Here is a 57,671-nt window from a genome sequence, read left to right on the forward strand (position 1 = left end):
AAGAAATTCAACATGTGCAGGATCTTCTGAATGATCGCCCAAGAAAAACACTTGGTTTTTACAAACCTGATGAAATTTTCTCAAAATTACTTATTCATTAATTTTGCGCTAGAAGGTTGAATTCAGCTCTTATTAAAAATACGAAGAAGCCCCGCGAGGCAGGACTTCTTCGGTAAAATATATTATATTTTTGCTTTATTAGGAAAGTTCTAAAATTTTATATTTAATGGTTCCGGCCGGAGCTTCTACCTCAGCTATTTCCCCTACCTTTTTGCCAAGAAAGGCTTGACCGATTGGTGATTCATTGGAAATTAAACCAACTGCCGGGTTAGCTTCACTGGGACCGACAATAGTAAATGTTTTGTCTTTATCTGCGACTTTAACTTTAATTGTACAGCCGACATCAACGCATTTTTTGGCTTCATGGCCATTATTAATAACGACTGCATTATTAACAATTTCCTCCAATTCCCTGACTTTTGCTTCATTCATGCCCTGATCATCTTTAGCTTCCTGATATTCAGCATTTTCAGATAAATCACCTAATTTAATGGCCTCAGCAATACGATCGCTGATTTCTTTGCGCTTCTCTGATTTTAAAATTTCTAATTCTTTTTTAATTTTTGCCAAGCCTTCTTTGGTTAAATATTTTTCTTCTGCCATAAATTTATATTGATTACTTAAACACTAAACTATTATCGCGAAATCACACTAAATATTTTTCGTGCATTTTAGTGAACGAATTTGGTGGTTCAAAACATATAGTATATAAAATACCAAAATGACAAATTCGTGTCAAGACTTTATCCACTCCTACGCTCCTACGGAGCTTCGGAGTGCAAGCACTCTTAATATAAGAGGAATCCTATAGTTCTACGCTCCTACGGAGCTTTGGAGTGCAAGTACTCTTATATAAGAGTGAGCCATAATTCTACGCTCCTACGGAGCTTCGGAGTGCAAGCACTCTTATATAATAGTTATCCATTAGTTCTACGCTCCTACGGAGCTTTGGAGTGCAAGTACTCTTATATAAGAGTGAGCCATAATTCTACGCTCCTACGGAGCTTCGGAGTGCAAGCACTCTTATATAATAGTTATCCATTAGTTCTACGCTCCTACGGAGCTTTGGAGTGCAAGTACTCTTATATAAGAGTGAGCCATAATTCTACGCTCCTACGGAGCTTCGGAGTGCGGGCACTCTTCTATGCTCCTACGAAAATACGAATCTTTTACAAATGATACAAAAATAAATTAAATTCTGATTTAAGGGCTAAATTTTCAGCGTAATCAACTTTTTAACTTGGATTAACTCTTAAATCTTTAATTTGATGTATTTTGTAAATTTTGTATTGTATTAGTTTTTGTATAGGTATTAAAATACCAGTTTAAAATATCATAAGTAATTGGCACGCAGGCAGAACTCCCTTCGCCGCCTTCCTCAACTAAAACAGTAATGGCTACTTCCGGCTGATCATAAGGCGCAAACCCGATAAACCAGGCTTGAGGATTTTTCTCAGTGTTCCATTGGGCTGTCCCTGTTTTCCCGCCCACAGCAACATTTAAACTGTTTAGGTATTGAGCGCTGCCCAAGGTAACAGTCTGGCGCATGGCTTTTTTTACAATCTCCAGATTGGCATCATCAATAAAATTTTCCCTGATTATTTTTGGCTCAATAATCTGCTTGCTGCCGTCATTACTGATAATTTCTTTGACTAAATGCGGCTCATATAATTTGCCTCCGTTTAAAAAGGCCGTAGTATAATTAGCAACCTGTAAAGGCGTGACTAAAACATCGCCCTGGCCAATGGCCGCATGATAAGTATCTCCGATAAACCAGTCCTCATTTTTAGTTTTCTTTTTCCAGTCAGGATCAGGCACTAAGCCGGTAGCTTCACCGGGCAAATCAATGCCGGTTTTATCGCCCAAGCCAAAAATTTTAAAATATTTTTCCAGACCCTCAATGCCCAAGCCTTTAAAATCTTCATAACCGCCGCCAATCATGTAAAAAAAGGTATTGACTGACCAGGCAATTGCTTTATAAACATTAGTTATGCCATGCCCGCCGGCAGCCCAGTCAGGAAAAAACCAGCGGTTATAAAGCCATAAGCCGCCAGTGCTATTAACCGTGGTTTTATCAGTGATAATGCCTTCCTGCAAAGCGCCGGCGGCAATAACCGGCTTTATCGTTGAACCAGACGGATATTCGCCCTTGACTGCCCTATCAAAAAGAGGCTGATTCTCATCATTTAGCAAATTATTATAATCTTGTTCAGAAATGCCTTGGGCAAAAAGGTTAAGATCAAAATCAGGATAGCTTACCAGCGCCAGGACTTCCCCATTCTGAGGATTTAACATTATGACAGCCCCCTTTTTTTTATTAAGGCTATGCAAATGATTAATTAAAATTTCCCGCACTTTATTTTGCACCTTTTGATCCACGCTTAAAACCAAACTTTTACCATTAACCGGATCCTCATGATAAAGGACTTTGTCCTCATGACCTGCCGCATCAACTTCAATCCCCTCTTGCCCGAATTTTCCCCTTAAAACAGATTCGTAGCTTAATTCCAAACCAGTCTTGCCAATATAATCATTCAAGTTATAGCCATCCTGGCTGTGCTGGTCTAATTCTTTTTCCGTTATTTTTCCTTCGTAGCCCAAGATATGGGCAAAATCAACAGGGCTAAAATATTGCCGCTGGTCCTGAGCATCAATAGATAAGCCCGTAAATTGAGCTGCTTTAATCTTTAAATCAATGGCTTCTTCATAACTCAGGTTTTCTTTAATTAAAAGCGGATATTTAAAATTTTTTGGATATTTGGCTAAAAGATCTGCAATTGGCTGGCTGGCAATGTTTAAAATCTGGCTGATACTATTTATCTCTTCCAGTCTTTTATCATTATTTAATGACAAATCTTTGGGTAAAATCATGGCGTTGAAAATCGGCAAATTTTTCACTAATGGCTGGTTCTGGCTGTCATAAATCAAGCCTCTGGCCGCCGGCAAGATTTTTTCCCTGGTTCTGTTGGAGTCAGCCAAAAGCTGGTAATATTGGCCCTTGAAAATTTGCAAATACATTGTCCTGCCTAAAAGAATAAGCAGGCAGGCCATAACCAGATAGGAAAAAAAATTTATTTTGTTTTCACTTATAAATTTGCCTAAAAATCCATGGCCAGACTGGCTGATCTTTTCACCCTCTAAATTATCATCAAAAAAATCAGCCTCAATTTCTTGGGCTCGCCTGTATTCTCTATTAACAAATAAGTCTCTCATTTTTTTATTAAAAAGACTAAATTTAATTTTTTAATTGTTAATTTGGCAATGACAAAAATCAAACTGATCAAAGCCACATTAAGGATATTCTGCCACAAAAAATTTATTAAAAAAATGCTGTCAACTGAGATATAAATTCTAATCATCCCTAATAGATAGGCCAGATAATTAATTAAGACCAATAAGCAATTGTACAAAAAAGTGGCCATGACAATTAAAATTATATTGGTCAAATATGAAAAATTAATTAAAACATGCTTATATAAAAAATTAACCAGGCTTATTATTAGTAAAAATATGATTATTAATGAACCGAATGGCAAATATGAATAAAGGCCGGCAATTAAACCGATAATCACCGAGAAAATGAAACCCAGATTAAAGCCGGAAATAATGGTGATAAAAACTAAAAAAACCAATAAGATGTTCAGATTCGCAGTATAGCCAAAAACCATTAAAATGCTTTGCTGAATAAAAACCAAAAATAATGAGATAAATATGTAATAAAGATATTTAATCATAGAAATTAAATCTAATTAATAGCTTTTTGGCAAAATTACGCTTAAAATAGTAATTTCTTCATAATCAAGCAAAGGGCTGAGCGTCGCACTTTTAAACAATTCGTTTTCCTGGCTGATAATACGGTTTATCTTGCCTAAGATTAGCCCACGAGGTATGTTTTTTTCTAAGCCTGAAGTAATGAATAAATCACCTTCTTTTATTTCTAAATCTTGAGGAATTAATTCTACTTTTATGCTTAAGCCGTACTCGCCGATTGCCATGCCCGTTGTTTTATTATTAGCCAGCGTGCTGACGGCCAATTCGCTCATTTTGTCAGTAATCAGTAAAACCGTCGCTAAATGGTCACTAGCGGCAATGACCTTGCCGACAATAATACCATTATCAACAACTACGGGATAACCCTCGGCAATACCATCCAATTTGCCTTTATCAAGCAATAAGGTATTCAAACGATCCTGATCACGGCCAATAACTTTAGCCAGGACAAGATCATAATTCTGGCTGGTTTTAAAATTTAAAGTCGTTCTTAATTTTTCATTTTCTGTTTTATAATCATTGAGCTGGGTATTGGCAAAAAGCAGCTCATCATACTGGCGTTTTAATTCAATATTTTCCTTTTTTAAATTTTGCGCTTCCTGATAATTTATAAACGAATATTTTAATTTGGTCAAAAAGGCATAAGTCTGATGCTGGGACTCATTTAAAATTCCCATGATGAAATTTTCAGGCGCTGCTAAAATTCTTAAATAATGGAAAAAAATAAGCAGTATGATAACTGCCAAAATATAAATTTTTAGATATTGATTTTTTTTCTTTTCAATCATAATTTAAGCTCCACGAGCTTAGGCCCGTGGATTACATTTTTGAACTTTGCTCCATGGTTGAAGGCGAGGCAACATTTTTAAGCAAAGGCAGATCATCAAGCAAATAGCCGGTGCCTCTGACTACAGCAGTTAAGGGATCATCAGCCACAAAAACCGGAATTTGAGTGGCTCGGGAAATGGCAATGTCTAGAGATTTTAAAAGCGCGCCGCCGCCAGTTAGCAGGATGCCTCTCTCATAAATATCTGCCACTAATTCCGGCGGAGTAATTTCCAGGGTAGCTTTGACATTATCAATAATTATTCTGACAGATTTTGCCAAGGCTTCCCTGATCTGGCTGTCATTAACAATAATTTCTTTGGGCAGGCCAGTCACCAAATCACGGCCTCTCATCTGGGCTTCAAGGGGCTGCTTTAATTCTGCGGCTGAACCGATTTTAATTTTAATTTCTTCAGCAACTTTTTCGCCTAAAAGCAAGTTGAATTTGCTGCGCGCATATTGAATAATATTTTTGTTCATTTCATCACCGGCGATTTTTATAGTTTTCCAGGTCACAACGCCGCCTAAAGAAATTACTGCTATCTCAGAAGTACCGCCGCCAATATCAACAATCATATTGCCCAAAGCTTCTTCAATCGGCAAACGGCAACCGATGGCCGCTGCCATTGATTCTTCAACCAGATAAACCTCGCGCGCACCGGCAGAATAAGCCGCATCTTCAACTGCTTTTCTTTCCACTTCAGTAATATCCAATGGCACCCCTATAACTACTCTTGGTCGAGGCAGCAAATTAAAGCCTTCAGCATGGATTTTATCAATGAAATATTTAAGCATTTTCTCAGTCACTTCAAAATCAGAAATTACGCCGTCAACCAAAGGTTTAATCGCAATAATATGGGCCGGAGTTTTGCCGACCATTTTTTTGGCTTCACCGCCCACTGCTAAAATCTGATCAGTTTTAGAATTAATGGCCACGACTGATGGCTCATTAATCACAATCCCCTTATCTTTGACATAAACTAAAGTATTGGCAGTGCCTAAGTCAATGCCAATATCTTTGGAAAATCTGCCTAGAATTCTATCAAAAATCATAATGATACTAATTTACAAATATTATACTAATGATACAAATAGTTCCCCTGTTTTAATTCCAGATACCTGTCCATTTTACCTTTCTTACCTGTCATCCGACCTGTCTGCCATAGCTTAAGCGGAGGCAGAAGCTTTAGCGTAGGATGACCCCTTTTACCCTTCTTTCTCTTTTTACTCTTTTAAATTAATCCTTTAAGGTATTTTATCAGTTTATCCAGCTTAACTATTTCCAGCTTATCAGAATTTCTCGGCTTTATTTCCACGCTTTTAGCTTGCAAAGTTTTTGCGCTTAAAACAAGCCTGAACGGAATACCGATTAAATCACTGTCTTTTAATTTAATTCCAGCTGATTCTTCCCTATCATCATATAGCACTTCAAAGCCAGCTTTAACCAGCTCATTATATAACTTGTCCCCATTTTTTGCAAGTTCCTTTTCTGAACCTAAAGTCAGTAAATGCAGGGCAAAAGGAGCCACTTCTTGGGGCCAAATAATACCCTTATTATCATGATGAATTTCAACTATAGTCCCCATAAGTCTGCCCAAACCCATACCATAACAACCCATAGTAATAATAACTTCCTGCCCCTCGCTATTATTTACTTTTAAATCAAAAGGAAGTGAGTATTTTGTCTTAAGCTTAAAAATATTGCCTGTTTCAATGGCCTTGGCTTCTTTAAAATCTTTAACAGTCAGATTGCAGGTTTCACATTTAGTTATAACCTCAATAATTTCTTTATTATAAGCAATTTTACATTTTGGGCAGATATAAATTGTATCTTCACCGGCTGGCGTGACTGTTTGAAATTCATGTGAATATTTTGAGAATGAAGATCCAGAAGCCAAAGTCAGATATGTTTCTGCTCTAATCCCTGCTCTTTGAAAAATCTTAAAATAAGCATCTTTAGCTTTTTCATAATATTCATCCAAATCTTTTTCGTCTAAATGGAAAGAATAAAGGTCTTTCATGACAAATTCCCTGCCACGCAAAATGCCGGACTTTGAACGCAATTCCATTCTGAATTTATTTTGAAATTGATAAATATAGACCGGTAAATCTTTGTAGGAATTGATGAATTTTTTCATTAATGGCACAACCACTTCTTCATGAGTCGGTCCCAGCGCAAATTCATGGCCGCTTGAATCTTTAACTTTGTATAAATCATCCATGCTTGACCAACGGCCTGTTTTTTCCCAATTATCTTTAGGATGCAATGAGGGCATCACAATTTCCTGGCCGCCAATATTATTCATTTCTTCACGAATAATATTCTCAAGCTTTTTAAAAACTCTTAAGCCCAGTGGCAATAGAGTATAGACGCCGGCTGCCAATTTATCAATAAAGCCTGCCCTAATTAATAATTGGGCATTAAGGCTTTTTTCCTCCTCCCCTATTTCTTTTTTAGTTTTGGTAAATAAAAATGATTGTTTCATATTTTTATGCTTGGTTTAGATTTATAGCCCATGAAAAATATTTCTAAGATGACAAAGGCCAGAATTAAGAAAAAAATGTTTCTCCAGATTAACAAATTAGCGCTTTTTAAAAACAAGCTGATGACTATTAACAAAGAAAACCAAACTGCCTGGCGGAATGAGGTAATAACTTTTCTGAAGATTAAATGCTCTGAGGTAAAAAATATCCTGGCAATCAGGCCAATTATGGAAAAAATCCCGATTAAAGTCAGCAATAAGCTGAAATAAAACAAAATTAATGCTAACAGATTGGCCTTTGTCGGATCAAAAAAATAAACTACTGCTAAAAAAGCAAAAAAGCAGGCAATGGTGCATAAAAGCATTAAAATAATATAAGATCTTAATGTCATAATTATGACTTAGTATATTAAGTAGGGATACTAATTTACGAATATTATACGAATAATACTAATTGGAACCGTATGAAAATTTGAGAACTATTAGTATATTTTGCCTGCCTGCCCTGCCTACCGGCAGGCAGGCGGCAGGCAGGTATTGAATTCGTACATTAGTATCCAAATATAGATAATGGCGTTTTACCAAATTTAGGCAAATACGGCACTAAAACAAAAAAACGCTAAGAACAAGTTAGCTTAATTTTAGCAAATTTATATAAATTTAGCAATTGCCAAAATGGCCCAAGAACATTATTTAAATACCTTAATTTTCTTAAATTAACTAAATAAAAAACACCACGCAACGCGTGACGTTTTTGCAATAAAATCAATTTATACAAATTAGCTTTGGCTAGCTTGCATCTTCTGCACTTTAATCTCCAGATCCGCTAATTGCTTTTTCATAATTTCAATATCGCGATAAGCAGCTGAGATATCCTCGCCTTCAAACGTTTCTATATTATCTAGCCTTTCTTTAATTTCTTTTAATTCAAGCCTAATATCAGCCAATTCCTGTTTAATTGGAACCAATAGATCTTCAAACGTAGATAGAACTCTTATTTCCATTTGTTTTAAGTCTTCTTTAGTCGCAAAACGGTCCAAGTCTTCTTTGGTCGCAAAACGGTCCAAATCTTCTTTGTTAGCAAAACCATCCAAATCTTCTTTGGTCGCAAAACGGTCCAAATCTTCTTTGTTAGCGGCATTGTCTTTAATAAAAGTTACAATGTCTAATATATCTTTTATATTTTGTTCCTGGCTATTGTCCATAAAATTTATTTTTCTTTATACTAACAGTATACGATTTAATTATTTAATAGTCAAAATTGCGCAAATCACTATAAATAATTTGCTATGTTAAATTAACCGCTATATTACCAGCCTGATATCCTTGATAAAATCTGGGCTAAACTTGGCGTTTATTTTCTCAAGGATTTCTGCTTTTCTAAAATTCATTTCCTGGGCCATCACAGAACTTAAGCAAGCCACTGTCAGGATATTATTTTTAATATATAATGGTTTAATTTTTTTACCAAGATTAGAGCCGAATATTTTAATAATAATCTCTTTAAATTCTTCAATTATTAAAGAGGTTTTAACCTGTTGGCTAAAACCTTGCTGAGTAATCCGTTTAGATAAAAATTTACTTATGTGTTCCATAAGCTTGCTTGTAAAACAATAGTAATAGATTGTAATACAATTGTCTTACAATTTATTACCATATCTTACAACAATAAAACAAATAAAAAGCCTAAAAACGATTTATTTAATATTTGTTTTTAGCTGACCCAGGACTGTATTAATTGCCTGCGCAATTGCTAAATCATCTGCTTTTAATTTTTCAACTTCTTTTTGCAAAGACATGTTGTTTATAAATAAAAAAACATTGCTCAAAACCAAAGCGCCTAAAATAAAAATTATTAGAACTTGAAGCCAGTCTATTCTATTTCCCTCTTTATTAATTAATTTCATAATTTTCTAATTAGTAGATTAGTAATAAATTAGCTGATTAGTAACCTTTATTTTTCATAGACCACAAAAATCGTTATCACATCCCCTTCTGTCCAGGTACCGCCCAATTTATCCACTCTGATAGCCGAGCCGTCATATTCAATCCTGTTTTCCGTATTAGTACTCCAAAAATCCTGATCGCCATAAACATTGCCGCTGACCACATAATGAACGCCATGCAAACTGGCAATTTTGTCTTTTGTGGCTTTTGCCCATGATTCTGAAAAATATGTATTTGTAACATCATCGCTGGTTATTGTATGCCTGATTAGATCAGAAGCTAAAAATTCGTTGTCATTTGTCTTTAAATAATTTGAGGCTAAATCTCCTGTTGTTTTTAAACTTTGATCAAAAATGAATTGCGTATTAGTGGCATCCCAGATTAAATTGCCATAGTTGCTGCCCATATTGCCAAAAGATATCAAATTATAAATAGTATCGCTGCCTGAAACAGAAGAAGCCGCATTCCAAATTTTTAGAGGGTAAGTTGTGTTATTATTACTGTTAAAAAGTCCGGCAATAATTCCGTCACCGCTAGTATAATTGTTTAAAACTAATAATGAAGCCAGGCCTGAAATACCGCCTCTGCTGTTTATAACCATCTTATCAGGGTTGTCTGTTGCTCTGGCAATAATGTCTCCTAAATTTAAAAGCTGGCTTTTATAAATAACTAGACTGTCCAAAATGCCTTTATAAAAATTACCGGACGAATCTTTGCCAATGTATAAATCAGCCGCATTATCCAGACTGCCGGTTACACTGGTAATATTTTGGATGTATGTTAATGAACCATCATAAGCCATAGTGACATTACTGGAACGATCAAAGGCAATTAAAACATGATGCCACTTGCCATCATTTAAAGCATATCCGCCTGCTACATTTGTGCTATAAGTATTGGTGCCATCTCCGATAAAAAAACCGATTTTATTATTAGAATCAAAATAAACTTCATAGCCGGCATCCCCGCTTCTTTTGGAAATAATCCTTTTATTTGTCTGGTCACTTGAATCTGCTTTGAGATAAAATTCCAGAGAAAAATTATCAGTGCCCATATTTAAATTAGCGCTGTCTGTCAAAGTCAGATAATCTGAAAGTCCGTTAAATCCCAAACCATAGCCATAATATCCTTTTTGCCAGGTTGTGCCTGTAATCGTAGGATCATCAGCCAGGGTAATATTTGAGGTAGTTGTCCCCTGCCCTTCGGCAAAGGCCAGGCCGACTGCCTTGCTATCATTGCTAAAATAAACCGGATCTGCCTTATCTTTTTCATTAGTACTGGCTGGCAAGCCGATTAAACTGCCGACAGGCGAAGAAATATTGCCATCGCTCAAATTATTAGCCACATAAAGATTTTCAAATGCAGAATTAAAATGATTTTTGACTTCTGCAGGCGTTAAAACATCATCATAAATAGCGACACTATCAATTTCACCATCAAGTGAAGTATTTGGGCTGCCTGCTGAACCAAGATAGAATTTATCAAACCTGCTTATGTCTAAATTTGAATATGCAGTACTTAAGGCAAATTGCCCGTCACCATAAAAAGATACATTCCCTGAATCCCAGGCAATTACAACATAATGCCAGCTAGTATCCGGGATACTGCCCAGAGGAATCTTTGTGTCTCCTACCTTGAAATACATATCGCTCTGATTTTCTTTGGCAAACACAATTTCATTGGAAGTGCTTTCCGCCAGTCTAAAAGCATAATTATCAGCTGAGGCGGTTATATCATTAAATTTTACCCAAAACTCAATTGAACCCTGAGTTGATGATAAGCCGGGATCTGCAAAAGACACTGAATCGCCATCAGCGCCAAATTTCATGCCATAGCCAATATAGCCTGAATTTGTCCAGTCAGCATTGCCATTGACAGTACCATTGGCATTGCCAGCCAGATCCGTGACAGTGGAACCGACAGAATCAGAAAAATCATAGGCTAATTTTTTATTTTCATCACTATAATGCGTGTAATCCTGCGAATTTGCGCGATTTGCTAAATAAGGCATTTGATTCGGCAGATAAGTTTCAGCGCTGAATTTAATACGCTGATAAAAATTATCCCAGGCCAGATAGCCCTCGCCTGTATTTTCATCATCGCTAGATTCAAGATAAATTGTGTGGGTTGTAATTTTGTTGCTATGGATATTTTGCCTATTGTCATCTGCATATATTCTTTTTATTTCATCCGGGCTTAAAGCTCTATTAAAAACTTTAACTTCATCAAATTGTCCCCTGGCATAATTGGCCGCATAATTGCCGATATTAAATGCGCCGGTCAAATTTTCCATGCCAGCATATGATGAGCTGTTGCTTTCATTGACAGTATCATCAACTTCTATTCCATTAATATATAATTTTATTCCGGCCGATGTTTTTGAACTATCATAAGTCGCAATCACATTAGCCCACTCCCCTTCATAGCTTGTTAAGGCGGTATTAAACATTCTACCCAAATAAGTATTGGTCTGGCTTTGATCAATCAGCTGCAGATTAATCTTATCATCAGCATTAATATAAAATTTATATTCGTCATCAGCAGAACCTGTGCCTTTGCTGGCAATTATAAAATTAGTGGCTTCATCCATTTTTATCCAGGCTGACAATGTGAAAGCCGAATCATCTGTGCCATTGCCAAAGCTTAATTTATCATCATCAGCTACTGAAAAATATTGATTAAGACCATCAAGAGTCAAAACATCATTAGCAGCACTGGCGCTGTTTTCCAATGTTCCAGTTAAACCATTGGGGCTGCTATCATCTGAATTCCCATTAAAGCCATAATCTGCGACCAAAGAACTATCTATAATTTTTGGCACGCTCAAATTTCCGGTCATTTCACCGCCTTCAATCTGAACAAAATCTGCAGATCCCTTGCCATTCAATTTGTCAGCATTCATGGCATAAGGCGTAGCTGTAAATCTTTTTCTGGGCAAAAATACTTCTTCAAAAGTGCCATTAGCGTCATAATCCAATTCAACTTGCAAATAAAAACTGTCAGTGGAAAATGTTACGCCGCCATTGGAAGCGCAAGTGCCGACCCAGTTGCCGCACAACGAATTTAATTCAACTGTAAAAATGCCGTCATTCACCTGAACTTTACTGCCGCTTGTGCCTTGATTTGTGCCATCCCAATTTTCCGCCCAAAGAAGGTTTCCGCTGGTAGCTTGGCTGTATATCCTAAAACGCATATCATAAAGTCCGTCCGGCGGAGGCACTCCGTCGGCATTGGTTATTTTACCCTGATAGGTCAAAGTATCACGGATGCCTTCAGTCGCAAAAATTGTATTTCTATAAATAAAATAAAGATAGCCTATTATTAAGGCAATCTGCAGGCCGATTACAAAAATAATCAAAAATGATTTTAAAGACCTTTTAATACTGCTAAAAAATATCCCTAAAAATTTAGGCCTGTTACCCCCAGCCCTTTTAGCTCCTCCCTGCGCTATTTTTTTATTTTTCTTTAACATAAGCAAATTAAAAGTTGCCCACGGCTGTAACAGTAACTGTTTGGGCATAAGAGCCTGCTTCTGTCGTACCAGTTATGACAGCGGCATGGCATAAGGTCGTTGAATCAGAACTGATCGGCCCTGTAGCAGAAGCAAATGATTGATCGCTGGTTAATAAAACTGAAGCTGGCATAGCTGTAGCCAATTGATTGGCTAAATTACTGCAAGCAGAGCCTGAATTATTTTGTGTAATTGTTTCACCGGCCTTTGAAGTTGAAACTCCGTATTCTTCTTCTGTAGAAACTCCTCCAATATTTGTCACTCCCACATCGCCATCAGCCACATCGCTTATTTGATTGGCGGCATTTCTCAGCATGCCATCTGCTCTAATATAGGCAGTATAGCCTAAGCTGCCATTGGTGCTAATTTGCGTATCATAATTGCAAGTGCTCAAGCCAGCAGCGCTGAAAGTGCCTAAACTGCAGTTTGCGGCTGACAATGACAGAGTTAAAGTTGCATCAACTGCGGCTGAGATATCAACTGTATCTTCCTGATCAATTATCCAATGGGTAAAATAAATTTCATTATTGCCGTCAATGTTATCCTGCCAAATGACATTGGGCAGATTGGTATTTCTTAGCACAATTTCAGGATAATCCGAAAAACTGTTGCCATTATCAGATAAATTATCTGTGCCTGCTACATCCCCCATTTTGGTCCAGCCAAGGCCTGGAGTCCATTTGCGAAAATATATTTCGTAATTATAAACGCTCACGGCTTCCCGCCAAACAATATTCGGAAAGCCCTGAGAGCTAAGTCCTATTTTGGGATATCTTGAAGCAGTTGCCGTGTTTGAGACATTATCATGCCCCAGAGTGCCATCCATTTTTGTCCAGCCAACACCCCCAGTCCATTTAGTGAAATAAATATCTCTAGTGCCTGTGGTGGCATCATCCCAGACAACGTTGGGTATGTTTGATTGGTCAAGTTTAAAATCAATGCTATCGGAATCGCCCAAGGTATTGGAAATATTTTCATAGCCTAAAGTGCCATCCATTTTTGTCCAGCCTGTGCCTGGCTGCCACTTGGTAAAAAATATCTCCCCATTTGCGCTTGTGACATCTCTCCAGATAATAATAGGAAAGCCTAATGAATCAAGACGCATTTTTGGCAAACCTGATGCAGATGAATTATTGGAAACATTATCCGCGCCTGGAGTACCGTCCATTTTGGTCCAGCCAACTCCCTGAGTCCATTTCTTAAAATAAATATCACCATTTCCTGTTAAATCAACAGACCAAGTAAGGCAAGGGTTATTTGAGGAATCAATCGCAAATTGTGCTAAATGTGAATTATTGCCGCTATCATTTGAAACATTATCAGTGCCTGGAGTACCATCCATTTTGGTCCAGCCAACTCCAAAAGTCCATTTACGGAAATAAATCTGCGTTTTACCATTAACAGGTTCTTCCCAAGCAATATAAGGATTATTATCATTATCTATGGCAAATTGAGTTGAGCCAGAATTTAAAGCCGTACCAGAAACATTATCAGTACCAGCCGACCCATCCATTTTTGTCCAGCAATCATCAATCCCAGCACCGCAGACACCTGAGCCGGCACCCACTGTCCATTTTCTAAAAAAAATTTCATAATTTCCAGTGGAATTATCCAGCCAGACTAAATAAGGAGTACCTGAATCTGTCAGTGAAAATTTTGGCAAAGTTGAGCTGCCAGAATCATTAGAAACGTTTTCTGAACCTTCACTGCCATCCATTTTTGTCCAGCAACCATTACCTCCACATCCAGTCGCTGTCCACTTGCTAAAAAAAATATCACTATTTCCAGTAGTACTATCAATCCAAATTGCATATGTATTATTATAAGCATCAGCCATAATTTGCGGTGCGATGGATGAGCCTGTATTATTGGAAATATTTTCACTAATATCTGTCCTGTCCATATTTTTCCAAGAGGCAAAAACTTCTTTGGTAAAAATCTGGCTGGTAACAATAATTACAATACCAAAGCAAAAAAGCCCAATTTTTCCTATTTTCCATTGGTTATTTAAATTAAAATACAATGGCTTTCTTTTAGTCACTAAATTCTTTCAATAAATTATTCTTAAAATTTATACTCTAAAAATTACCTACGACTGTAATCGTCACTGTCTGAGCATAAGCGCCTGCCGGGGTTGTGCCAGTGATCACTGCCGCATGGCATAAGGTAGTTGAATCAGCACTCACGGGCGCTGAAGAAGTGGCAAATGACTGGTCACTTGTTGTTAAAGCTGAACCTGGCATGGCAGTTGTCAACTGACCATCCAAAGTTGCACAATCAGAGCCTGAATCATTGTCTACTATCGTAGATGATGCATTTGTTGTAGAAATGCCATATTCTTCTTCTGTAGAAACTCCGCCGCTATTGGTTACACCCACGGTCGCATCTGCCACATTGGTTATGCTATTTGTGGCATTTCGCAAATTGCCGTCTGCTTTAATATACGCTGTATAGCCTGAATCAGCATTGGTGCTTACTTCTGTATCATAACTGCAGGTGCTTAAACCTGTTGTGCTTAATGTGCCTAAAGTGCAGGTAGAGGTAGATAAGGACAGAGTTAATGTTGGCTCAACTGTAGCCGAGATATTTACCTGGTTTAAGCCAACAACTATGGCTGCGCCGCCGCTATCTTCCTGGGTATCAGCATTGGTATCGCTGCCGCCCCAGGCATTATCAGCGCCCAAATCCCAGGTTGTAATAGCAAAAGAAGCTGAACCGGCAGTAGGATTGGTGATATGGTTATTTGAAATCGTAATAGTAATTTGGCCTGAAACCTGATCGCCTTCTGTTGTAATCGGAATTTGCAAATTTTGTCCACTCACACTGGCTGTCCCCTTGGTGATATCTGTGGTTGTATGAGTTTGAGTAACTGCCACATCACCGTTAACTACGTTAGAAATGACATAGCCTGCCGGAAAAGTAATTTTAATGCCATCCCCGCTATTTATATTGCCGTCAGGATTAAAAATAATCGTGGCATTTGTCGCTGCGCTGGCAGTGTAATTTGATAAAGTAATGCTCACCACGCTTATACCGCCGGCTAAGGCTGGCAAAGCAGTAAAAGTGTTTAATACCATCAATAAAACCGCCAGTACAATTGAAAAAAATTTAAAATGTTTGTTCATAACTTTTTTTATAAATTAATTTTATTCAATCTTTATTTTAATTATTTATTTTTTTAAAAATTTCCGACAACAGTGACAGTCACAACCTGGGCATAAGCGCCTGCAGGTGTTGTGCCCATAATAACAGCTGCATGGCACAAAGTCGTTGAATCAGCGCTCACTGGACTTGTCGCTGTGGCAAAAGACTGATCGCTGGTTGATAAGGCTGAACCGGGCATCGCAGTTGTTAATTGGCCATCTAAAGTTGCGCAATCTGTGCCTGAATCATTTTCCACTATTGTAGAAGATGCATTAGTCGTGGAAATGCCATATTCTTCTTCTGTAGAAACTCCGCCGCTATTAGTTACGCCCACGGTCGCATCAGCCACATTGGTTATGCTATTTGTGGCATTTCTCAAATTGCCGTCTGCTTTAATATAAGCTGTATAGCCTGAATCAGCGTTTGTGCTAACCTCAGTATCATAGCTGCAGGTGCTTAAACCGGTTGTGCTTAATGTACCCAAAGCGCAGGTCGTGCCTGACAAGGTTAAAGTTAAGGTTGGATCAACTGTGCCTGAAATATTAACCTGGTTTGTGCCAATCACTACCGCTGCATAAGAACTGTCTAATATTGTATCAGCATCAGCTCCAGTTCCCCCCCAAGCCTCATCAGCGCCTAAATCCCAAATTCCAAGTGTAATTTTCTGAGTGCCTGAAGATGAAGGCGTAGTAATATGGCTGTTGGCAATTGTAATCGTCACTGCTCCGCTGGGCGTATCACTTTCTGTGGTAATGGGAATTGCCAGTACATTTTGGAGGCCAATGCCACCTACGATTGCTGTTCCTTTAGTGATATCTGTGGCAGTATGCGCCTGAGTTACTGTCACGTCTCCATTGACAACTGGGGCAGTGGAAAGATCAGAATTATCAAACTGAACCGTTATCCCATCTCCAGTATTAATATTACCGTCTGGATCAAAGCTAACCGTTGTTGTGTTAATAGCTGTATTGACAGCTGAGACATTGTTCCCGCTGGCATCGTGATAAGTAACAGAAATATCGGCCAAACCGGCATTAGCGTAATTTTGGGCAAGACCACTTCCTCCTAAAATGATTACCATTGCCATAAAAATGTAAAAAAGCTTCGTTTTCTTAATCATAGATTAATTATTAATTATTTATTAAAATTATTAGATATTTTATTTTATAATCTCATATCTTAGCCAAATTTTAACTCATCCATATCACAATTATATCATAAATTCAGCCGTAAAAAAAGTTAGCCTGTGAATAAAATTTTAACCTGCTGAAATAAAATTCCGTCATAATGATGGCTTATCTTAATCTTTTTTATACTTTAATACACGTAAGTACGTATCAACAAATCTTAAAATTATAACCAAGATTAATGCTAAAATTACCATGATTAACGCCATCAGCCCCCAACTGGCTGCTTGATCATAAATTGTCTGAACTTCCCCGGTGACTTCTTTTTGTTGCAAACCCAATGATTTTTCAAAAAAATATTGGTATTTATTTTCTTTGGTCATTACGGACTGGGTTGGCTGAGTGGAAATATTTTTATTTAATTCTGTTTCTGGCACAATGCCGTAAACATTCACATCCGTCTGCCCATGACTTACGGATAAATAAAAAAAATTTATCAATATTGCCGCTAAACCAATTAAAATAATTTTACGCATATAATAACTCCCCAGCTTGATATAAGAAGAGGCTTTTAAGTATTAAAAGCCTCTTCTTTTCAAAGTCCTTATAAATTGGGATTAATACTTTTATTTCTTAGCTTTGCCGTATTTCTTCAAAATCCATTTGTTATATTTCTTGATAGCAAAATACAAGATTACAACAATAATGACTATTATTAACAAATTAACAATAATTATATTCCATGGGATTACCATGAATGTAGTTGAGGCTGTTAAAGTATTGCCTGCTGTGCCATAAGCCAAGCTTAAATCAGCGGTATAACTGCCAAAAGCAAAATTTTCTTTTTCCTGCATATATTTGCCCCAGAATGTGGTTGCGCCTACTGCATTAGGATCTTTTAACCAGCCAGCATCAAATTTTCTGATTTGGTCAGGCAGGACATTGCCACCTGCTTCATTGACAGCAACTTTGCCGGCAACAGCTCCCCACATGTTTTTAATCGTAATTGTTCCCATTGGCTTTAAATGGACATTACCGTCATTTTTTACTCTCACGCTAAAATCTACTGGCAGTGAACTAAAAGTTTTACCAGCTGTGCTGAATTCTGCAATTTGCGCGCTTTCTTTAATTTCACCTGCAATTCTAACCAAAATCAAAGTGCCAATACGGCTGGCAATAGATACTTGAGAACCTGCATTGGCAGCTTCCGGAGGCGCAGTGCTCAAAAATATAGCAGCATAATGACCGCCTGGCCCGGCATAATTAGGTACGATAATTGAAAAAGGCACTTCCACTGTAGAACCTGCTGGAACAGTGATACTCTGGAATGGAAACTTTATCCAGGTAGCTAAATCCACGTCTTCACCTGTAAAAGATGGTTCTCCTGCTTCACCGCCTGCCACAAATCGTTCTGCTGATAAGTAATAAGTGGCTGCTGCCGCACCTTCATTACGAACCTTAATTGATTGATTTATCACATCGCCTTTCGCAGCGTCAATCTCAATTATAGGCGGTGATACTGTAACAGCAGAACTTGCTAAAGGCAGAAGTAAGCCGACAGCAAGCAGGGCAATTACCAATGAGAAAATTTTTGTTTTCATATTTTTCCCCTCACCCTCCATTGCTTAAAGCAGCGGAGGGCAAATTTAATTTTTATAATTTATTTTAATTATTTATTTTAAAAATTACCAACAACTGTAATTGTCACAACCTGAGCATAAGCGCCTGCAGGTGTTGTGCCCATAATAACAGCGGCATGACACAAAGTCGTTGAATCAGCGCTCACTGGACTTGTCGCTGTGGCAAAAGACTGATCGCTGGTTGATAAGGCTGAACCCGGCATCGCAGTTGTTAATTGGCCAGCTAAAGTTGCGCAATCAGAGCCTGAATCATTGTCCACTATTGTAGAAGATGCATTTGTTGTGGAAATACCGTATTCTTCTTCTGTGGAAACACCGCCGCTATTAGCTACGCCCACGGTTGCGTCAGCAACATTGGTTATGCTATTTGTGGCATTTCTCAAATTGCCGTCTGCTTTAATATAAGCTGTATAGCCTGAATCAGCGTTTGTGCTAACCTCAGTATCATAGCTGCAGGTGCTTAAACCGGTTGTGCTTAATGTACCCAAAGCGCAGGTCGTGCCTGACAAGGTTAAAGTTAAGGTTGGATCAACTGTGCCTGAAATATTAACCTGGTTTGTGCCAATCACTACTGCCGCATAAGAACCATCTAAGACTGAATCAGCATTTTCGCCAGTGCCGCCAAAAGCATTGTCAGCGCCTAAATCATAGAGAACAATTGTGATTTTATAGGTGCCTGATGTAGTAGGGGTTGTAATGTGACTATTGGAAATAGTAACCGTCACTGCGCCACTCGGCGTGTCGCTTTGGGTGGTAATTGGGATTAAAACGCTTTGGATAACTCGAACCGCAGTACCTTTTATTATATCTGTGCCGCTATTTGCCTGGGTGATAGCAACATCACCGTTAACAACGCTAGCAACGCCAAAATTATCTTGGAATTGAATCTCTAAAGCATCTCCTGTGCTGAGATTGCCATCGGGATCAAAGCTAATTGTGGTTGTGTTAACAACCGTATTAACTGCTGAGATATTATTTCCGCTGCCATCATGCAATGTAACGGAAACTGCGCTTAACCCGGCGTTAGCGACATTTTCTGCAAAAAACCCTCCCCCTAAAATTGTCACTATTGCCATAAAAATGTAAAATAGTTTTGCTTTCTTTACCATAGTTTAATCTTCATTTGTTAATTAAAAAATACTAAAAGATTTAGTATTTAGATATTTTAAATATTTATTTTCCTGACTATTTCTTAAAATAAAATTCAAAGCTAAATCCATTGCTAAAATTTAGATTAAATAATTATTATATGTTTTTATTATAACATAAAAACATATAACTAACTATGATTTTAACCTGTGGAAAAGTCATGCCTAAAAAACTGGAATAAATTCATAAGTCAAAGTAGCGCCATAATTGCCAGCGTTTGTTTCAGGAGCAATATTCACAATTACCGAAACAGTAAAATCAGTCTGGTAAGAAAAACTTAATGACTGGGCAATAATATCACCGTCGTTATAAGCAAATTTATTTGTTGTATTATAATTTGGCGTTGCCCAACCAATCCCGCCCAAAGGGTCTGAGCCGATTAAAGGCACAGAATTACTCACTAAATTAATGCCAAATTGTTCAGTCCCCGGCTCAGAATCTGCAGCGACACTGCCTATTGGAGTGACGGCATGTTCCGAACTATGCAAAGATTCACCGATTATTTTTATAGTATAACCAGCTTTGGAATTTGTGTATGCTGAAAAAGTATGGCTGGAATAGGCTGTTGACGACGGAGAAAGCTCTCCAAAATTTAAACTGACTAACTGAACGCTAAATCCAATTGTCGGCTCAGCGCCAATGCCTGAAAAGCTTGGCTTTTCTTTAAAATTCATGCTTTGGGAATTGGCGCCAGCTTGATCTGTGAAATTTGAGTCAATTGCATAATTTTCTGAAGACAAAGCGCCTCCGCCTGAACTTAAATTATCCAGCCAGACTTTATAATTATTGCTGGACATGGCGGCTATTGCTTGTTTGCCAAAAGCCGCAAAACCAAACAATAAAAAAAGTATTAAAATTTTATTTAACTTGACCATGTTTATTTTTAGATTTTTCTATTTTTTTGCGCCCTTCTTTATTATCTTCTTTCTTAAAGCCAACAAAGCTGCAAAAAATAACAGAATTATTAAGAATACAAGCCAAAACCACCAGGGAATTTTTAATTCTTGTCTTGGCACGAATTTTTCTTTTAGCGTTAGAGAAACCTGTTCCGATGGTTCTGAATTAAGCCCATTTATACTGGCAATAGCGTATAAAGTATAACGGCCCGGCTCTAAAATTTTTTCTAAACTAATCATCCATAATCCCTGTTCGCTTGCTTTAGTTGAAACAATTATTTCAGGCGAGGCTGCTAAGTGCAGAGTAACAAGGGAATTTTTCTCAGCCCGTCCGGTTATCATTAGCACATTTTTTACAAAAAACCTGCCGATCTGTTCAGGCATTATAATATGATCGATAAAGGGAGGAGCCACTGCTTTAATAGCAGGCTGGATTAAATTATATGTTGCCGGTTCTTTGTTTATGACTGTAAAATTTTGCAAATCAATATAAGCTTCAATGGCATTGCCGGCATTGTCAACTGCACGTAAAGATAATATTTTGCCAAGTTTGTCTGATTCATTTAAAACATAAGGGCTTTGCGCCTTTTGCCACTCTCCATTATCAATTTTCATTTCATAATAAGCAACCCCGGAACTCTTATCCAAAGCTGAAAAATAGAGTTTATATTGCTTGCTGCCGTCTGCTAAAATTCCTGTCTCAATGCTGGGTTTAAAAAATTCCGGCGGAGAGGTATCAATCTTAACTTGATAATGCGCTGTCGGACCCCAGCCATCAATATATTTGACTTTAAGGTGAAAATACCAAAACCCATCAGCAATATTACTAAAAGCAAAAAGCTTATCCTGGCTGGAATAATAGCCAATGCTTGGATCAGCTAATGGATTTTGATCTAAATTAAAAGTATAACCTAGGCCTTCATCGGCAACTTGCCAGGCAAACTGAGGTTGATTATTGGCATACCATTGATTTTGCTCAGGATGGCTTGGCGAACTAATTATTGGCGATGTTTTATTGGACGTTTCTGTAAAATTTTGTTCTGCGCATACAGGCAATGGGCAACTAAACGACCCTCCTCCGCAAGGAGGACACTGGCCACCAAAAACAGTAACTCTAACGCTTAAATTAGAGCTCAAAGGATTAGTAATATTATTATCAAGAGCTTTAAAAACAGCATAGTAAATCCCAGAATTTGTTGGTGCCCAACTAAATCTTGAAGTTGAAGTTATACCCGTAATAATTGGGTTTAAAGTTGCATTTTCCAGAGGTTCCAGGCTCAAAACAATATTATCATTATCTGGATCAGTGGCAGTTATATTAAATGTCAAAGTTTCGCCGGCATTAACTGTTTTTTCCGGGATTGGATCAAAGACAGGCTGATGGTTTTGTGGCGGAACTGGTTCTGAAACTCCAATACTTACTGTTAACGTAGAACTTTTTGATCCCAAGTCACTATCATCTACTGCGACAAATGAAGTTGTAAATACTCCCTTGCTTTGGGGTGTCCAATTGAAATCACCATAAACAATACTGGCGTTATTTGTAATGTTGGCCATCGTGGCATCTGCAGGAATATTCCAATTTAAATTGACAATATCATCATCAGGATCAGCGGCTTGAAGATGAAAACTTACTGTCTCCCCCAAATTAATTTGCTTATTGCCAACCGGCTGAAAAACCGGCGCCAAATTTGCCGGAGGTGGTGGTGGCGGCGCGCCAATGACATTAATTGTAATTCCCTGGCAACCGCTTAAATCAATTTGTTCTGTTTGATCCACTGCAATTAAATGCGAACCGGCAGCAAAGGAAATTGTTGAGGAGCCAACCTGAGAAGCTTTAAAAATCAAAGTGCCGAACAATGAATTAGAATTCACGGAATCAACCAAAACAAAGCCACCGACATTAATATGATTGCTGGAATTATTCAATTCCCTGCCAGGACTTTGATTTGGCCAAGCAGTACCCAAACTAAAATCGTTAATGGAAATGACATTGCCGCTTGTATAATCCAAAATTGCCCTGACTGTATTTAAAGCAGCGCCATTAGGCTCAACCATAATATCAACATAAATGGTATCTCCCACATAATAATCTGTTTTAGCTGAAATTAGCCTCATTATAGCACTCCCAGCTGCTTGGACTGGAATAATAGGCAAAATAAAACTAACTAGCAATAAAGATAGAATGATTTTTATTATTTTTTTCATAGATTGAAATAAGTAATAAGAAATAAGAAATATGGAATTGGAATTATTTAAATAATCATTTTTCACTTTTCCTTATTACCTATTTCCTATTACCTATTATTTCAATATATTCCATCCCAATGTGCTGCCAAACCCGATAAATCAAAATCATCAACAATACTATCTTCATTAAAATCAGCATAGCACCAATTTGCCTGCCAGTGATAAGCCAAACCAGCTAAATCAAAATCGTCTATTTTGCCATCATTATTTGTATCACCTGTTTTGCTACGTACCACTGTGGCGTTTAAAATATCGCTATTTTGGCCATAGCTATCGCGAGCAAAAATCAAAAAAAGATTATTCCCCAAAATCAAATTAACCAATGTATTCCAAGTTGTCTGAGTCGGATAATTAATAATTCCTGATAAATCATTAATCTGAATAATAGTATTGTCTGGCTTTGTCCCGCTTAAAGTTGCGGTTGGCAAAAAAATCGGGCATGCTCTAGCGTCTAGTGTTGGCATCGCTGGCCGAGGCGGATAAATATGTCCCCCTCCCGTTATAAAACCGTGCACTTCGTTTGAAGGGGCAAAAAGACTTTCTGTATCATAAACATAAACTTTAAAATAGTAATCCTCATTAACATCCAAATCATTAATTGTGTACGTTGTCTGCGTCCTGTTATTAAAGGTTGCCACCAGATCTCCGGTCAGGTTAGTTAAGCCTGGCGTTTCAGACATATAGACCTCGTAGCGTTCAAAATCTAAATCAATATTTTGCGTCCAATTTAAAATTGCTGAAAGTGTTTGGGTATATTCTGCTTCACTTAAAATAACTGGATTAGGCGGTGCTCCAGCTGTCTGGCCGCCCACGCCAATTTGATCAACAAAAATCGCTACTGCCAATTTGCCAGAGTCTCCATAATTTCCAGACAAAGTAATTATTTTTGAACCGATTGTGGCTGGATTAATGATCTGATGACTGCCGCCATTGGCGTTTAGGCCGATTCTAATTACGACTTTGTCATTTGGTAAAATATCGCCATTGGCATTATCAGTCGGGTGCATTAAATCTAGATGACTGCCAGAAATAGTTATCCCCCAATTAGTGGCATTGGCGCTTGAAGCTAAAGTTTCATTGGTTTCCAGGCCAGTTATAGGTCCATGCAATAAATCAATATCTGCGAAAGTAATTGCGGATAAATTAAACCCACTGTCAAAAATTATTCTTAAATATTGTCCGCTTTCACCTATTCCACCTGGCGTGTTAAATTTTATTTCATGATTTGCAGCCACCAAAGGCGCCTGTCGGTTCATTCTATCGCTCAAAGCGCTTAAACTGGAAGCCTTGGAATTTTCCGGCAACACAAAAATTATAGTGATTAAAAAAATACTAAAAATTATCCAAATTTTATTATTTCCTCTATGTTTAAACATTTTTATTTTATTTGAAATTTGGATTTTGTTATTTGAAATTTATATTTATATTATACCTTAAATATAAAAAAATTCCTAAAATAAAATTCGCAGATTCGCATTATTCGCCTGCCCGCCGTAGCTTTAGCGAAGGTGGGCAGATTCGCATTATCAAATCCTAAATTCACAAATTTCCCTAAAATCACAAAAGCTGCATTTGTGGTACTCAGGGCTGGCTGAAAACTGGCTAGATTTAATTTCTTCAATTGTGGTAATAAATTCATTTTCAAGCTTGTCTAATTCTTTGTCCGATCCTAAAAATGACAACTGAGAATTATTATCAATGTAATAAAATGTTAATTTGCCAACCGGATTCCCGCCTGTTATTTCTGGTAAATTCAAACAGGCAAATTGATATAAAAGTAATTGCGTTTTTTCATCTAAACTTAATTTATCTTTTGGCGAACCAGTCTTGTAATCAATTAATTCCACTGTTTTATCAGGCAATAAATCAATGCGATCAATAAATCCCCTAATTGTATAAAATTCATTTTTAGAACGAGACATTTTAATGTTAAAACCTTTTTCCAGACTAAGCGTATTTAAAATTTTATCCTTATTTTCTTCATAGAATAATTTTATGAATTCCCTGCCTTTTTTAAGATATTTTTCTTTATCCTCTTTATTATTAAACCATTCATCAATCCAGGAATCTGCAAAGATTTTTTTAAATTCTTCAAAACTGACCAGGTCGCCTATTTTTTTGCTTTCACCTTTGGAGCTAGTTTTAGGGCTAAATAAATCTGTTTGGGCACTTTGAATCTTTGAATTTGCTAAAACATAAAATTTCTGTAAAGCAGTATGCATGCTTTTGCCATAAGAAAATACGCCCTTGCCCAAAACCGGAATTTTAAATATATGGGCCAGTTTATACTGATAAGGACAGGTGCGAAAGGCCGTAATTTGGGAAAAAGAAAATTGGGTCGGCAAAGCAAAAACTTCTTTTTGTTTTTTCTTACTGGCAACCTGTATTTCTGCTTTATTGCCAATACTTTTTTCTGTAGCCTTGGAAACTTGCTGATCAAGCTTAAACCCTTTATTTGTTTGAGCTAATTCTGCCAAAAACTGAGAAATTTTCTTTTTTCGCGCGCCGCCATAATCATCTGCAGACGTTAAAAATAAGCCTTTTTTAGCGCGCGTCATTGCCACATAAAACAAACGTCTTTCTTCCTGCAAATGAAAATCTCCTTCTGGCAAAATATCTTTAACTAGTGGCTCGGGAATTTCAATAGGCTCTCCTCTTTTCACAGTTGGAAATCGCTGTTCAACTAAATTTGGAATAAAAACATATTCAAATTCCAGGCCCTTGGCAGAATGCACAGTCATAATTTTAATCACATCCGGCCCCATTTCCAGATCAAATTTCAATGGACCGCTTTCGCCTGATTCTAATTCCAGCTCCAGTTCAGCCATAAAATTCTGCAACGATGGATCACTGGCGCCTTCTTCAAAAGTTTTTATCCTGTTATAGAATTGGTTTAAATAATCAGCATTTTGCTTGGCCAAAGCTTCGTCAGCGCCCAAAATCTTGGCCAGATATTTGGAATCCTGCATAAAAGCCAGCATTATCTCGCCGACTGTTTTTTCGCGGGTTAAAGCAGAATGCTTTTGGATTAAAGATAAAAAGAAATTAATTTGCGAAACTGTTTCAGCAGAGATGCCGAAAATTGTAGAAGCTAATTTTAAGGCCTCGTATAAAGAAAAATTCTTCTTATTGGCAAAATGGCAAAGTTTGGTTAATTCCTCGTCAGAGATATTGACAATCGGCGAGCGCAACAGCCGAAAAACCGCCGGGCTTTCATGATAATTATCTAAAAGCTTAAAATAATTTAAAATATCCAGAATAATCGGCTTATTATATAAGCCGCGCAAAGCCACAAATTGGTAAGGCAGGTTTGTTTTGCGCAAAAAATTAATAAAGGTCGTGGCTGAATCATTGGCGCGAACTAAGATTGCAAAATCCGACCAATTTAATTCTTTATTCTTTTTTCTTAATTCTAAAATTTTATTTATCACTCCCCTTACCTCTTCATCAAGAGTTTTAAAATGCAAATGCTCAATTTCAGACACACATTTATTATTGGCCTTTAGTTGTTTTTTAATCTTTGAACCTTTTTGCGCCTCTAAACGGTTTGGATTATTTAATTGGATAAAATTGTAAGACAAATCCAAAATATCCTGGCAGGAGCGGTAATTTTCAGTTAAAACAATATTTTGTGCTTTAAGATAATCTTTTTGAAATTGCAAAATATTGGAGACGGAGGCGCCCCTAAATTTATAAATTGATTGGTCATCATCAGCCACAACTGTTAAATTAGCCTTCTCCCCTGCCAAAAGTTTGACCAAATTATACTGGGCAAAATTTGTGTCTTGGAATTCATCAACTAAAATGTATTCAAATTGTTTCTGATATTTTTGCAATATATTTTTGCGCTGTTTAAATAATCTTAAAGTGTAATTAATCAGATCTCCAAAATCAAAAGCATTATTATCCAAAAGTAATTGCTGATAAACATGATAAGCATTGGCAATTTCTTTTAAACGCCTGACTTCCTCAACTAATCCTTCGTCGCCCTGTTTTGTATCCAAATCCAATTCCCTTTTTTCTGCATAAGCCAGATAATCTTCTGGATAAATTTCCTCATCTTTACAGCGGGAAAAATGAGTTAATAGCGCATGAATAAATTTTGTGGGATTGCCTAATGGCTTATAATAATCCAAATCAAACTTATCCAAATTCTGCCTCACCAAAAGCCAGGCGCTCGTTTGATTTAGCAATTTAAAATCATTGCTTAAGCCAATATCCAGAGCATGTTGTTCCAAAATTTTCTGGCAAAAAGAATGAAAAGTGGAAATCCACAAATCAACATAACCATAAGGCAAAAGCTTATCTACTCTTTCCTGCATTTCCCCAGCTGCTTTGTCAGTAAAAGTTAAAGCCAAAATCGCATCGGTTTTCACATCTTTATCCAAAATCAAATGGCTGATTCTTTGGGTAATGACCATTGTTTTGCCAGTGCCTGCGCCTGCCACAATCAAAAGAGGACCATTGCCAAAGGTAATGGCTTTTTTCTGCTGGAGATTAAATTTAGGTTTATTTTCAGACATATTTAACTTAATTTTACAGGAAAAACTGAATTTAAACAATTTGATGTTATTTGAGGCTAAGCCTTGAACTAAAGCTTAACTTTCTGGAGTCTCAAATTACTTCAAGGCTTAGCCTCAAACGTAATCCAGTCAATTTGACCAAATTTGAAAATATTGCTTTAATAAAGACAACTTTGAACCTTAAAAAGGAGACGCAAAAATGCCACAAGAAAAGCAGAACAGAATAAAAGGAATTGGCTTGGTTTTAGCTTCTGAAGCAGCTATTCGGGAAATAGAAACTAAAGATAAAATTTTCCCCTCATCTTTCGTTCGTCCACCAAATTTTGACAAGGTTATGCCTGATCGGGGTAGCCCAATATCCGAAATAATTGATCCTGAAATGGCAAATTGGAAAAGAGACTGCGAAAAAAAGAAACGAAAAGCAAAGCCAAAAAAAGGAGGAAAATAGAGTGACAAATGAAGAACGTCGGGAATTTAAAAAAAAGTATAAGTCACAACCCTACACACCACCGCCTATAAAAAAACGTCACATTACTCAGACAACCTTCACAAAACAGATAGGAATTAACAAAGAAACAGCAAGGGAGCTGAAGGAGATTCAGGCTAAAGCCAAAAAGAAAAAAGGTAAGACCAGCTTTGCAAAGGATTTAAAGAAAGCCTTCAAAGTGGCTGAAAAGGTCCAAAAGCGGCTTAAAGAAATATCCAGAGTAGATGAAGACCGACTCCGCACCAGGATGACAATTTGATCTTTCAGGACGCCAAAGGAGGTTTAAAATGTCTGAGAAAAAAATCGATCGCTTGGGGCGAAAAGAAAATATCTGGCCCAGGAAGGAACTTGAACGAATTTTTGAATTAGCTAAACGAGATGAAATACGATGGGAAAAGATGCAAAAAATTGACGAATCCAAACTTCGCCAAAGAATCACTTTCCCTGGCTTTGAAAACTTATAAGGAGCTGAAAATGAGGAAAAAGCTTGACAGAGAGCAATTTCTAGGCCCCAAGGGTTCTGAATTAAGAAAGTTCATGGAGCGACCTGGCTGTTATTACCCAGGCTCGGATGGAATTGACGAAGAAACAGCAAGAAAGCTCAATGAGCACATAGATAAAGCTCATCGAGGCGAATTAAAAGGAGGATTCCCTAAAGAAGTGCTGGAAAGAGAAAAGCGACTCAAGTTTCCCAGAAAGAGAAAAAGTTTCAACAGAGATAAATTCCTCGGACCTCCGGGTTCTGAATTAAGAAAACTCATGATGCGACCTGGGCGTCTGGAGCTAGGTCCGGAAGGAATTGACGAAGAAACTGCCAAGAAACTAAATGAACTATTCGAAAAAGTCGAACGTGGCGAAGTCCCCGAAGGAATTCCACAGCACGTTCTTGAACGGGAAAAACAACTAAGATTCTGCTAGTGCAAAACTAAAAGGCGCCAATAAGCGCCTTTTAAAATTGGCTTTTGTGCTTGACAACCAGCTAAATTTTTGCTTAACTTAAAGCAAATTTAAACAAAGGTCTCCTTCGTCCCGCGGAGCGGGACTACGGCGGACCGAGGGGAGGGAAAAATGAGCGACATGTTGCTGGTTGAAGAACATCTTTGCCTAAACTGCAAAGAAACGTTCAGAATTGTGGTGATTGAAGAATCAGTCAAATTGACCAAAGAAGACAAGCGACTACTTAAAAATGACGGAATCTTTACTATCAAAAAAGGCAAAAAATTCGAATGCCCGAATTGCCTGCACAAAGTAGAAGTAAAATAAGTTCGCCGTCGCTTTGGCCTAGGCTTGCCTTGCAAAACAGGTCAAGACGGGTAAAGCTATAGCGACCGAAGGGAGGGAAAATGACAGAGCCAGATGAAAAATTTACAACCAAAGACATTGATTGTCCGAATTGCCACAAAACAAATCGCCTTGTAATCATTGAAAAAGGCCATGCGTTAAGTGAAAAATATCAAATCCTATTGACAAACGCCGGCTGCACAATCACTAATTCTGAATCAGAATTTGTCTGCAACCATTGCGACCAGAAAAATGAAATAAAATAATTTCCAGCAAAAAAGCCGTCCCGAAAGCGAGACGGCGTTTTTTATTGATTAATCCTTTTTTTGATCTCTTTATCCAATTTATGCAAATAAACTTTAAATAAACTCTTTTTCATTGGCACGCCAGTAATTTCTAAAAATCCCTGACCAGAAACCTTTTTACCATTACATTCCCCTTCTATCTTTATAGCGCCTTCCCAATAATTTAAAGGCCCGAAAACCATTTCTTGCTTTTTATTTATTGGCTGAACTTCTAATTTTATATCCCAGTCAGGCAAATAAATTTCATAGCCAAGTTGGTATGTCGCGCCAGTCTCATGGCTGGTATATTTATTTAGTCTTGGTTTTAAAAACATATTATCAGTTATTTTCTGGCGGCCATTTTTATCCAGCGAAGTTGCATGATAAATCTTATTCTGATCGCCATAAACAAAACAGATAATATCAACTCCGTTATTTAGCTGCAATGAAAACCAGGTCCATTTATCGCTTTTTGTCAGCGGTGTATTGGCCCATTGATGGTCCATCCAGGAAATCCCTGAAACTTCCAGCCATTTTTTATTGACATTAATCAGGCCTTTTGTTTTTAAACGGCTTAAAGAATAATAATACGTGGACTTTTCCACCAGATCAATAAAGCCCTTATTGTTAACTAAAAGGGGTTTTTTTGTCGCAGATAAATTCAGATCAATAAAATCATTGACAATTTTATAATTAAAAAGTTTTGTTTCCTCAATTAAGCAGGAATTGTCATATTGCGCCCAAAGCAAGGGCAAGGTAAAACTTTTTTTATCCACAAATGAAACCGGCATGATTTTGCTCCACTCTTTATGCTTTTTGTTGTCTGTCAGTAGATAATGGCTAAAATACCAGGCTTTAAAAGGCAATCTTTTGGCATAAGGAATGGCAACCTTTTTCGGCTTGGCCGCAAAAAGAGTGTTCATGTAGGAAAATTCCCTGCCGTCTTTTGTTTTTAAATGACCGTTAAAATACCACCATTCAATCGTATGATCATGCTTTTGCTCATCACGCGGAAATTTGAGGGGTTTAAATTTTTCTTTGGGCATAAATTTAAGTTTCTATATTATCAATTAATTCGGGGGAATTTAAACTCGTGTATTGCCAATTTTTTGGCAGGCCATGCTTCAAATGGTTATAAACCGTGTAATCATAATGGTTGTCCCAATCCTTCTGTTTTTTCAAATGGTTATCATGGAAACGGATGTAATGGTCGTAAAATTTTCTCTGCCACTTGAATTTAGGGTACGGCGTTCCATTTTTAAATTTTTGATTAAATAAATCTTGATACCGCTGAACATCAAATTTCCATACATATAATTCATGGGGATTTAATATGGGTAGTCCAATAATCTTACCTTTAAAAACATCCCCCATTCCCCGTAGGCCACACAATATTGTGTGGCCTACGGGGTTATTGGGATAATTATTTGTATAACCCATTATAATATTAATATTGCGAGAAACATTTCTTTTCAAAGATTTCATCACGTGCGAAATATCAAATTTATTGTTTGGTTCAATCATCAAATTCACATGATCATAAATAATTGAAAAGGCATATAATTTAAATCCTTTCAATACTTTACAAATCTTTAAATTCTCAATAAATAAATCACAAAAAATTTGCTCCTTAAAATATGGGTAATTATTTTTCGTCTTAAACACGACGTAATAAATCGCGCCCGGGAAACAAATTCGCCTTATGGAATTTTTATGCAACATCATTTTCTTCCTTTAAAAAATAATTCTTCAACTGCGAAATCTGCCAAATCAAAACCGTATTTAAAGTTAAAATTATTACAAATATTAAAATCAAGGAATTGCCGCCTAAAAATATACCGCCCATAATTGCCACAATTGAGGCGCCAATAATCGTCACTATATTATCCATGGCCACGCCAACCACAGCATCCCCTATTCTGCCATTGGGATGGACGGAAAAATTATGTACCACAATCATTTCACCTAGACAGCCAATAACACCGGCTAAAACACCGGCAATCACATAAGGCAAGTTGGTTATTTCACACAAAGTTTCAATTGAGCGAACCATGCTTTCAGCTGCCATCAAGATTGCCAAGCCGCTGATTAATAAATATCCCCAGATAATTAAATTACTCTTGGTTTTAAAATATCCTTCCTCTTCAACAATTTCTTCAACCGGACTTTTAGCTCTTTTAGTTTTCCTAAAATAATATAAAATAAAAATTCCCAAAAGCAAAATTAAAAAACCAACCGGCCTAATTAACTGGTAAAGATCAGATTCAATCCCAGCTGGTTTTATTTTTACCTGGCCAAAAATAACCATGCTTAAAGCAACTATTGCGGTTAGAATAGTCAGAGCCATTGAAATATTAATTGCAGTGTCAAATTCTGATAGCAATGGCTTGCGCTGATGATCTTTAATCGGCTTAACAGTTCCGCCAAATTTTAATTTGGGAAACATCAGGACACTAACGCCTTTGGCATTTGCTAAATTTTGCCGAAAAATGCACCAGGCAGCATGTCCAATATTATAAACATTTGAGCCAAAAGTTGTGGCCGCGGCAATTATGGCATAATTAATAGCTAAAGCAAAATCTGTTTGTCTTAAGCTAACGCTGACAAGAGCGGCCACAATGCCTAAAACCATATCAGGAAAGGCAGTGCCAAAAGATTGCAATAAGCCTCCGGCCAATTTTGTTCTTTCCGTTAAAACACCCGTTGTTTCTTCAATAATTTTGGCAGTCCCTCTTAAAATAAAGAATGCGCCCAATCCCAAAATAGCAACAACTGCAAATATTCTGATAAAAATATTATGCGGCTCCCCTAATAAATTCATGAGGTAAAAACGCAAAACAAAAGCGCCTGCCAATAAGACCAAAACATAAATTAAGTGATTTTTAAATAATTTCATGAGTCCCTAATTATTCAATTTATTATGGCTGTAAAATATCTTCTGTCCGGCCATTAATCGAAATAATAACTTGTTTAATACTGGTAAATTGTTTTAAAGTTGTCACAATCTGCGAATTAATGGCTGCCACGCGGCATGAACCTCCCACCTGAAATTCTAATTGCTTGTCAAAATCAACCCTAGCTACACCATCAACGATAGTCAATTTTTGAATTTTAACTCCGCTATTTATTGAAGTATAATAACCATTGGCTTTTTCCTCTTCAGTCGGACCTTTTAATAATTCCTCCAAAGCTGCCCTGGCAGTTGAAACTGTTTTGGCAATTTTACGATCAACTGGATAGACTAAACGGCAATCCATGGCATTTGGATTTTTCTTGGCATTGCCAAAAAAGACTTTAATCACTAATGTGGCGACACCTTTTAATTTTACTGGCAAACGAAATTCCTTTTGCAATTCTGGTAAGCCTGACGGATTATCATTCATAAAAACCAAAGTTCCTGCCTGGTCTTTATCAACTAAAAATTCCAAATTTGCTTTAAACGGTACAAAATCAGTTGTCATCCAATCACTCTGAGCTTGGGCAATGGCCGTGGCTATTTCTTTACCACTTTCGTCAAGCAATTTTACAGGAAAACTTGCTTCAAAATACCAGCCCGCTGCTTGCCCAGTGAGAATATATGGGCTAGCTATTTCTTCATTTGCCTTTGGGTTATCTACAATAATTTCTTTTACAGCCGGGACTGTATTGGAATTTTCTACTGGCTGATTAATATTTGCGCCAGGGCAAGGCGTAGTTGGCATTGGCGCGCTAGGCTGGCCATGTTTGGTCCACTCGCCATTTTGACAAATCCAATTATCTTCTCCGCTAAAAAAACGGACGCCTAAAATAATTCCGCCTAATACTATAATTAAAACAATGATAATTATTAAAATTTTTTGAGTCATAAACTTAAGGTTAATTTTTAATAACTAATTTATAATTTTTAAATAATTTCTAATGATCTAATGAGATAATTAAAACATTAATACATTATAAAATTCACCAAAAAATTATCCATTAAAAATTTCAATGGTTATTGTTCACCTTTTTCGCCAGCAAGTTGCCCGCAAGCTGCCTTTATATCCTGGCCAAAACGATAACGCTGTGTTACTTTAATTTTGCTCCTGATTAAAACTTCTTTAAACTTCTTTATTTTAAGGGCTGGCGAGGGTTTAAAGCCTTTCGTAGGATTGTAAGCAATTAAATTTACTACAAAAAGAGAGCTTGGCAAAAACCGCAATAACTCCACAAGTTCTTCAGCCTGTTTTTCTGAGTCATTATAATCATCAATCATTAGATATTCAAACATTACCTGCCTATTTGTTTTTTTAAGATAATAATCAACAATTTTTAAAATACTTTCAATTGGGTATGACTGGTTCATAGGGACAAGCTTGTCTCGCAACTCATTGTTTGGTGCGTGCAGAGAAATCGCCAAATTAATCTGCAATGGTTCGCCAGCCAGCATTTTAATGCCTTCAGTTATTCCAATCGTTGAAATAGAAATATGCCTGGCTCCGATATTCAGACTATCTTTATCATTTAAAATTTTAATAGCAGAAATCACATTGTCATAATTTAAAAATGGCTCGCCCATGCCCATAAAAACTAAATTGCTGACCCTCTCCCCTACTTTCTTTAAATCCCTAGCAAAGAATAAAACCTGATTGACAATTTCCCACTCAGTCAAATTTCTTTTAAATCCCATTTTGCCTGTTGCGCAAAAAAGACAGCCCAAAGGACAGCCGACTTGAGAAGACACACAAACCGTATTTCTGCCATCTTCATGCCGCAGTAAAACTGTTTCAATTTTAGAATCATCATTTAAAGTCAGCAAAGCCTTCTGGGATTCTTTTGTTTTAGTTTCAACAACTTTAGCTTTTATACTTAGTGGAAATTCTTTATTTAGTTTTTGGCGGATTTCTAAGGGCAAGTTGGTAGCCTTTTCCCAGTCATCAGCTAAATCTTTAAAAATAAAAGCATAAGCCTGTTTAATTCTATAAACTGGTTCGTTTTTTAAAATCTTATTTAATTTATCTAATTCCATAGTATAATCGTAGCTTATATATAAATTTAAGTAAACAAAAGGCCCTTTTCCATTCGGAGAAAAGGGCGCATTAATCGCGGGGAAATTCCCAGCAGATTAGCTTGTATTGCCCTTTGGCAGTTAAGTTATTTGGGTCGGCGAACTCAATTTTAGCCAGCTGCAGAGTTTTCAGCTTAAGGTCAGCCACAATTTTTGTTAAATCTGCTTTGTTTCCACTTAAATTCAGGCCAACATATTCTTTTTTTCCCAAAGTATAGATTTCAATACCTTTATCTAACTTGTCTTTGAGCTCAGCTGGTCTGCAGAGCATAAACATGACAAGCATAAGAACCTCCTTTTTTTGTTTGATTTGAATTTTAATTTAGCTGATTTTTGAAAAAATGTCAAGAAAAAGCTGACCCCTATTTAGAGTCAGCTTGTGGCAAAAATTCGCTGGCAATAGAACAATCTAATCTTTTTTCGCAGATATAGCCGCAATATAATTCACGCATGATCCAGCCGAATTTTTCAATAAAATCACTCGTTGCTTGTTGTTTGTCAACAATGTGTGCAAACCATTTGTGCTTGTCAATATGCTTTTTGATTATTGTGCTTTGAACGCTGGCCAGTTGTCTTAAGTTTGTGCAATGATCAAGCATATCGCACCTCCTGCAGATATTTTAAAACATAATTTAAAAAAAGAAAAGCGCTCCGACGTATTTGTCGAAGCGCTTGCATTTAATCCTAATAACCAGCGTACCAATCGCGCAGAATCAGTTCTGCCGGTTTATTCCAAACATCAAATCTATTGATGTCCTGAGCCGGATTCCAGTACCACATCCAGCCGTACATGCCTTTGAACCAAGGCTGATTGTAGGCGCTTTCCATAATCGCCTGATAGCAATCTGCCTGTTCTTGCAGATCAATTGTGCCACTCGGCGCCCACCAGGGTGAAATATTAGTGCCGTTTAAGCTCTGGTAGCCAAATTCCGTAAAGACAATGTCCTGGCCATACGCTTCCGCAAAGTTTTGCAAAGCGCTTATATATGGCTGCCAGGCTATCTTTAATTCTTCCACGGTTGGCGAGTAACTGCTGGTCAAAGGGAAATAGGCATCCACTCCAATGAAATCCAGAGCGTCCCACCAAACGACATTGAAATAACTGTCGTGATTGGCGCCGTAAGTCAGTTGTCCTGAAAAGCTTGTCCGGGCATTGGCTATTTCATCACGCCAGTTTGTTTCTCTGTGTTCAGTAGCTTTGAATTCAGTTCCAATCACAAATATCTCAACCTGATTTGCTTCTGCCAGATCAAGATAGTGGTTGAGAAACTGGCGATAACTTGCAAACCAGGCTTGCCAGTCGGCTTCTGAAGAAAAGGTAATTTCTCCGCGCCAGGCGCCTGATTGCACATCAACATGAGGTTTTAGCATTACACTTAGGCCAGAATCATGAATGTAGGTTATTATTTGGGCTAAACCAGCATCACTTGGAGTTTTACTGGAGATCGGGTATATGGTTGTAGAATTAATCGCATCCTGATATTGGGTAACCAGGACGGCGATAACTTCACATCCATCGGCTTTCATCTTGTCAACAGTTTGATTGGAGGTAAAATTCTGGTAATCATTGTACCACCATGAGGTGAGAGTACAGCCGCGCTGGAATGTTATACCATTGTCGCTTGGAATTACTCTGATGGCAAATTTTTGCGTGTCGCTAAACTCCCCATCAGTGACAGATACTTCAACTTTGTAATTACCTATCTGTGCAGATGTGGAAGTCCAAGTAATTTTGCCAGAAGCTGAATCAATGGTCATGCCAGTGGGAAAAGTTACCAGCGAATAAGTTAAAATGTCACCCTCCGGATCATCAGCACCCACAGTATAGGTATATTCAACCTCGGCTGTAGCAACTGTAACAGGGCCAGAAATAATTGACGGCCCTACGTTCGGCGGGGGTAATGTTACTTTCAGAGTATATTCCTGCCAGACCACTATTTTTCCATCACTAACTCTGAGTTTAACCTGCTGCTCCCCGACTTGTGTGTCATTAGGCAGCCAGGACACCAGACCAGTACTGGCATTAATGGTCATGCCAGCCGGTCCAACGTCTAAGCCATAAGTCAGAACATCATTGTCAGAATCTGTCGCGCTCAGAGCATAACCATACAGTTCGCCAGAAATCGCTGTAGTGATCGGCAATGAGGTTATAACTGGAGGTTGATTGTCTGCTGGCGGTATAATCGGCGGGATATAATTCGTGCTGTCGTCTCCGCCACCTCCGCCCGAAGAAACACAGGCTGTGAGTAATAACACCAGCGCAAGCACCCATAACGACGCAAATCTTACAATGTTTACTTTCATTTCTTTCCTCCTTTTCATGGTGTTTTGTGGTTGTAAAAGGTCGCTATTATTAATCTAATCTAATAACTATTCAGATAAAATGTCAAGCCACAAAAAAAAGCCGCAAAAAAAAGCACCCCGAACATGGAAGCGCTTTAATCTAGATTATTTTAATTTACTCAGCAATTTCTTCAAATTCCCAGCCATCATCACTTTTTTTGATACGGAAACTCTTGACTTCAGCGTCAGGATATTTTTCTTTTAAAAAATCCCGCACTTTTTTCATGTCTGTCAGATGCTTACTTGTTTCAGCTTCAGCCGAAACAAAAGCGCTTTGGCCGCCATAAGCTCCGCAATCTTCGTGCATGGTCAGAAAAAAGCGTCGTACTCCGTGTTTTTCATAAGACAAACGGATGCCATCAAGAATTAAGCCTGCTTGGCAGCCTTCCTGATTTTCAGCCACTACCTTACAGGATCCTGGCACTAAAATAATGTCTGTATCACCAGTATATCCATTTACTGAAAGCCAGTTAATAATTGCTGTCTGCAAGCGAAAATCCATGCAGCAGAGTAAAAAATTTTTACAGTTGTGTGACATATTTTTCACCTCCTAATTTAAATTATTAATTATTCGTTGGCATGAAATTGCTCTTGGCCAGGCAACTTTTTATATTTTCTTTTGCGCACGACTTTAAGGCGCGCTAATTCTTTTTCAATTTTAGCTGATAAGGCTGCAAATTCCTGATCATCAAAACTTTTTTCTTTTTGCAATTCCAAAGCTCGCACTCTTGCTTCTTCAGCTCGCTTTTCATCTATTTCTTCAGCATGCTCAGCAGAATCTGCTAAAATTGTTATCTTATTTGGTAAAACTTCAATAAAACCTCCGGAGACAGCCATTAATATTTCTTCTTTATCTTTGATAATTCGTAATTCTCCTGGAACTAAAACTGCAACCAGCGGAATATGTTCTGGCAAAATAGTAATCTCCCCCATTTGAGTAGGAATGCTGACCTGATTAGCTTCAGCTGAAAAAACATTCCTTTCCGGAGTAGTAATTTCAATTTTAATTTTTTTCTCCATATTTTAACTTGTCATGGTGAGCCCTTCGGCTAAGCTCAGGGCAGGCACTGAAAGTTTACAGTGAGCGTAGTCGAACTGAACCATTACATTAATTATTTTACTTCTTCAATCCCGCCCTTCATGTAAAACGCCTGTTCATTCTTATCATCATGCTTGCCCTCTAAAATTTCTTTAAAACCTCTAATCGTTTCTTTTAAAGAAACATATTTGCCTTCCGTGCCAGTAAAAGTTTCAGCCACAAAAAATGGCTGGGATAGAAATCTTTGGATTTTTCGAGCGCGTCCGACTGTAATTTTATCAACATCTGATAATTCTTCCATGCCCAAAATAGCAATAATATCCTGCAGATCTTTGTAGCGTTGTAATACTTTCTGCACACCGCGCGCTATTTCATAATGTTCCTGCCCCACGATCTTAGGGTCTAAAATTGTAGAGTTGGAATCCAGAGGATCCACCGCAGGATAAATACCTAATTCAGTTAAAGAGCGCGAAAGAACAACGGTAGAATCCAAATGGCCAAAAGTCGTGGCAGGCGCTGGATCAGTCAAATCATCAGCCGGCACATAAACAGCCTGCATGGATGTAATTGAACCCTTATCGGTGGAAGTAATTCTTTCCTGTAATTCACCCATTTCAGTGGCCAGAGTCGGCTGATAACCCACAGCTGAAGGAATGCGTCCTAAAAGCGCGGAAACTTCTGAACCTGCCTGAGTAAATCTAAAAATATTATCAATAAATAAAAGCACGTCTTGCTTGGCTTCATCGCGAAAATATTCAGCAATAGATAGTCCGGCCAAAGCTACGCGCAAACGATTTCCTGGCGGTTCATTCATTTGGCCAAAAACCAAAGAAGTTTTTTCCAGCACGCCAGATGCTTTCATATCCAGATATAAATCATTGCCTTCGCGTGAGCGTTCGCCGACACCGGCAAAAATAGAATAACCGCCGTGTTCTTTGGCTATATTCCTGATTAATTCCATGATGACCACAGTCTTGCCAACGCCAGCGCCGCCAAACATGCCGACTTTGCCGCCTTTAACAATCGGGCAAATCAAATCAATAACTTTAATGCCAGTTTCCAATATTTCTGCTTTGGTTGACTGATCTTTGAAAGCAGGCGCCGGCCTGTGAATCGGATATTTTTTCTTTGATGCAACTTCTTTGCCTTCATCTAGTGGCTGACCAAGCACGCTCAGCATACGGCCTAAGGTTTCTTCGCCGACTGGCACAGAAATTGGCGCTCCGGTATCAAGCACTTCTTGTTCTCGGCGCAAGCCATCAGTCGTGCCCATGGCTATTGCTCTGACTAAATTAGCGCCCAAATGCTGTTGAACTTCTAAAATTAAAATCTCATTACTTGGCAATTTGGTTTCTAAAGCATTATAAATACCTGGTAATTTTTCTAAAAACTCCACATCAACTACTGCGCCGATAATTTGTTTGATTGTACCTTTGTTCATATTGATTAAATTATTAAATTGTTAAATGATTAAATTGTTAATTGCTAAATTGATATTTGAATTTATTTTGTTTTTTGCCTTCGCAAACCGTAGTCCCGCTGGGCGGGACGAAGGTTTGAATTTTAGCATTTGTCATTACTCAAGGGCTGCTTTGCCTCCGGCGATTTCTGCAATTTCTCTGGTAATCGCTGCCTGCCTTAATTGGTTATATGCCAATGTTAATTCTGAAATCATATCACCGGCAGCTTCATTGGCATTTCTCATGGCCAGCATCCTGGCTGAATGTTCAGCAGCATTGCTTTCCAAAACCGCCTGATAAATCTGGACCTCAAGCAGCCTGGGCAATAATACATCTAAGATAATTTGCGGCTTGGGTTCAAATAAATACTCAAAACTTTCTTTCTTGTTTTCCTGAATAACGTCTCCAATCTCTCCTAAAAATTTATCTCTAATTGTTTTAATGGGTAATATTTGCTTTACTCTGGGCACTTGTTTTAAGGCTGAAACATAATCAGTATAAACCAAGGCAATCTGATCATATTTTTTCTGTAAAAAATCAGTTAAAATCATTTTTTGGATTGGTCTTATTTCTTCTGAGTCTTTTAAAATATCAGGCTTAATAAATTCAGCCGCAACCTTTTGTCCTGATCTGGACATTGCTCTCGCTCCTTTTTTACCTAAACAAATTAATTCAACCTCCAAATTTTCCTTAAGACTCTTTTGCTGTTTGATATATTCCACCGCAGTTTTAATCACTTGTTGGTTAAAAGATCCGCACAAACCGCGATTTGAAGTAATCAAAACAACTGCCATTTTTTTAATTTCCTTACGGTTTCTTAATAATGGGTGGCGCTGAATTTTAATTTTTTGCGCCACATTTAAAATTAACTGCCAAGCCAGACTGGAATATGGCCTAGTCGCCAGAACAGAATTAACAGCACGCCGCATTTTTGAAGATGCGACCATTTCCATGGCTTTGGTAATCTTTTTTGTATTGCCAATTGATTTTATTCTGTGCCTAATGTCCTTTGTATTTGGCATATTTGAATTATGAGATATGAATTATGAAATCTTTAATCTATCATCTATAATCTAAAATCTACAATCTATTTCACCAAGAAATCCAAGGTCTGTTTATACTCCTCAATTACTTTATTTAATTCTTTTACAATTTCTTCAGTTAATTCTTTTTTATCTGCGATTTGCTTTAATAATTTTTGGGAATTTAATTTTAGATATTTATGAAAACCAGTTTCAAAAATTTGCACTTTTTCTACAGGCACATCATCAAGCAACCCGTTAATACCGGCATAAATAATGGCAATTTCATGTTCAACAGCCATTGGCACGTATTGGTCTTGTTTTAAGATTTCCTGCATGCGCAAACCAAGGTTTAATTGTTTTTTGGTCGTTTCATCCAAATCAGAGCCAAACTGGGCAAAAGCAGCTATTTCCCGAAATTGAGCCATGTCTAGTTTTAATTTGCCGGCCACTTTTTTCATGGCCTTAACCTGGGCTGCTGAACCGACGCGCGAAACAGACAAGCCAGTATTTAATGCCGGGCGAATTCCCTGGTAAAAAAGATCCGATTCCAAATATATTTGGCCGTCAGTTATAGAAATTACATTAGTCGGAATATAGGCAGAAACATCTCCAGCCTGAGTTTCAATGATTGGCAAGGCTGTTAATGAACCGCCGCCATATTTGGCATTTAATTTAGCGGCTCTTTCTAATAAGCGGGAATGCAAATAAAAAATATCTCCTGGATATGCTTCACGTCCTGGCGGTCGTCGTAAAAGTAAAGAAATCTGACGATAAGCCACAGCATGTTTAGAAAGATCATCATAAATGACTAAGACATCCTTACCCTGATCCATAAAATATTCACCCATGGCGCAGCCCGCATAAGGCGCAATATATGATAAAGCAGCCGGATCAGAAGCGCCGGTCAGAACCACAATGGTATAATCCATGGCGCCGAATTTTTCCAGTTCAGCCACAATACGCGCTACTTTTGATTCTTTTTGCGCAATCGCGACATAAATGCAAATTACATCTTGTCCTTTTTGATTAATAATTGCATCAATCGCAATCGCAGTTTTGCCTGTCTGTCTGTCGCCAATAATTAGTTCGCGTTGGCCGCGGCCAATTGGAATCATGCTGTCAATGGCTTTGATTCCGGTTTGTAATGGCTGTCTGACTGGTTCGCGGGTAATTACTCTGGGAGCGATTTTTTCAACAGGATAATTTTTATCGCTTTTAATTTCGCCTTTGCCATCCAAAGCCTTGCCCAAGGGATTAATTACCCGGCCAATTAGCTTTTCACCAACAGGCACTGATAGAATCTTGCCGGTAGTTTTAACTTTATTGCCTTCTTTAATTTCCAAATAGTCGCCCAAAATTATAGCGCCGACAGTATCTTCCTCCAAATTCAAGGCTAAGCCATAGACAGGCTCTTTCTCTGTCTCAAATTCCAACATTTCAGCAGACATGCAGTCAGCCAAGCCGGAAATCCTAGCAATGCCATCACCTACCTCAATTACTGAGCCGGTCTTTTCAACTTTAGCTTTGGCTTTAAAATCTTTAATTTGGGTTCTAAGCGCTTCCAGTACAAAATCTTTTGTAGACATATAATTTAAATATGAATTATGAATTATGAACTATGAAATTATGATTTAAATTGATTCCTTAATAGCTCCAGTCTGGTCTTTATACTGTCATCATAAATAGTATCACCGATTTTAACAATCAAGCCGCCAAGCAAAGAAGCATCTGTCTGCTCAATAAAATTGATTTTTTTAACGCCTCTGGATTCCTTGAATTTTTTCTCTAAGCTTTCTTTTATTGCCTTATCAACAGCTTTAGCTGAAAATAATTCCACATCTAAAATTCCTTCCTGTTTTTTACTATACGTATCAAAAGCTGACACAATCTCATCAGCATTTTTTAAATTTTTATTTTTAACCAGATAACTAAATAAATTCTCAACTTTAAGCTTAATTTGTTTTTTGTCCAAATCTTTAGTTTCTTCATACAATGCCTGCGCAATTTTTTTAGCTGATATTTTTTTCATAAAATGGCTTTATGGCCTTATGGCTTAACGCCAATATCTTTTACCGCCTCATTAATTATTTTCTTATCAATTTCTTTGTTTAGTTCCACGGACAAAACTTTTTTTGTCGCCGCAACCACCAAATCACCTATTTCAGCCTTGACCTCGCCAACCATTTTGTCTTTTTCACTGGCTAATTGTATTTTCCCGCTGGCCACTAATTTTTCAATCTCTCCTTTGGCTTGACTTATCATCTGTCTTTTATTGTTTTCAGCTTCCTGGCTGGCTTTTTCTAAAATTAATTCCGATTCTTTTTTTGCTGCGTTTAAAGTTTTCAATCTGTCTCTTTCAGCCTGAGCCAGTTTTTCTTCAAAATTTTTGGCATCTTTCAGGCCATTTTCAATCTTAGCAGTTCTTTCTCTCATTATTTTCATTAAAGGTTTGAGCGCAAAAAACCACAAAACCACGGCCACTATCAAAAAATTAACTAATTGGGCAATAATAAGCTTTAAGTCCAGATGAAATGTTTGTATTAATGAATTCATAATGTTGATAAATAATAATAGAAAACTTATTACTACAGATTACAGATATTTACAGATTTACAAATTTTTGAGATTTTCATTAGTATTTCTGTATGAATCTGTAATCTGTAGTCAAAATAATTACTTGCTCAAGGAGGCAAATTTTGTCTCCTTGGTGTAAATAATCATTAGGAAATACTAAATGCGATTACTAACGCGTAAATAGCTACGGCTTCAGCAAAAGCAGCAGCTAAAAGCATTGGCACTAAAATTTTGCTCGCTGATTCAGGATTTCTACCAATTGATTCCATGGCTTTGGCGCCAATTTTGCCGATTGCCAAAGCTGGCGCGATTGAACCAATGCTAATGGCTAGAGCCTTTGCTATTAATGTTAAATCCATATTAACTTCCTTACATCTGCTTTGAATCGACTGATATTTTTTTGTTTAAAGTCGTTCGCCAGCAGAATTAAGAATTAAAAGTTAAAAACTAAGTTATTCCCTAATTCTTAATTCTAAATTCTTAATTCTAAATAATTTCAATGCTCTTCTTTAGTAGTTGCAATCGTCATATAAACCAGAGTCAAAATCGCAAAAATTAAAGCTTGAATCATACCTACAACTAATTCTAAGAACATAAAAGGTATTGGCACCAAAAACGCGAACAAAGCTGCCATGGATGCCAAAAGCACTTCGCCTGCAAAAATATTACCAAAAAGACGAAATGACAGCGAAGCAACCTTGGCAATCTCGCCTATTATTTCCACCAAGCCCACAAAGGCCTTAATTGGATTAACCAAAACTACGGTCGGTTCTTTAATTATCTTCTTGGGAATCTCTAAAAATGCTTTAATATTGATAAATTTATTAACGTAAGTCCACGTCCCGACCATGATCATGCCTACTATATTAGCGCCGATAACTGAGAATAACGCCAAGGCCAATGTTGTATTTAAATCAGCCGTGCCGCCGCGAAAAAATGGAATGAAAACCTTATGGCCTTCTTCCAGCGCGTAAAAACCGATTGAACCAATACCAGGCAATAGGCCGAGCCAATTATTCAATAAAATAAAAACAAATAACGCGAAAACAATGGGGAAAAATTTTAAAGTTTTTTCTCGGCTGCCAGTAACTGAATCACATAAATCTAAGGCTCCTTCCACAATAATTTCCATGGCATTCTGAATTCCTTTTGGTATTTTTTTTATTTTCCAATGCAGGACCAAAGAAACAATAACTACAATCATCACTACCAACCAGCTATTTAACAGCGAATTAGTCACCGTAAATCCGCCTAAATTAAAAACCGGCTCAGCAAATAAAGTCGGCTTTTCTCCAGTGCTAGCCTGGGCTTCACTAGTTGCAGCCGCATTATTTTCAAAATCAAATATATTTTGTCCTTGTTCACTATTTTCGGTCATCTTTTTTATTTATTTCTTTATTATTGAATTTTTCCATTTGCTTAATCGCCCCTGTCGCTTCTTTAACCATGCCAAACATGGAAATCGTAAAAGCCACAATCACCGTGGCTAAAAATAACCAGGGCTTGGTATTGAATCTCTGATCCAGCCATCTGCCTAAAAATACCCCGATTATAATCGGCGCTACAATCCAGCCGCTTAACTGAACAAAGATAGTAATTCCTGGCTGCCACCAGGGTACATTTACTTTTTGCTCTATTTTCTTTTCATCTTCCATCTTCTTTTTTCTTAATTCTAAAGTCTGCATTCTAAATAAAAAAAGCTCCTCACGAGTCTTATGTTTTTACCTAAAATAGTTTTCCACAATTTTAGGATTCACTCCTAATTTTATAACAAAAAGAAGAAAAAATCAAGCCTCCTGAAAAATTATCCCCACAAATTTGCAAAAAATCTTCGGCTTAAAATTTTAAAAGGCTAATTTTAGCCAAATTATAAGTAATATTTATAGTTTAAATAAATTGCTTGCGTTCTCAAAGGTGGCCCTTTCAACTTCTTCAAACGTCATTTGTTTTAAATCAGCAATTTTCTGCACAACATATTGCACATAAGAAGGTTCATTTCTCTGTCCGCGATAAGGCTCTGGCGCCAAAAATGGCGCGTCTGTTTCCACTAAAATTTTATCTAAGGCAATCTCACTAGCTATCTGCTGTAATTCTTTGGCATTTTTAAAAGTCACAATGCCAGTAAACCCAATATAAAATCCTAAATCAATAAATTTTAAAGCCTGATCTAATGTCCCGCCAAAACAATGAACAACTCCCCTTTTCCCGTCTGAACGCCAATCGCCAAGTACCAATTCCAAAACTTCCAGCATTGTATTATAAGCGCCATAAGGATCTTTTTCCTCGCCTCGGCAATGCAAAATTAATGGCAAGTCAGTTTCTTTGGCTAAATTAATAAATTCGCGAAAAATATTTATCTGCATTTCTTTAACTTCAGTGAGCGGATGTTTAGAATCTGCTAAACGGAAAAAATCCAAACCAGTTTCACCCAAGCCCACTACCCTATCGCTTGATTTGGCTAATTCCAAATATTTATTATAATTAAATTTTTCTCTGGGAGTAAAAAAAACAGTTTCTTTGCCATCAAATTCAGATCTTTCTTCTATATCTTTAATTAAGTGGATTGGATGCACACCAACAGCAGCCCAAACCCCCAAGCCAAATTTATTCGCAATTTCTACTGCTTTTTGGCTAGATTCATAATTAGAACCAACATTAATCAGCCAGGTTTTATTATCTAAAGAACGCTGAATTACCTCATTTAATTCAGCGTCGTATTCTTTAAAATTTATATGCGCGTGCGAATCAATAAGCATAGGCTACAGATTACGGATAAATACAAATTTACAGATAAATATAACTTTATAATTCGTATATCTGTACAAATCTGTAATCTGTAGAATTAAATTACAGAATGAATCTGCCTTAATAATTCTGGCAGCATCAGCTGGAGGATCTTTGAGGTTGTAATAAACCAAGGCGCGACTGTGGAAGCTTCCAAAACAGAAGTAAACCAATCTGACAAAGGGAATCGAGCTATGATAAATAAAGATAGGCCAATAACTAAGACCCCTTCAAAAAACCCCAAAATACCGCCGAACAAGCGATTTATTGTTTTTAAAAAAGGGATTATTGTCAAAAAATTAAAAATTTTATTCAGCACATAAAAAGCAAAACCGATTAAGCGATTTAAAATAATAAAAATGAAAATAAAAGCAAAAATACGCATCAAATTCGGATGGCCAAAAATTGATTCCAACCAGCTGCCCAATGGTTCAAACCACAGTCCGGCGAAAAAAGCCCCGGCAAATGTGCCGATAATCGCGCCTAGAGTATGAATTAACCCAAACCATAAGCCAAACATCACAAATCCACCCAAGAGTATTAACAAAACAACATCAAATATTGTCATAAAATTGAGTTATTAAATGATTTTATATTTATAGTCTGCAGCTCTGCTTTGCAGAACAGAGGACTACTCGTAGTCCGAAGCTTTAGCGAAGGACTACATCCACTCCTTCATGAACCAATAAAGCAAGACCAAAACCAAAACAATCAAAAAATAAATATAAAATGGGACGTGCACCATATTTTTTTATTAAAAAATTGCTTTAATAAGCTGTTTTTATTATACCTCAATTCATTTTTTAAATAAAGTCTTGACATTTTTAAGCAGATTTTTTATAATACAATTAATTTGTAAAATCTACCAAAAAAGGAGGACGCCAAGAAATGAAAGCCAAACGAGGGGGCATTCCGTTAAATCCGGAAGACGAAGAAGAAGAACAAAAAAAACAAGAACCCGAAGAATATTAATTCAAACCCCTTAACTCAACATTTTCATTTCCAAGAACCAACAAGCTGCGCCTAGGCGCAGCTTCTTTTTTTAAATTATTCTAATCTTGGAAATAAGGCTGAACCTTTTTTAATTTTCTGACCCAAAGGCAGACTCGCCCAGGTTCTCAATTCTTCAATAGACTTTTTTTCTTCTTTGGCAGGATCAAAACCTAACTGGCTTAAGATTTCATTGCCGGTTTGAGGCATAAACGGCCAGATCATGATTGCTGTCTGGCGCAAGGTTTCTAAAAGATTATACATTACGTCAACTAATACCTTGGGATTGCTCTTTGCCAGTTCCCAGGGTTTTTCCTTATCAATGTAAGCATTGCAACGCCTGATATTTTCCCAGGCAACGTTCAGAGCTTCGTCAAACTTTAAATTCCTCAGGAAAAAGTCATATCTGTCCCAGTCTGTTTTTAAATCAAAAGCAAAAAATTTGTCATAATCAACATTGTATTTTGGCACCACGCTATTATTATATTTTTCAGACATGGACAGCACTCGCGAAAGCAGATTGCCAAATTCATTAGCCAGGGCAGAATTATACTGTTGGTCTAATCTGGCTTTATTAAAATCACCGTCAGTCCCAAAGCCAAACTGCGATAAAAGCAGATACCTGGTGGCATCAGTGCCATATTTGGCGATTAATTCCTCAGGCAAAATCACATTGCCAATTGTCTTACTCATTTTCTGGCCATCCACAGTAAAAAATCCATGGGCAAAAACTATTTTTGGCAAAGGCAATTTTAAGGCCAAAAGCATGGCAGGCCAAATCACTGCGTGGAATTTTAAAATATCTTTAGCCATTAAATGTACATTGGCAGGCCAGAATTTTTTATATAATTTTCCTTTTGGGCCGCCCAGGGCAGAGACATAATTTATTAAAGCATCAAACCAGACATAAACTACTTGCTTTTCATCAAACGGCAATTTAATCCCCCATTTTACCTGTTCGCGTGAAATGGAAACGTCTTTTAAGCCAGTATTAATCAAACCCAAAATTTCATTTTTTCTTGATTCAGGCATGATTAATAATTCATTTTTTTCAATCAGCTCTTTTAATTTTTGCCCGTAATCAGAAAGCCTGAAAAACCAGTTTTTTTCCTTAATCATCTGGCAGACTTTCTGGTGATCAACGCATTTATCATCAACTAATTCACTCTCAGTTTTGAATGATTCACAACCAACACAATACAAGCCTTCATATTCCTTCTCATACAAGCAGTCATTGCCTAAAGGAGTTTTGGCTTTTTTCAGCTGCTTTAAAAATTCCACTACAACTTTCTTATGCCTGCTTTCAGTTGTGCGGATAAAATCATTATTGGAAATATCCAGGCTATCCCAGACAAGCTGAAATTTAGCTGCTTCCATATCAACAAATTCTTGCGGGCTCATGTTGTTCCTCTCTGCTGCCTGCGCTATTTTTGCTCCATGTTCATCTGTGCCTGCTAAAAAATAGACGTTGTCAGCGCCTAAAAGCATGCGATGATAGCGCGCTAAAACATCTGCGGCAATTGTGGTATAGGCATGCCCAATATGTGGCACATCATTCACATAATAAATCGGCGTGGTTACGTAAAATGTTTCTTGTTTTTTCGGCATAATAAAAATTTTTATACCCTGCTTTAGCAGGATAATAGCCCACTAAAGTGGGGTGTAAATTATGATAATTTAAAAATCAAAAATAAAATTTTATCTTTTCCATTCTTTAATATCCGGGGAAAAATCTAATTGATAATCGGGAATACCTAAAGAAATCCCATATTTAGTTACCTCGTCATATTCAGCTTTTTCACTGCGATTAACTTTAAAAACTTTATCTCTAAAAATAATATAATGAAATTGATCGTTTTTAAAATCAGCATACCAATTCCCATGACTTATATCCAATGATTGACTAATCTTTTCTGCAATCTCCTGAATCTCATTTTCCGGAATTTCAACGGTATGCAATGTCCATTGTTTAAGATGAGGAGTATGATGTTCTTCGGTTACAGTTTCAATTTTAGTATCCAAAATTTTGACTTTTTCCAAAATGTCTTTATTAATTAAACTTTCTTCAATTATTGTACCCTGAAAATTCATATTATTTTATTTTTTATTAATAGATAATCTTTTAGTAATTTTACTAATAGCTAGCAATAAAAAGAAAATTGGTACTGCAAAAATTAAAAAATCTATTATAAAAATAAAAACATTTATATGTGTATTACCCCATGCATTATTTCCAAATTCTAATGGATAGCCTCGATAAGACGTGGCGCAATCTAGGCAAGAGAAGTGCGTAAGGCCAGTTGTCGGATCATATTGAGACACTCCTGTTGAAAATTCAAAATTTAACTCAAAAATCATTATCGCCGAAGCAATTAATAAAGATATTATTAAAATTAAATAATTCTTTTTAAAAAAATTTTCTTTTGATAAATTTTGATTCATAGTTTTAATGTTAAAAATTTAAGTTTAAATTATATTATTTTATTTTTTAAACTTACGACATTTTTATTTAATTCCTCATCTGCAGGTAATCCATATTTTTTCCTAAAATTAATAATTCTTATTAAATTTTCTTCATCTGCCGAAGCATTTATTTTTGCCAAATTATTCAGAGCGCCTTTGCCTAGAGACATTATTAATTTAGCAATTTTTTCTATTCCACCATTGAAATAGACCCTTATAAACTCACGTATGATAGGCTCTTCACTTTCATAAATAGTGCTATTAAGCATGGCAAGTTTTCGACATAAATCAAAAAATAAATTTTCAAAACTTTTATAACAATCAAATTTTTCTTTGTTGCTTAAATTTTCAATTGCTAAAGACGGAGCAGAAACTGGAAGCTCTATTTTATCTTTAACATAATCAAAATAACATACATTCGTTAAAAAAACAGTCATTGCTTCGTTTAAGCCTTGGAAGTCAGGCTCATTTAAATCCACCCTCAGCCCAACTTTTAAATTTTTCAACTCAAATTGTTCTTTATTCCTTTTAATTCTTGTTTTTTGATTAGAACTGGCATGAAGTAATTCATGGCAAAATATCATTAATTTTGTTAATTCATCCCATTTTTTGTACCGTTGTTCATTTACATAAATCCCTCCGCTCCTGTAAAAAGCTCCTACTTGCTCATTAGATTCTTTAATAAAATCTTCGCGTGGCAATAGATGCAGCATTTCTAATTTAATATCCAGTGGTTTTACCCCATAATTATTTGCCAAGTCAGTAACTATCTCCTTGGCTTTTGTAAAAAATTTTATAAATTGTGGATCTTTTTCCAATTCATTTTCATTTTTTACAGAAGCATACCCTTCTAAATAATCACTCGCTTCGCTATCAGTCTTTTTTTTACCTTCATCTATTATTTGAATGTTAAATTTTGGTTTTTCTGAATTCATAAATCCTTTAATTTTTCAGCCTATATTATCTTATTTTTTATTGGGCGAAAACGCTCGGTCTTATTCTACCGGCGACTTTAGTCGCCGTTCAACCGCCACTAAAGTGGCGGTTAGGAAATTGAGAAGGCGTTTTCGCCCTTCCATATTTCATAATTCAGATCTCAGCTATCAGAATTCATCCCACCACCACCACAAACTCCCCTTTTGTCACCCCCTTTTCCAGTTCAGCCAAAACCTCAGCAATGCTCCCCCGATAAACTGTTTCAAATTTCTTGGTCAATTCACGACAAACCACAACATGCTTATCCAAACCCATTTCTTTTAACTTATTCAAAGTCTTCAAAATCCTGTGTGTTGACTCGTAAAAAACAGAAGTGAATTTATTATTAATGATTTCTTTTAAAATTGTTTCCTTGCCTTTTTTATGAGGTAAGAATCCATAAAAGACAAATTTATCAGTTGGCAAGCCAGAAATTGATAAGGCAGAAATTGCAGCATTTGCGCCTGGGATTGGTTCAATTTTTAGTTCTGGAATTTCTTTAAGCACCAATTCAATCAGCTTATTCCCCGGGTCAGAAATTCCTGGCGTACCAGCGTCAGAAACTAAAGCCAGATCTTTGCCTTGTTTAAGCAAATCAATTATCTGATTAACCTTAGCCAAGCCAGAATGCTGAAAATAAGAAATTGTTGGAGTTTTAATCCCGTATTTGTCCAAAAGTATTTTAGTTGTACGCGTATCTTCGCACAAAACAAAATCAACTTCCTTAAGTATTCTTAAGGCTCTTAAACTAATATCTTCCAAATTCCCGATCGGAGTAGCGACAATATATAATTTCATACAGGGTAGTCAATTGTTATTTTACCAGCCTTATAATCCTCAACTCGTTTTAAAAATTTTTCTCCGTCAATTAATTCCAAACCAAGCTCTTTTAATATTGCCAGCAAATTTGGTTCATGCAATTCACTGTCATCTTTATCTGCCAAAAATTCCACTTCTAATAAGTAGGCAAAATTTTCAATATGCTGCAAGCAAAGGCAATAATCATAATCCCTAAATTTATAGATAAATTCCTGCTTATGCTTCAAGGTTTTCGGCTGTTTTTCTAAAGGCAAAAAATCAAGTACTTGTTTTAAATGCTCTAAATGTTCCATTGAAGCCAACGGGATTTTAATCTCTTTACGGCAAATTTTAGTCACCAGACCCTTTTTACAGACAAGCTCAATTGTTTTGTCAGAATTGCGTAATCTGATGTCTGTTTTATCCGCATCAGCTTTATAAAATTCCGTGGTAATGCTTTCCGTATTAAATAGCTTGAATTTTTCATTGCTATTTAAATAATCATTCAGCTGGTCATATTTTGCCTTATCAAAGACTGATTTTAGCTCAATTTCATAGAAATTTTCGGGTTTTTTCTCCATACATAATGTCCGTCATTTATTAGGTTATTTGCCCTAAGCTTATCAAAAATATGATTTTTTTTCAAATCAAAAACGCCCATTTAATCGGGGCGTTCTTTTTACTCTTCATCATCTCTATCCGCAGTAGTAGGCTCGTGAAAAATATAATCTTGCTCGCAAGTGCAAGGATCTTGTTCGCAAATGGGACATGGATCAGACATAGTCATTGGCTAATGAACATTTAATATTTAATGAAAAAATTATTCTTAAAAAGAATAATAAAATAAATTAAAAAATTATGCAAGAGGAAACTGTGCATAACTTTGATAAATCACAAAATCCAAATACCAAACTTCAAATAAATTTTAAAATCCAAGCACCAAATACAAAACAAGTTTGTAATTTGTAATTTAAAGATTGGGATTTATTTGTGATTTGAGATTTGTTATTTGGTGCTTAAAATGGTTATTCTAACTTTCCCTAAATCACTTTGTTTGGGTAAGTGTTTTAATAAACCATTTTTGGCTCCCATTCTCTGGATTACCCCATTGGCGTTTAAAATTGCTAAACGCAAACCATAATCCCAATCATTTTTTAATATCATCCCGGTACAAAAACCAGAACCAAAAGCATCGCCAGCGCCTGTTGTATTAATCGCTTTGCTGCTTAGAGCCTTTGTATAGTAAATTAAGGTGCCATCACTTAAATAAGCGCCATTAGCGCCATCTGTGACAAGATTATAACCCGGGCTTAAGTGATTTAATTCCTTAAAAATTGCTTTAATTTCTTTTTGGCCAGTTAACTTTTGCGCCTCCTCTTTATTTAGATTAAAAATATAAGTCTGCCTAATTAAGTTTTTTAATTTTTTAATTCCTAAATTCAACTCATCACTTCCCGGGTTCCAGCTGATTTTAATTTTCTTCTTTTTGGCAAATGCAAAAATTTTATTCAATAATTTTAAATTGCCGGCTAAAGAAGTGAGATAAAACCATTTGGTTTTTAATTTTGGCCAATTAATTTCTTTTTCAGAAAAATTAGCGCTGGCGCCGCGATAAACCAAAACTGTCCGATCTCCTTCGGGCATTAATAAAATTGTAGAATAGGCGGTTTTATGATTTTTGTCAGCGATTAACTGGCTGATATCTATTTTTTTATCAGCCAAGGTGTGCATTATCTCCAAGCCATAGATATCCTTGCCCACGCGCGAAACAACCGCCGGGCTTAAGCCCAAATTGGCAAAAGTGTAAACGGAATTAGTGGCTCCCCCGCCTGTATCAAAATAAATATCACCTAATTCAACTTTGGAGCCATAAGCAAAGCATTCCCCCACTCCGGTTTTAAATTCACTGGATTTAATTAATTTAAAATTTTTGGATACTAAAAATACATCTTTAGTGGAAGAACCGATGGATATAATGTCGTGCATAAGTATAGGTTAATTTTGTTATTAATGAAAACTATTAAACACGGATTATTTTCACGGATGCGCACGGATATTTTTCTAGTTAATTATTCGTTTAACTCTGACCCCATCCTTATTAAATATTATCAGTAAACCCAGCCTTAAATGATTCGCTTTTAAATAACTAAGGACTTGCTTAATATCCTTAGTATAGAATTCATTTGCCAGTTTTAATTCCACAACAATTTTATTTTCAATTACAAAATCCATGTAATATTTGGCTATAATCCTGCCATCGTACTTAATGTGCACACAACATTCTTTCTTAAACTTTAAACCAGCATTTTCGTATTCAATTTGATGTGCCCTTTGAAGTACCTTCTCTCTATGCCCAAAACCCAACATATTATGAACAGTATAAGATACGCCAATTATCTGTCGGGTCAATTCATAATATAATAAATCTTCTTCCCTAACTTTATTGTAAAAAAATCTGATAGATATCCGTGAAATCCGTGATTAAAATCCGTGATTCATAGTTAACCTTTCTTTTGTCTTACCCACAATTCAATAAAATACATAAAATTCTTCGCAATCAAACCAATCGCCTTTTGTTTATTTATTTTTTTATCCCTCCATCTTTCCAAAGGCCCATAAAAAATTGTTCGTCCCACAGCAAAACCAATAATTTCTTTAAACTTGTCTGCTGTTTTTAACCATTGGCTCACCAACTCTTTTGAACCAGCTCGACCCAAGACAATTATTTTTTCATCCTTGCCAATTAGTTTAATAATTTTTTGCCAGTCACTGTCTTTGTACATTGCTTCCAATTTCCAAATATCTGGTTTTACACCAAAAGCGCGTATTTCTTTAATTGCCTGGCAAGTTAGAGCCGGCCGAGCTTTGAGGTCATAACTCTTTTTGTATTTTTTTAACTGAGCTGGTTCGCTCGGCACCAGGAGTTCAAAGAGAAATCCAATTTTCTTTCTTTTACAAAAGTCATTCAAAACTTTTAAACGTTTCAATTGAATCTGATTATCTTTTTTATTTATCGGATTATAACGTACCAAAACTTTGGCATAATCTGGCTTAAACTTCAAAATATGCGCGCCAAATGTAGAACCATACTCAAAATCAAAAACATTCTGACCGCTTTTTTCAGTGGTTAAAATAGTTACTGCACCAAATTTCTTGGCTGAGCGTAAAATTTCTGTGCCAAACTCTTCATCAACTAAAACCCCCAACGCTTCCTTGCTTTTACTTTTGCTCCAAACTGCTTTAAACGCCTGCCAGATCATTTCTTTAGCTTCTTTTACCTTATTATGCTGAGCTTTTGTCAAAGGCTCCTTAAAGCCAAATAAACCAGTGGCAAATGTCGCCCGATGGTCAAAAGGTAAGATGTAAAGTTGTTTAGGATCTTTCATATATAAAGTAATATAATTAGAATTCTATGAAACACAGATTTATACTCACTGATTACACTGATAAAATAAATAATCCACAGTCTGGAATAATATTAATTTATTATTCTTTTTACTTTTACTCCATCCTTATTAAATATTATCAACAAACCTAATCTTAAATTATTAGCTTTCAAATAGCTCAAAACTTGTTTTACGTCTTTTGTATAAAAATCATTAGCTATCTTTAATTCTACCACCACTTTACCCTCTACAACAAAATCCATATAATACTTGCCAATTAATCTATCGAGATAGAAAATTCTTACAGGAAATTCACTTTTAAAACTTATCCCTTGATCTTTAAATTCTTCCGCATATGCCCGATGATAAACCTTTTCCCGATAACCAAACCCCAATTCGTTATAAACTTTAAATGAAATCCCAATAATCTTCTCCGTCAAATCTTCGTATAAAAACTCTTCCATACAAAATTTTTAAATGCAAATTATAATTTATAGTATCTGTGAGCAGAATCAATGGTTCTTAAATCTGTGCAATCAGTGAATCAAATCAGTGGTTCCGTTATCCTATTTAAGTAATTTTCTTACTGCCTCAATTATTCCTTTAGTGTTCAAACCATATTTATCCAAAAGTTCTTTTCCCGTTCCCGATTCCCCAAATTTATCAGGCATACCAATTATTTTCATGGCTACTGGATAATTTTGCGCCAAAACTTCTGCCACTGCGCTGCCTAATCCCCCATTTACCTGATGATCTTCAATTGTCACGACCCGATTTGTCTTTTTAGCTGACTTAATGATTGTCTGCTTATCAATTGGTTTAATTGTATGGCAATTAATCACTTCTGCGCTAATTTTCTGTTTAGCTAATTCATCAGCAACCAAGAGAGCATCATAAACCAAGGCACCGCAAGCAATAATTGTAATATCTTTTCCAGCGCGCAAAATTTCTGCGTGGCTGATTTTAAATTTTGAATTTTTATTTGTAATGACAGGACTTTTGTCCCTGCCATAGCGAATATAAACAGGACCTTTGAATTTTGCAGCTGCCAAAACTGCTTTTTTTGTTTCCTCATAATCACAAGGTGCAATTACAATCATATTGGGTAAAACTCGCATTAAAGCTATATCCTCTAAAGCCTGATGAGTGGCACCATCTTCGCCAACATTTAAACCAGCATGAGAACTGACTATTTTAACATTGGCATTATTATAGCAAACTGAAAGGCGAATTTGTTCCCAATTTGTGCCAGGTGAAAAGACCGCAAATGAACAGATGAAAGGAATTTTCCCTTCCAAAGCCAAACCAGCTGCGACTCCTGCCATATTTTGTTCAGCGACACCAACTTCAATAAATCGACTTTGATATTTTTTCCCAAATTCAAGACAACGAGTTGATTCAGCTAAATCAGCGCTGACAACTACCACATTTTTATTCTTTTTACCCAAAACCAAAAGCGCCGTGCCCAACCCATCTCGGCAAGCCTTTAATTCTGGCTGTTTTGTTATTTGTGATTTGATCATTGGATACTGTACTAATTACTAATTTTTAATTTATAATTTTAAAATAATTTCTAATGTTATAATTTTAAAATTTAGACATTAAATCATTTACTAAAAATTAATCATTTAATCATTAGATCATTGATTAAAAATTAAAAATTTATAATTAAAAATTAAACACAAGCAATATAGACCTAACGGCTCAATTCCTCAAGTGCTTTTTCTGCCTCAATTTTTGATGGAGCTTTCCCGTGCCAGTTATAATCATTTTCCATAAAACTCACGCCTTTGCCGGGAATTGTGTGGGCGATTATAACTTTTGGCTTACCTTTTGTTTTTTTTGCCTTAATTAAGGCAGCCAAAATTTCTTTCATATTATTGCCATCAATTTGCTGCACATGCCATTTAAAAGCTAAATATTTTTGATGCAAATGAGTCAAGGGCATTATTTTTTCAGTAAACCCGTCAATCTGAATCATATTGCGGTCTAAAATAAAAATTAAATTATCCAATTTGTATTTGGCAGCTGTCATGATTGCTTCCCAGGTTTCGCCTTCATCATGTTCTCCGTCACTAGTTACGCAATAAATAAAATGTTTTTGTTTATTCATTTTCGCAGCCAAGGCCTTACCCACTGCCACTGAAACTCCTTGACCAAGTGGGCCTGAAGAACTTTCTAAAGCTGGCAGATCAAGATATGAAGGATGGCCTTGTAGTTTAGACCCTAATTTACGCAAGGTTTTTAACCAAGACAAAGGGAAATAACCAGCCCTAGCCATGGCAGCATATCTAATTGGGCAAATATGGCCACATGATAAAATCAAACGATCTCTTTTGTCCCACAGCAGCTTTTTCGGGTCATGATTTAAAACATTAAAATATAAAGCGCTAAAAACATCAGCCATGCCTAAAGGACCCGCTGTATGGCCACTCCCTGCCTCAACCAGCATTTTAATCACATCTTGACGCAAAGTATTGGCCATTTTCTTAAGTTGTGCTAGGTTATATTTTTTCATTTTTATTAAAATACTCTCTATTTCTAAAAAGATAAATACTGCAGATGCCAAAAATAAATTTAGTTATAAATATACCGTTTAATAATGATATTTCTTCATAATAACCGTAAAGAAACAAAAATATAATTTTAAAAATTTCCCAAAAGAATAAAAATAAAGCCGGAATAATTACAAAGTATAGAGCCCAATTTCTTAATCTGTACAAAAAAATTCCTCCTATAAAACAATAAATAACAATTGCTATTGATTCAATAATCATTTCAAATAATGCTGGAAAATAATTTATAAAAACATCATACTTTATTATCAAATAAATAGTAGCAAGAAAATAAACAATACCAACAAATAATAAAATAACTGCAAAAATTCTGGCGAATTTATTAACATTTTTTATTTTATTCATATATTTATATTTCTTCATCTTTATTTCTAGAAAATAACATTTACTATTTAGGTTGCACTAAACAATTAGACCAATGATCCACACCCCAGGCGCTTGAATATCTCTCATATTTTCCACCAACATAATCGCAGACAACTTTACTCGGAACTCCTTTATAAAATTGTTTATAACATGACGGCTCTTCTTGTTTAGACCCTTGGGGCTGAAGATTATCTGAAGACAAATTGCATACATATGCTTCGTATGTCTCAACTTTAAAATTTGCTAAAAAAAAATTTTATTTCAATATTATTTGAAAGTAAGGTTAACAGAGTGAATAATATAATTAAAATTACAAATAAAATCGCGTAAAATTTTATTGAAATAATTTCAGAACCTTTTTTAAATAATAAATAAATACTCAATGGTATCAAGCCGAGCAGGCAAAAGATGCTTAAAGGCAAAACAATGGCCAATACACTTTCATATGTTATAAAATTCGCTGATGCAGTAAAATGTGTATTCTGTAA

61 protein-coding genes (1 of these 61 running past the window's edge) are annotated in these 57,671 nt (G+C 36.5%); 6 read left to right on the forward strand and 55 right to left on the reverse strand.

Features of this window, described 5'->3' with window-relative positions:
- Positions 1 to 198: 198 nt before the first annotated feature.
- From greA to WC460_05725, 21 genes are all read right to left on the reverse strand, one after another.
- Positions 199 to 663 carry a transcription elongation factor GreA gene (gene greA / locus WC460_05625; GenBank protein MFA5188813.1) on the reverse strand — a complete coding sequence of 155 codons (465 nt, stop codon included), beginning with the start codon at positions 661 to 663 and terminating at the stop codon, positions 199 to 201.
- 657 nt (positions 664 to 1,320) lie between these two features.
- On the reverse strand, positions 1,321 to 3,273 hold the full coding sequence (gene mrdA / locus WC460_05630; GenBank protein MFA5188814.1) for a penicillin-binding protein 2: 1,953 nt from the start codon (positions 3,271 to 3,273) through the stop codon (positions 1,321 to 1,323).
- Positions 3,270 to 3,794 (reverse strand): hypothetical protein, encoded by a 525-nt coding sequence (locus WC460_05635; GenBank protein ID MFA5188815.1) that lies wholly within the window; start codon positions 3,792 to 3,794, stop codon positions 3,270 to 3,272. The genes mrdA and WC460_05635 overlap by 4 nt, the downstream gene beginning before the upstream one ends.
- 15 nt (positions 3,795 to 3,809) lie before the next feature.
- Positions 3,810 to 4,619, reverse strand: a complete 810-nt coding sequence (gene mreC, locus WC460_05640) for a rod shape-determining protein MreC (GenBank protein ID MFA5188816.1) — start codon at positions 4,617 to 4,619, stop codon at positions 3,810 to 3,812.
- Between the two features lie 31 nt (positions 4,620 to 4,650).
- Positions 4,651 to 5,709, reverse strand: a complete 1,059-nt coding sequence (locus WC460_05645; protein MFA5188817.1) for a rod shape-determining protein — start codon at positions 5,707 to 5,709, stop codon at positions 4,651 to 4,653.
- 179 nt (positions 5,710 to 5,888) lie between these two features.
- Positions 5,889 to 7,142 (reverse strand): aminoacyl--tRNA ligase-related protein, encoded by a 1,254-nt coding sequence (locus WC460_05650; protein ID MFA5188818.1) that lies wholly within the window; start codon positions 7,140 to 7,142, stop codon positions 5,889 to 5,891.
- On the reverse strand, positions 7,139 to 7,531 hold the full coding sequence (locus WC460_05655; GenBank protein MFA5188819.1) for a hypothetical protein: 393 nt from the start codon (positions 7,529 to 7,531) through the stop codon (positions 7,139 to 7,141). The genes WC460_05650 and WC460_05655 overlap by 4 nt, the downstream gene beginning before the upstream one ends.
- Positions 7,532 to 7,918: 387 nt before the next feature.
- Positions 7,919 to 8,344 carry a hypothetical protein gene (locus WC460_05660; protein MFA5188820.1) on the reverse strand — a complete coding sequence of 142 codons (426 nt, stop codon included), beginning with the start codon at positions 8,342 to 8,344 and terminating at the stop codon, positions 7,919 to 7,921.
- 99 nt (positions 8,345 to 8,443) lie between these two features.
- Positions 8,444 to 8,734, reverse strand: coding sequence for a DUF721 domain-containing protein (locus WC460_05665; protein ID MFA5188821.1), 291 nt, complete (start codon positions 8,732 to 8,734; stop codon positions 8,444 to 8,446).
- A gap of 102 nt (positions 8,735 to 8,836) precedes the next feature.
- On the reverse strand, positions 8,837 to 9,046 hold the full coding sequence (locus WC460_05670; protein MFA5188822.1) for a hypothetical protein: 210 nt from the start codon (positions 9,044 to 9,046) through the stop codon (positions 8,837 to 8,839).
- Positions 9,047 to 9,093: 47 nt separating this feature from the next.
- Positions 9,094 to 12,558: a LamG domain-containing protein gene (locus tag WC460_05675; protein ID MFA5188823.1), complete on the reverse strand. Its 3,465-nt coding sequence runs from the start codon at positions 12,556 to 12,558 to the stop codon at positions 9,094 to 9,096.
- Positions 12,559 to 12,565: 7 nt separating this feature from the next.
- Complete coding sequence (locus WC460_05680) at positions 12,566 to 14,638, reverse strand: hypothetical protein (GenBank protein ID MFA5188824.1); 2,073 nt, start codon at positions 14,636 to 14,638, stop codon at positions 12,566 to 12,568.
- A gap of 37 nt (positions 14,639 to 14,675) precedes the next feature.
- The gene (locus WC460_05685) at positions 14,676 to 15,722 is read right to left on the reverse strand and encodes a hypothetical protein (GenBank protein MFA5188825.1); all 1,047 of its coding nucleotides are present in this window, start codon (positions 15,720 to 15,722) and stop codon (positions 14,676 to 14,678) included.
- Positions 15,723 to 15,775: 53 nt separating this feature from the next.
- Positions 15,776 to 16,861: a hypothetical protein gene (locus WC460_05690; protein MFA5188826.1), complete on the reverse strand. Its 1,086-nt coding sequence runs from the start codon at positions 16,859 to 16,861 to the stop codon at positions 15,776 to 15,778.
- 180 nt (positions 16,862 to 17,041) lie between these two features.
- Positions 17,042 to 17,404 carry a hypothetical protein gene (locus WC460_05695; protein MFA5188827.1) on the reverse strand — a complete coding sequence of 121 codons (363 nt, stop codon included), beginning with the start codon at positions 17,402 to 17,404 and terminating at the stop codon, positions 17,042 to 17,044.
- A 90-nt stretch (positions 17,405 to 17,494) separates the two neighbouring features.
- Complete coding sequence (locus WC460_05700; GenBank protein ID MFA5188828.1) at positions 17,495 to 18,469, reverse strand: hypothetical protein; 975 nt, start codon at positions 18,467 to 18,469, stop codon at positions 17,495 to 17,497.
- A 77-nt stretch (positions 18,470 to 18,546) separates the two neighbouring features.
- Complete coding sequence (locus tag WC460_05705) at positions 18,547 to 19,617, reverse strand: hypothetical protein (protein MFA5188829.1); 1,071 nt, start codon at positions 19,615 to 19,617, stop codon at positions 18,547 to 18,549.
- Positions 19,618 to 19,821: 204 nt separating this feature from the next.
- Positions 19,822 to 20,532 (reverse strand): hypothetical protein, encoded by a 711-nt coding sequence (locus tag WC460_05710; GenBank protein ID MFA5188830.1) that lies wholly within the window; start codon positions 20,530 to 20,532, stop codon positions 19,822 to 19,824.
- A gap of 18 nt (positions 20,533 to 20,550) precedes the next feature.
- Positions 20,551 to 22,761, reverse strand: coding sequence for a hypothetical protein (locus WC460_05715; GenBank protein ID MFA5188831.1), 2,211 nt, complete (start codon positions 22,759 to 22,761; stop codon positions 20,551 to 20,553).
- Positions 22,762 to 22,862: 101 nt separating this feature from the next.
- On the reverse strand, positions 22,863 to 24,179 hold the full coding sequence (locus WC460_05720) for a hypothetical protein (GenBank protein MFA5188832.1): 1,317 nt from the start codon (positions 24,177 to 24,179) through the stop codon (positions 22,863 to 22,865).
- A gap of 150 nt (positions 24,180 to 24,329) precedes the next feature.
- Positions 24,330 to 27,326 (reverse strand): UvrD-helicase domain-containing protein, encoded by a 2,997-nt coding sequence (locus tag WC460_05725; protein ID MFA5188833.1) that lies wholly within the window; start codon positions 27,324 to 27,326, stop codon positions 24,330 to 24,332.
- Between the two features lie 199 nt (positions 27,327 to 27,525).
- Between WC460_05725 and WC460_05730 the strand changes: the two genes are divergently transcribed.
- The 6 genes from WC460_05730 to WC460_05755 all read left to right on the forward strand — a co-directional run bounded on the left by WC460_05730 (position 27,526) and on the right by WC460_05755 (position 29,360).
- Entirely contained in the window at positions 27,526 to 27,774 is a 249-nt protein-coding gene (locus tag WC460_05730) for a hypothetical protein (GenBank protein MFA5188834.1), read from the forward strand.
- Between the two features lies 1 nt (position 27,775).
- A complete protein-coding gene (locus WC460_05735) occupies positions 27,776 to 28,072 on the forward strand; it encodes a hypothetical protein (protein MFA5188835.1) in 297 nt (98 codons plus the stop codon).
- Positions 28,073 to 28,100: 28 nt separating this feature from the next.
- Complete coding sequence (locus WC460_05740) at positions 28,101 to 28,277, forward strand: hypothetical protein (GenBank protein MFA5188836.1); 177 nt, start codon at positions 28,101 to 28,103, stop codon at positions 28,275 to 28,277.
- Positions 28,278 to 28,287: 10 nt separating this feature from the next.
- A complete protein-coding gene (locus WC460_05745) occupies positions 28,288 to 28,731 on the forward strand; it encodes a hypothetical protein (protein MFA5188837.1) in 444 nt (147 codons plus the stop codon).
- Positions 28,732 to 28,881: 150 nt separating this feature from the next.
- The gene (locus WC460_05750; protein MFA5188838.1) at positions 28,882 to 29,076 is read left to right on the forward strand and encodes a hypothetical protein; all 195 of its coding nucleotides are present in this window, start codon (positions 28,882 to 28,884) and stop codon (positions 29,074 to 29,076) included.
- Between the two features lie 80 nt (positions 29,077 to 29,156).
- Positions 29,157 to 29,360: a hypothetical protein gene (locus WC460_05755; GenBank protein MFA5188839.1), complete on the forward strand. Its 204-nt coding sequence runs from the start codon at positions 29,157 to 29,159 to the stop codon at positions 29,358 to 29,360.
- A gap of 41 nt (positions 29,361 to 29,401) precedes the next feature.
- On the opposite strand, the gene WC460_05760 is transcribed toward WC460_05755, so the two are convergent.
- The 34 genes from WC460_05760 to WC460_05925 form a co-directional block, all read right to left on the reverse strand.
- The gene (locus WC460_05760; GenBank protein MFA5188840.1) at positions 29,402 to 30,424 is read right to left on the reverse strand and encodes a lipocalin-like domain-containing protein; all 1,023 of its coding nucleotides are present in this window, start codon (positions 30,422 to 30,424) and stop codon (positions 29,402 to 29,404) included.
- A gap of 4 nt (positions 30,425 to 30,428) precedes the next feature.
- Positions 30,429 to 31,103 carry a transposase gene (locus WC460_05765; GenBank protein MFA5188841.1) on the reverse strand — a complete coding sequence of 225 codons (675 nt, stop codon included), beginning with the start codon at positions 31,101 to 31,103 and terminating at the stop codon, positions 30,429 to 30,431.
- Positions 31,090 to 32,274, reverse strand: a complete 1,185-nt coding sequence (locus tag WC460_05770) for a hypothetical protein (protein MFA5188842.1) — start codon at positions 32,272 to 32,274, stop codon at positions 31,090 to 31,092. The genes WC460_05765 and WC460_05770 overlap by 14 nt, the downstream gene beginning before the upstream one ends.
- 22 nt (positions 32,275 to 32,296) lie before the next feature.
- On the reverse strand, positions 32,297 to 33,223 hold the full coding sequence (locus WC460_05775) for a GerMN domain-containing protein (GenBank protein MFA5188843.1): 927 nt from the start codon (positions 33,221 to 33,223) through the stop codon (positions 32,297 to 32,299).
- A gap of 128 nt (positions 33,224 to 33,351) precedes the next feature.
- Positions 33,352 to 34,365 carry a 23S rRNA (adenine(2503)-C(2))-methyltransferase RlmN gene (rlmN, locus tag WC460_05780; protein ID MFA5188844.1) on the reverse strand — a complete coding sequence of 338 codons (1,014 nt, stop codon included), beginning with the start codon at positions 34,363 to 34,365 and terminating at the stop codon, positions 33,352 to 33,354.
- A 70-nt stretch (positions 34,366 to 34,435) separates the two neighbouring features.
- Complete coding sequence (locus tag WC460_05785; GenBank protein MFA5188845.1) at positions 34,436 to 34,690, reverse strand: hypothetical protein; 255 nt, start codon at positions 34,688 to 34,690, stop codon at positions 34,436 to 34,438.
- Positions 34,691 to 34,766: 76 nt separating this feature from the next.
- Positions 34,767 to 35,003 carry a hypothetical protein gene (locus tag WC460_05790; protein MFA5188846.1) on the reverse strand — a complete coding sequence of 79 codons (237 nt, stop codon included), beginning with the start codon at positions 35,001 to 35,003 and terminating at the stop codon, positions 34,767 to 34,769.
- 85 nt (positions 35,004 to 35,088) lie between these two features.
- A complete protein-coding gene (locus WC460_05795) occupies positions 35,089 to 36,708 on the reverse strand; it encodes a putative Ig domain-containing protein (GenBank protein ID MFA5188847.1) in 1,620 nt (539 codons plus the stop codon).
- Between the two features lie 154 nt (positions 36,709 to 36,862).
- Positions 36,863 to 37,285 (reverse strand): carbonic anhydrase, encoded by a 423-nt coding sequence (locus tag WC460_05800; protein MFA5188848.1) that lies wholly within the window; start codon positions 37,283 to 37,285, stop codon positions 36,863 to 36,865.
- Between the two features lie 29 nt (positions 37,286 to 37,314).
- Positions 37,315 to 37,767 carry an ATP synthase F1 subunit epsilon gene (gene atpC / locus WC460_05805; protein ID MFA5188849.1) on the reverse strand — a complete coding sequence of 151 codons (453 nt, stop codon included), beginning with the start codon at positions 37,765 to 37,767 and terminating at the stop codon, positions 37,315 to 37,317.
- Between the two features lie 92 nt (positions 37,768 to 37,859).
- A complete protein-coding gene (gene atpD, locus WC460_05810; protein ID MFA5188850.1) occupies positions 37,860 to 39,233 on the reverse strand; it encodes a F0F1 ATP synthase subunit beta in 1,374 nt (457 codons plus the stop codon).
- Between the two features lie 129 nt (positions 39,234 to 39,362).
- Complete coding sequence (gene atpG / locus WC460_05815) at positions 39,363 to 40,268, reverse strand: ATP synthase F1 subunit gamma (GenBank protein MFA5188851.1); 906 nt, start codon at positions 40,266 to 40,268, stop codon at positions 39,363 to 39,365.
- Between the two features lie 65 nt (positions 40,269 to 40,333).
- On the reverse strand, positions 40,334 to 41,857 hold the full coding sequence (atpA, locus tag WC460_05820; protein ID MFA5188852.1) for a F0F1 ATP synthase subunit alpha: 1,524 nt from the start codon (positions 41,855 to 41,857) through the stop codon (positions 40,334 to 40,336).
- Positions 41,858 to 41,895: 38 nt separating this feature from the next.
- Positions 41,896 to 42,300 (reverse strand): ATP synthase F1 subunit delta, encoded by a 405-nt coding sequence (gene atpH / locus WC460_05825; GenBank protein MFA5188853.1) that lies wholly within the window; start codon positions 42,298 to 42,300, stop codon positions 41,896 to 41,898.
- Between the two features lie 17 nt (positions 42,301 to 42,317).
- A complete protein-coding gene (atpF, locus tag WC460_05830) occupies positions 42,318 to 42,824 on the reverse strand; it encodes a F0F1 ATP synthase subunit B (GenBank protein MFA5188854.1) in 507 nt (168 codons plus the stop codon).
- Between the two features lie 167 nt (positions 42,825 to 42,991).
- Positions 42,992 to 43,204: an ATP synthase F0 subunit C gene (locus WC460_05835; protein MFA5188855.1), complete on the reverse strand. Its 213-nt coding sequence runs from the start codon at positions 43,202 to 43,204 to the stop codon at positions 42,992 to 42,994.
- Between the two features lie 137 nt (positions 43,205 to 43,341).
- The gene (gene atpB, locus WC460_05840; protein MFA5188856.1) at positions 43,342 to 44,223 is read right to left on the reverse strand and encodes a F0F1 ATP synthase subunit A; all 882 of its coding nucleotides are present in this window, start codon (positions 44,221 to 44,223) and stop codon (positions 43,342 to 43,344) included.
- The gene (locus tag WC460_05845; protein ID MFA5188857.1) at positions 44,210 to 44,530 is read right to left on the reverse strand and encodes an AtpZ/AtpI family protein; all 321 of its coding nucleotides are present in this window, start codon (positions 44,528 to 44,530) and stop codon (positions 44,210 to 44,212) included. Before WC460_05845 ends, atpB begins: the two co-directional genes overlap by 14 nt.
- A gap of 195 nt (positions 44,531 to 44,725) precedes the next feature.
- Entirely contained in the window at positions 44,726 to 45,601 is an 876-nt protein-coding gene (locus tag WC460_05850) for a TatD family hydrolase (GenBank protein ID MFA5188858.1), read from the reverse strand.
- Between the two features lie 86 nt (positions 45,602 to 45,687).
- Positions 45,688 to 46,197 carry a CvpA family protein gene (locus WC460_05855; protein ID MFA5188859.1) on the reverse strand — a complete coding sequence of 170 codons (510 nt, stop codon included), beginning with the start codon at positions 46,195 to 46,197 and terminating at the stop codon, positions 45,688 to 45,690.
- A 479-nt stretch (positions 46,198 to 46,676) separates the two neighbouring features.
- Positions 46,677 to 48,227: a methionine--tRNA ligase gene (gene metG / locus WC460_05860; GenBank protein MFA5188860.1), complete on the reverse strand. Its 1,551-nt coding sequence runs from the start codon at positions 48,225 to 48,227 to the stop codon at positions 46,677 to 46,679.
- Positions 48,228 to 48,317: 90 nt separating this feature from the next.
- A complete protein-coding gene (locus WC460_05865; GenBank protein ID MFA5188861.1) occupies positions 48,318 to 48,710 on the reverse strand; it encodes a hypothetical protein in 393 nt (130 codons plus the stop codon).
- A gap of 6 nt (positions 48,711 to 48,716) precedes the next feature.
- Complete coding sequence (locus WC460_05870) at positions 48,717 to 49,061, reverse strand: hypothetical protein (GenBank protein ID MFA5188862.1); 345 nt, start codon at positions 49,059 to 49,061, stop codon at positions 48,717 to 48,719.
- A 29-nt stretch (positions 49,062 to 49,090) separates the two neighbouring features.
- A complete protein-coding gene (locus WC460_05875; GenBank protein ID MFA5188863.1) occupies positions 49,091 to 50,017 on the reverse strand; it encodes a hypothetical protein in 927 nt (308 codons plus the stop codon).
- 175 nt (positions 50,018 to 50,192) lie between these two features.
- The gene (gene rsmI, locus WC460_05880; protein MFA5188864.1) at positions 50,193 to 50,855 is read right to left on the reverse strand and encodes a 16S rRNA (cytidine(1402)-2'-O)-methyltransferase; all 663 of its coding nucleotides are present in this window, start codon (positions 50,853 to 50,855) and stop codon (positions 50,193 to 50,195) included.
- Positions 50,852 to 51,436, reverse strand: coding sequence for a hypothetical protein (locus WC460_05885; protein MFA5188865.1), 585 nt, complete (start codon positions 51,434 to 51,436; stop codon positions 50,852 to 50,854). Before WC460_05885 ends, rsmI begins: the two co-directional genes overlap by 4 nt.
- 424 nt (positions 51,437 to 51,860) lie before the next feature.
- Positions 51,861 to 52,841: a carbohydrate kinase family protein gene (locus WC460_05890; GenBank protein ID MFA5188866.1), complete on the reverse strand. Its 981-nt coding sequence runs from the start codon at positions 52,839 to 52,841 to the stop codon at positions 51,861 to 51,863.
- A gap of 75 nt (positions 52,842 to 52,916) precedes the next feature.
- Entirely contained in the window at positions 52,917 to 53,264 is a 348-nt protein-coding gene (locus WC460_05895; GenBank protein ID MFA5188867.1) for a GxxExxY protein, read from the reverse strand.
- A gap of 92 nt (positions 53,265 to 53,356) precedes the next feature.
- Positions 53,357 to 54,241: a DUF2090 domain-containing protein gene (locus WC460_05900; GenBank protein ID MFA5188868.1), complete on the reverse strand. Its 885-nt coding sequence runs from the start codon at positions 54,239 to 54,241 to the stop codon at positions 53,357 to 53,359.
- A 92-nt stretch (positions 54,242 to 54,333) separates the two neighbouring features.
- Positions 54,334 to 54,705 (reverse strand): GxxExxY protein, encoded by a 372-nt coding sequence (locus WC460_05905; GenBank protein MFA5188869.1) that lies wholly within the window; start codon positions 54,703 to 54,705, stop codon positions 54,334 to 54,336.
- A 102-nt stretch (positions 54,706 to 54,807) separates the two neighbouring features.
- Positions 54,808 to 55,764 (reverse strand): transketolase family protein, encoded by a 957-nt coding sequence (locus tag WC460_05910; protein MFA5188870.1) that lies wholly within the window; start codon positions 55,762 to 55,764, stop codon positions 54,808 to 54,810.
- Positions 55,765 to 55,937: 173 nt separating this feature from the next.
- Positions 55,938 to 56,759, reverse strand: a complete 822-nt coding sequence (locus tag WC460_05915) for a transketolase (protein ID MFA5188871.1) — start codon at positions 56,757 to 56,759, stop codon at positions 55,938 to 55,940.
- A complete protein-coding gene (locus tag WC460_05920; protein MFA5188872.1) occupies positions 56,746 to 57,162 on the reverse strand; it encodes a hypothetical protein in 417 nt (138 codons plus the stop codon). The genes WC460_05915 and WC460_05920 overlap by 14 nt, the downstream gene beginning before the upstream one ends.
- Before the next feature lie 254 nt (positions 57,163 to 57,416).
- Positions 57,417 to 57,671, reverse strand: the 3' portion of a protein-coding gene (locus tag WC460_05925; protein ID MFA5188873.1) for a hypothetical protein. Its footprint extends 474 nt past the window's final position; the window shows 255 of its 729 coding nt (coding positions 475-729); the start codon falls outside the window, past its right edge; it ends in the stop codon at positions 57,417 to 57,419.

The organism is Patescibacteria group bacterium (assembly GCA_041651155.1).
Classification (GTDB): Bacteria; Patescibacteriota; Patescibacteriia; order CAIXNZ01; family CAIXNZ01; genus JAPLYF01.

Bases quoted from the DNA above. Each gene is read 5' to 3' on its own strand.
- greA (MFA5188813.1), bottom strand. From the start codon at position 663: ATGGCAGAAGAAAAATATTTAACCAAAGAAGGCTTGGCAAAAATTAAA.
- mrdA (MFA5188814.1), bottom strand. From the start codon at position 3,273: ATGAGAGACTTATTTGTTAATAGAGAATACAGGCGAGCCCAAGAAATT.
- WC460_05635 (MFA5188815.1), bottom strand. From the start codon at position 3,794: ATGATTAAATATCTTTATTACATATTTATCTCATTATTTTTGGTTTTT.
- mreC (MFA5188816.1), bottom strand. From the start codon at position 4,619: ATGATTGAAAAGAAAAAAAATCAATATCTAAAAATTTATATTTTGGCA.
- WC460_05645 (MFA5188817.1), bottom strand. From the start codon at position 5,709: ATGATTTTTGATAGAATTCTAGGCAGATTTTCCAAAGATATTGGCATT.
- WC460_05650 (MFA5188818.1), bottom strand. From the start codon at position 7,142: ATGAAACAATCATTTTTATTTACCAAAACTAAAAAAGAAATAGGGGAG.
- WC460_05655 (MFA5188819.1), bottom strand. From the start codon at position 7,531: ATGACATTAAGATCTTATATTATTTTAATGCTTTTATGCACCATTGCC.
- WC460_05660 (MFA5188820.1), bottom strand. From the start codon at position 8,344: ATGGACAATAGCCAGGAACAAAATATAAAAGATATATTAGACATTGTA.
- WC460_05665 (MFA5188821.1), bottom strand. From the start codon at position 8,734: ATGGAACACATAAGTAAATTTTTATCTAAACGGATTACTCAGCAAGGT.
- WC460_05670 (MFA5188822.1), bottom strand. From the start codon at position 9,046: ATGAAATTAATTAATAAAGAGGGAAATAGAATAGACTGGCTTCAAGTT.
- WC460_05675 (MFA5188823.1), bottom strand. From the start codon at position 12,558: ATGTTAAAGAAAAATAAAAAAATAGCGCAGGGAGGAGCTAAAAGGGCT.
- WC460_05685 (MFA5188825.1), bottom strand. From the start codon at position 15,722: ATGAACAAACATTTTAAATTTTTTTCAATTGTACTGGCGGTTTTATTG.
- WC460_05690 (MFA5188826.1), bottom strand. From the start codon at position 16,861: ATGATTAAGAAAACGAAGCTTTTTTACATTTTTATGGCAATGGTAATC.
- WC460_05695 (MFA5188827.1), bottom strand. From the start codon at position 17,404: ATGCGTAAAATTATTTTAATTGGTTTAGCGGCAATATTGATAAATTTT.
- WC460_05700 (MFA5188828.1), bottom strand. From the start codon at position 18,469: ATGAAAACAAAAATTTTCTCATTGGTAATTGCCCTGCTTGCTGTCGGC.
- WC460_05705 (MFA5188829.1), bottom strand. From the start codon at position 19,617: ATGGTAAAGAAAGCAAAACTATTTTACATTTTTATGGCAATAGTGACA.
- WC460_05710 (MFA5188830.1), bottom strand. From the start codon at position 20,532: ATGGTCAAGTTAAATAAAATTTTAATACTTTTTTTATTGTTTGGTTTT.
- WC460_05715 (MFA5188831.1), bottom strand. From the start codon at position 22,761: ATGAAAAAAATAATAAAAATCATTCTATCTTTATTGCTAGTTAGTTTT.
- WC460_05720 (MFA5188832.1), bottom strand. From the start codon at position 24,179: ATGTTTAAACATAGAGGAAATAATAAAATTTGGATAATTTTTAGTATT.
- WC460_05725 (MFA5188833.1), bottom strand. From the start codon at position 27,326: ATGTCTGAAAATAAACCTAAATTTAATCTCCAGCAGAAAAAAGCCATT.
- WC460_05730 (MFA5188834.1), top strand. From the start codon at position 27,526: ATGCCACAAGAAAAGCAGAACAGAATAAAAGGAATTGGCTTGGTTTTA.
- WC460_05740 (MFA5188836.1), top strand. From the start codon at position 28,101: ATGTCTGAGAAAAAAATCGATCGCTTGGGGCGAAAAGAAAATATCTGG.
- WC460_05745 (MFA5188837.1), top strand. From the start codon at position 28,288: ATGAGGAAAAAGCTTGACAGAGAGCAATTTCTAGGCCCCAAGGGTTCT.
- WC460_05750 (MFA5188838.1), top strand. From the start codon at position 28,882: ATGAGCGACATGTTGCTGGTTGAAGAACATCTTTGCCTAAACTGCAAA.
- WC460_05755 (MFA5188839.1), top strand. From the start codon at position 29,157: ATGACAGAGCCAGATGAAAAATTTACAACCAAAGACATTGATTGTCCG.
- WC460_05760 (MFA5188840.1), bottom strand. From the start codon at position 30,424: ATGCCCAAAGAAAAATTTAAACCCCTCAAATTTCCGCGTGATGAGCAA.
- WC460_05765 (MFA5188841.1), bottom strand. From the start codon at position 31,103: ATGATGTTGCATAAAAATTCCATAAGGCGAATTTGTTTCCCGGGCGCG.
- WC460_05770 (MFA5188842.1), bottom strand. From the start codon at position 32,274: ATGAAATTATTTAAAAATCACTTAATTTATGTTTTGGTCTTATTGGCA.
- WC460_05775 (MFA5188843.1), bottom strand. From the start codon at position 33,223: ATGACTCAAAAAATTTTAATAATTATCATTGTTTTAATTATAGTATTA.
- rlmN (MFA5188844.1), bottom strand. From the start codon at position 34,365: ATGGAATTAGATAAATTAAATAAGATTTTAAAAAACGAACCAGTTTAT.
- WC460_05785 (MFA5188845.1), bottom strand. From the start codon at position 34,690: ATGCTTGTCATGTTTATGCTCTGCAGACCAGCTGAGCTCAAAGACAAG.
- WC460_05790 (MFA5188846.1), bottom strand. From the start codon at position 35,003: ATGCTTGATCATTGCACAAACTTAAGACAACTGGCCAGCGTTCAAAGC.
- WC460_05795 (MFA5188847.1), bottom strand. From the start codon at position 36,708: ATGAAAGTAAACATTGTAAGATTTGCGTCGTTATGGGTGCTTGCGCTG.
- WC460_05800 (MFA5188848.1), bottom strand. From the start codon at position 37,285: ATGTCACACAACTGTAAAAATTTTTTACTCTGCTGCATGGATTTTCGC.
- atpC (MFA5188849.1), bottom strand. From the start codon at position 37,767: ATGGAGAAAAAAATTAAAATTGAAATTACTACTCCGGAAAGGAATGTT.
- atpG (MFA5188851.1), bottom strand. From the start codon at position 40,268: ATGCCAAATACAAAGGACATTAGGCACAGAATAAAATCAATTGGCAAT.
- atpA (MFA5188852.1), bottom strand. From the start codon at position 41,857: ATGTCTACAAAAGATTTTGTACTGGAAGCGCTTAGAACCCAAATTAAA.
- atpH (MFA5188853.1), bottom strand. From the start codon at position 42,300: ATGAAAAAAATATCAGCTAAAAAAATTGCGCAGGCATTGTATGAAGAA.
- atpF (MFA5188854.1), bottom strand. From the start codon at position 42,824: ATGAATTCATTAATACAAACATTTCATCTGGACTTAAAGCTTATTATT.
- WC460_05835 (MFA5188855.1), bottom strand. From the start codon at position 43,204: ATGGATTTAACATTAATAGCAAAGGCTCTAGCCATTAGCATTGGTTCA.
- atpB (MFA5188856.1), bottom strand. From the start codon at position 44,223: ATGACCGAAAATAGTGAACAAGGACAAAATATATTTGATTTTGAAAAT.
- WC460_05845 (MFA5188857.1), bottom strand. From the start codon at position 44,530: ATGCAGACTTTAGAATTAAGAAAAAAGAAGATGGAAGATGAAAAGAAA.
- WC460_05850 (MFA5188858.1), bottom strand. From the start codon at position 45,601: ATGCTTATTGATTCGCACGCGCATATAAATTTTAAAGAATACGACGCT.
- WC460_05855 (MFA5188859.1), bottom strand. From the start codon at position 46,197: ATGACAATATTTGATGTTGTTTTGTTAATACTCTTGGGTGGATTTGTG.
- metG (MFA5188860.1), bottom strand. From the start codon at position 48,227: ATGCCGAAAAAACAAGAAACATTTTACGTAACCACGCCGATTTATTAT.
- WC460_05865 (MFA5188861.1), bottom strand. From the start codon at position 48,710: ATGAATTTTCAGGGTACAATAATTGAAGAAAGTTTAATTAATAAAGAC.
- WC460_05870 (MFA5188862.1), bottom strand. From the start codon at position 49,061: ATGAATCAAAATTTATCAAAAGAAAATTTTTTTAAAAAGAATTATTTA.
- WC460_05875 (MFA5188863.1), bottom strand. From the start codon at position 50,017: ATGAATTCAGAAAAACCAAAATTTAACATTCAAATAATAGATGAAGGT.
- rsmI (MFA5188864.1), bottom strand. From the start codon at position 50,855: ATGAAATTATATATTGTCGCTACTCCGATCGGGAATTTGGAAGATATT.
- WC460_05885 (MFA5188865.1), bottom strand. From the start codon at position 51,436: ATGGAGAAAAAACCCGAAAATTTCTATGAAATTGAGCTAAAATCAGTC.
- WC460_05890 (MFA5188866.1), bottom strand. From the start codon at position 52,841: ATGCACGACATTATATCCATCGGTTCTTCCACTAAAGATGTATTTTTA.
- WC460_05900 (MFA5188868.1), bottom strand. From the start codon at position 54,241: ATGAAAGATCCTAAACAACTTTACATCTTACCTTTTGACCATCGGGCG.
- WC460_05905 (MFA5188869.1), bottom strand. From the start codon at position 54,705: ATGGAAGAGTTTTTATACGAAGATTTGACGGAGAAGATTATTGGGATT.
- WC460_05910 (MFA5188870.1), bottom strand. From the start codon at position 55,764: ATGATCAAATCACAAATAACAAAACAGCCAGAATTAAAGGCTTGCCGA.
- WC460_05915 (MFA5188871.1), bottom strand. From the start codon at position 56,759: ATGAAAAAATATAACCTAGCACAACTTAAGAAAATGGCCAATACTTTG.
- WC460_05920 (MFA5188872.1), bottom strand. From the start codon at position 57,162: ATGAATAAAATAAAAAATGTTAATAAATTCGCCAGAATTTTTGCAGTT.